Annotated in this window: 54 protein-coding genes and 1 pseudogene; 14 read left to right on the forward strand and 41 right to left on the reverse strand. The window is 36.9% G+C overall.

Annotation, left to right across the window (positions count from 1 at the left end; all coding sequences use genetic code 11):
- Positions 1–225: 225 nt before the first annotated feature.
- The 4 genes from AC58NB_RS14970 to AC58NB_RS14985 all read right to left on the reverse strand — a co-directional run bounded on the left by AC58NB_RS14970 (position 226) and on the right by AC58NB_RS14985 (position 6334).
- Positions 226–984 carry a YybI family spore inner coat protein gene (locus AC58NB_RS14970; RefSeq protein ID WP_497427623.1) on the reverse strand — a complete coding sequence of 253 codons (759 nt, stop codon included), beginning with the start codon at positions 982–984 and terminating at the stop codon, positions 226–228.
- Positions 985–1136: 152 nt separating this feature from the next.
- A complete protein-coding gene (gene parC, locus AC58NB_RS14975) occupies positions 1137–3572 on the reverse strand; it encodes a DNA topoisomerase IV subunit A (protein ID WP_497427624.1) in 2436 nt (811 codons plus the stop codon).
- Positions 3569–5527 carry a DNA topoisomerase IV subunit B gene (gene parE, locus AC58NB_RS14980; protein WP_497427687.1) on the reverse strand — a complete coding sequence of 653 codons (1959 nt, stop codon included), beginning with the start codon at positions 5525–5527 and terminating at the stop codon, positions 3569–3571. The genes parC and parE overlap by 4 nt, the downstream gene beginning before the upstream one ends.
- Positions 5528–5878: 351 nt before the next feature.
- A complete protein-coding gene (locus AC58NB_RS14985; RefSeq protein ID WP_497427625.1) occupies positions 5879–6334 on the reverse strand; it encodes a CoA-binding protein in 456 nt (151 codons plus the stop codon).
- Between the two features lie 134 nt (positions 6335–6468).
- Between AC58NB_RS14985 and plsY the strand changes: the two genes are divergently transcribed.
- Complete coding sequence (plsY, locus tag AC58NB_RS14990; protein WP_497427626.1) at positions 6469–7074, forward strand: glycerol-3-phosphate 1-O-acyltransferase PlsY; 606 nt, start codon at positions 6469–6471, stop codon at positions 7072–7074.
- Positions 7075–7498: 424 nt separating this feature from the next.
- On the opposite strand, the gene AC58NB_RS14995 is transcribed toward plsY, so the two are convergent.
- Complete coding sequence (locus AC58NB_RS14995) at positions 7499–7720, reverse strand: hypothetical protein (protein ID WP_497427627.1); 222 nt, start codon at positions 7718–7720, stop codon at positions 7499–7501.
- A 613-nt stretch (positions 7721–8333) separates the two neighbouring features.
- On the opposite strand from AC58NB_RS14995, the gene AC58NB_RS15000 reads away from it, so the two are divergent.
- On the forward strand, positions 8334–9476 hold the full coding sequence (locus tag AC58NB_RS15000) for a CapA family protein (protein ID WP_497427628.1): 1143 nt from the start codon (positions 8334–8336) through the stop codon (positions 9474–9476).
- Between the two features lie 59 nt (positions 9477–9535).
- Here AC58NB_RS15000 and AC58NB_RS15005 read toward each other — a convergent pair whose 3' ends face one another.
- Both AC58NB_RS15005 and AC58NB_RS15010 read right to left on the reverse strand, forming a co-directional pair.
- Positions 9536–9757 (reverse strand): hypothetical protein, encoded by a 222-nt coding sequence (locus tag AC58NB_RS15005; RefSeq protein WP_497427629.1) that lies wholly within the window; start codon positions 9755–9757, stop codon positions 9536–9538.
- A 14-nt stretch (positions 9758–9771) separates the two neighbouring features.
- Positions 9772–10344, reverse strand: coding sequence for a DUF2785 domain-containing protein (locus tag AC58NB_RS15010; RefSeq protein ID WP_497427630.1), 573 nt, complete (start codon positions 10342–10344; stop codon positions 9772–9774).
- A 180-nt stretch (positions 10345–10524) separates the two neighbouring features.
- Between AC58NB_RS15010 and AC58NB_RS15015 the strand changes: the two genes are divergently transcribed.
- Complete coding sequence (locus AC58NB_RS15015) at positions 10525–10815, forward strand: HesB/YadR/YfhF family protein (protein WP_497427631.1); 291 nt, start codon at positions 10525–10527, stop codon at positions 10813–10815.
- 281 nt (positions 10816–11096) lie between these two features.
- Here AC58NB_RS15015 and AC58NB_RS15020 read toward each other — a convergent pair whose 3' ends face one another.
- The 7 genes from AC58NB_RS15020 to AC58NB_RS15050 all read right to left on the reverse strand — a co-directional run bounded on the left by AC58NB_RS15020 (position 11097) and on the right by AC58NB_RS15050 (position 18644).
- Positions 11097–11516 (reverse strand): acyl-CoA thioesterase, encoded by a 420-nt coding sequence (locus AC58NB_RS15020; RefSeq protein WP_497427632.1) that lies wholly within the window; start codon positions 11514–11516, stop codon positions 11097–11099.
- 36 nt (positions 11517–11552) lie between these two features.
- Positions 11553–13850 carry an AAA family ATPase gene (locus tag AC58NB_RS15025; protein WP_497427633.1) on the reverse strand — a complete coding sequence of 766 codons (2298 nt, stop codon included), beginning with the start codon at positions 13848–13850 and terminating at the stop codon, positions 11553–11555.
- 404 nt (positions 13851–14254) lie between these two features.
- Positions 14255–14398 carry an acid-soluble spore protein N gene (locus tag AC58NB_RS15030; RefSeq protein WP_497427634.1) on the reverse strand — a complete coding sequence of 48 codons (144 nt, stop codon included), beginning with the start codon at positions 14396–14398 and terminating at the stop codon, positions 14255–14257.
- A 67-nt stretch (positions 14399–14465) separates the two neighbouring features.
- Complete coding sequence (locus tag AC58NB_RS15035) at positions 14466–14597, reverse strand: FbpB family small basic protein (protein ID WP_497427635.1); 132 nt, start codon at positions 14595–14597, stop codon at positions 14466–14468.
- Positions 14598–14727: 130 nt separating this feature from the next.
- On the reverse strand, positions 14728–15192 hold the full coding sequence (locus AC58NB_RS15040; protein ID WP_497427636.1) for a TlpA family protein disulfide reductase: 465 nt from the start codon (positions 15190–15192) through the stop codon (positions 14728–14730).
- A gap of 216 nt (positions 15193–15408) precedes the next feature.
- Positions 15409–18138 carry an aconitate hydratase AcnA gene (gene acnA, locus AC58NB_RS15045; protein ID WP_497427637.1) on the reverse strand — a complete coding sequence of 910 codons (2730 nt, stop codon included), beginning with the start codon at positions 18136–18138 and terminating at the stop codon, positions 15409–15411.
- Between the two features lie 233 nt (positions 18139–18371).
- Positions 18372–18644 carry a hypothetical protein gene (locus tag AC58NB_RS15050; RefSeq protein ID WP_497427638.1) on the reverse strand — a complete coding sequence of 91 codons (273 nt, stop codon included), beginning with the start codon at positions 18642–18644 and terminating at the stop codon, positions 18372–18374.
- A gap of 140 nt (positions 18645–18784) precedes the next feature.
- Here AC58NB_RS15050 and AC58NB_RS15055 point away from each other — a divergent pair, with 140 nt between their 5' ends.
- Both AC58NB_RS15055 and AC58NB_RS15060 read left to right on the forward strand, forming a co-directional pair.
- On the forward strand, positions 18785–18925 hold the full coding sequence (locus AC58NB_RS15055; RefSeq protein WP_497427639.1) for a small acid-soluble spore protein P: 141 nt from the start codon (positions 18785–18787) through the stop codon (positions 18923–18925).
- 276 nt (positions 18926–19201) lie between these two features.
- Positions 19202–19813, forward strand: coding sequence for a hypothetical protein (locus AC58NB_RS15060; RefSeq protein ID WP_497427640.1), 612 nt, complete (start codon positions 19202–19204; stop codon positions 19811–19813).
- 75 nt (positions 19814–19888) lie between these two features.
- Here the strand turns inward: AC58NB_RS15060 and AC58NB_RS15065 are convergent, their stop codons facing one another.
- The gene (locus AC58NB_RS15065; RefSeq protein WP_497427641.1) at positions 19889–20389 is read right to left on the reverse strand and encodes an NUDIX domain-containing protein; all 501 of its coding nucleotides are present in this window, start codon (positions 20387–20389) and stop codon (positions 19889–19891) included.
- Positions 20390–20634: 245 nt separating this feature from the next.
- Between AC58NB_RS15065 and AC58NB_RS15070 the strand changes: the two genes are divergently transcribed.
- Positions 20635–21195 (forward strand): HD domain-containing protein, encoded by a 561-nt coding sequence (locus AC58NB_RS15070; protein WP_497427642.1) that lies wholly within the window; start codon positions 20635–20637, stop codon positions 21193–21195.
- Between the two features lie 114 nt (positions 21196–21309).
- Here the strand turns inward: AC58NB_RS15070 and AC58NB_RS15075 are convergent, their stop codons facing one another.
- Complete coding sequence (locus tag AC58NB_RS15075) at positions 21310–21741, reverse strand: DUF2621 domain-containing protein (protein ID WP_497427643.1); 432 nt, start codon at positions 21739–21741, stop codon at positions 21310–21312.
- 824 nt (positions 21742–22565) lie between these two features.
- Between AC58NB_RS15075 and AC58NB_RS15080 the strand changes: the two genes are divergently transcribed.
- The 3 genes and pseudogenes from AC58NB_RS15080 to AC58NB_RS15090 form a co-directional block, all read left to right on the forward strand.
- Positions 22566–23411, forward strand: a complete 846-nt coding sequence (locus AC58NB_RS15080) for a manganese catalase (RefSeq protein ID WP_497427644.1) — start codon at positions 22566–22568, stop codon at positions 23409–23411.
- Positions 23412–23981: 570 nt separating this feature from the next.
- A complete protein-coding gene (locus AC58NB_RS15085) occupies positions 23982–26594 on the forward strand; it encodes a calcium-translocating P-type ATPase, PMCA-type (RefSeq protein WP_497427645.1) in 2613 nt (870 codons plus the stop codon).
- Between the two features lie 332 nt (positions 26595–26926).
- A pseudogene (locus tag AC58NB_RS15090) lies at positions 26927–27040 on the forward strand (transposase); the annotation flags it as partial.
- Here the strand turns inward: AC58NB_RS15090 and AC58NB_RS15095 are convergent.
- The 8 genes from AC58NB_RS15095 to AC58NB_RS15130 form a co-directional block, all read right to left on the reverse strand.
- Positions 27029–27751: a CBS domain-containing protein gene (locus AC58NB_RS15095; RefSeq protein ID WP_497427646.1), complete on the reverse strand. Its 723-nt coding sequence runs from the start codon at positions 27749–27751 to the stop codon at positions 27029–27031. The pseudogene AC58NB_RS15090 and the gene AC58NB_RS15095 overlap by 12 nt on opposite strands.
- 361 nt (positions 27752–28112) lie before the next feature.
- The gene (locus AC58NB_RS15100) at positions 28113–29315 is read right to left on the reverse strand and encodes an IS110 family RNA-guided transposase (RefSeq protein WP_497427647.1); all 1203 of its coding nucleotides are present in this window, start codon (positions 29313–29315) and stop codon (positions 28113–28115) included.
- A 310-nt stretch (positions 29316–29625) separates the two neighbouring features.
- A complete protein-coding gene (locus AC58NB_RS15105) occupies positions 29626–30522 on the reverse strand; it encodes an SMI1/KNR4 family protein (protein WP_497427648.1) in 897 nt (298 codons plus the stop codon).
- A gap of 370 nt (positions 30523–30892) precedes the next feature.
- Complete coding sequence (locus tag AC58NB_RS15110; protein ID WP_497427649.1) at positions 30893–31066, reverse strand: Fe3+ hydroxamate ABC transporter substrate-binding protein; 174 nt, start codon at positions 31064–31066, stop codon at positions 30893–30895.
- 148 nt (positions 31067–31214) lie between these two features.
- Positions 31215–31394, reverse strand: a complete 180-nt coding sequence (locus AC58NB_RS15115) for a hypothetical protein (RefSeq protein ID WP_497427650.1) — start codon at positions 31392–31394, stop codon at positions 31215–31217.
- Between the two features lie 214 nt (positions 31395–31608).
- On the reverse strand, positions 31609–32106 hold the full coding sequence (locus AC58NB_RS15120; RefSeq protein WP_497427651.1) for a CcdC family protein: 498 nt from the start codon (positions 32104–32106) through the stop codon (positions 31609–31611).
- 50 nt (positions 32107–32156) lie between these two features.
- Positions 32157–32516 (reverse strand): response regulator, encoded by a 360-nt coding sequence (locus AC58NB_RS15125; protein ID WP_497427652.1) that lies wholly within the window; start codon positions 32514–32516, stop codon positions 32157–32159.
- 96 nt (positions 32517–32612) lie between these two features.
- Positions 32613–33320 (reverse strand): cytochrome c biogenesis CcdA family protein, encoded by a 708-nt coding sequence (locus AC58NB_RS15130; protein ID WP_497427653.1) that lies wholly within the window; start codon positions 33318–33320, stop codon positions 32613–32615.
- 232 nt (positions 33321–33552) lie between these two features.
- Here AC58NB_RS15130 and AC58NB_RS15135 point away from each other — a divergent pair, with 232 nt between their 5' ends.
- Positions 33553–33729 (forward strand): Spo0E family sporulation regulatory protein-aspartic acid phosphatase, encoded by a 177-nt coding sequence (locus AC58NB_RS15135; protein ID WP_497427654.1) that lies wholly within the window; start codon positions 33553–33555, stop codon positions 33727–33729.
- Positions 33730–34066: 337 nt separating this feature from the next.
- Here AC58NB_RS15135 and AC58NB_RS15140 read toward each other — a convergent pair whose 3' ends face one another.
- The 3 genes from AC58NB_RS15140 to AC58NB_RS15150 all read right to left on the reverse strand — a co-directional run bounded on the left by AC58NB_RS15140 (position 34067) and on the right by AC58NB_RS15150 (position 35604).
- Positions 34067–34282, reverse strand: a complete 216-nt coding sequence (locus AC58NB_RS15140; protein WP_066103996.1) for a YneF family protein — start codon at positions 34280–34282, stop codon at positions 34067–34069.
- Between the two features lie 171 nt (positions 34283–34453).
- Positions 34454–34897: a sporulation inhibitor of replication protein SirA gene (sirA, locus tag AC58NB_RS15145; RefSeq protein ID WP_497427655.1), complete on the reverse strand. Its 444-nt coding sequence runs from the start codon at positions 34895–34897 to the stop codon at positions 34454–34456.
- Between the two features lie 173 nt (positions 34898–35070).
- Entirely contained in the window at positions 35071–35604 is a 534-nt protein-coding gene (locus AC58NB_RS15150) for a TetR/AcrR family transcriptional regulator (protein ID WP_497427656.1), read from the reverse strand.
- A 166-nt stretch (positions 35605–35770) separates the two neighbouring features.
- On the opposite strand from AC58NB_RS15150, the gene AC58NB_RS15155 reads away from it, so the two are divergent.
- Positions 35771–37222 (forward strand): DHA2 family efflux MFS transporter permease subunit, encoded by a 1452-nt coding sequence (locus AC58NB_RS15155; protein ID WP_497427657.1) that lies wholly within the window; start codon positions 35771–35773, stop codon positions 37220–37222.
- A 194-nt stretch (positions 37223–37416) separates the two neighbouring features.
- Here the strand turns inward: AC58NB_RS15155 and AC58NB_RS15160 are convergent, their stop codons facing one another.
- The 7 genes from AC58NB_RS15160 to yneA all read right to left on the reverse strand — a co-directional run bounded on the left by AC58NB_RS15160 (position 37417) and on the right by yneA (position 43555).
- On the reverse strand, positions 37417–38721 hold the full coding sequence (locus AC58NB_RS15160; protein WP_497427658.1) for a DUF4153 domain-containing protein: 1305 nt from the start codon (positions 38719–38721) through the stop codon (positions 37417–37419).
- A gap of 252 nt (positions 38722–38973) precedes the next feature.
- Positions 38974–39615: an HAAS signaling domain-containing protein gene (locus AC58NB_RS15165; RefSeq protein ID WP_497427659.1), complete on the reverse strand. Its 642-nt coding sequence runs from the start codon at positions 39613–39615 to the stop codon at positions 38974–38976.
- The gene (locus tag AC58NB_RS15170) at positions 39612–39944 is read right to left on the reverse strand and encodes a PadR family transcriptional regulator (protein ID WP_497427660.1); all 333 of its coding nucleotides are present in this window, start codon (positions 39942–39944) and stop codon (positions 39612–39614) included. Before AC58NB_RS15170 ends, AC58NB_RS15165 begins: the two co-directional genes overlap by 4 nt.
- A gap of 120 nt (positions 39945–40064) precedes the next feature.
- Entirely contained in the window at positions 40065–42071 is a 2007-nt protein-coding gene (gene tkt, locus AC58NB_RS15175) for a transketolase (RefSeq protein WP_497427661.1), read from the reverse strand.
- A 134-nt stretch (positions 42072–42205) separates the two neighbouring features.
- Positions 42206–42436, reverse strand: a complete 231-nt coding sequence (locus tag AC58NB_RS15180) for a DUF896 domain-containing protein (protein ID WP_497427662.1) — start codon at positions 42434–42436, stop codon at positions 42206–42208.
- Positions 42437–42511: 75 nt separating this feature from the next.
- Entirely contained in the window at positions 42512–43162 is a 651-nt protein-coding gene (locus AC58NB_RS15185) for a YneB family resolvase-like protein (RefSeq protein WP_497427663.1), read from the reverse strand.
- A gap of 69 nt (positions 43163–43231) precedes the next feature.
- Positions 43232–43555 carry a cell division suppressor protein YneA gene (gene yneA, locus AC58NB_RS15190; RefSeq protein WP_497427664.1) on the reverse strand — a complete coding sequence of 108 codons (324 nt, stop codon included), beginning with the start codon at positions 43553–43555 and terminating at the stop codon, positions 43232–43234.
- 153 nt (positions 43556–43708) lie between these two features.
- Here yneA and lexA point away from each other — a divergent pair, with 153 nt between their 5' ends.
- On the forward strand, positions 43709–44335 hold the full coding sequence (lexA, locus tag AC58NB_RS15195; RefSeq protein WP_497427665.1) for a transcriptional repressor LexA: 627 nt from the start codon (positions 43709–43711) through the stop codon (positions 44333–44335).
- A 193-nt stretch (positions 44336–44528) separates the two neighbouring features.
- On the opposite strand, the gene AC58NB_RS15200 is transcribed toward lexA, so the two are convergent.
- The 4 genes from AC58NB_RS15200 to AC58NB_RS15215 all read right to left on the reverse strand — a co-directional run bounded on the left by AC58NB_RS15200 (position 44529) and on the right by AC58NB_RS15215 (position 52288).
- Positions 44529–47000 carry a helicase-related protein gene (locus tag AC58NB_RS15200; RefSeq protein WP_497427666.1) on the reverse strand — a complete coding sequence of 824 codons (2472 nt, stop codon included), beginning with the start codon at positions 46998–47000 and terminating at the stop codon, positions 44529–44531.
- 559 nt (positions 47001–47559) lie between these two features.
- Entirely contained in the window at positions 47560–49368 is a 1809-nt protein-coding gene (locus AC58NB_RS15205) for an ABC transporter substrate-binding protein (protein ID WP_497427667.1), read from the reverse strand.
- A gap of 50 nt (positions 49369–49418) precedes the next feature.
- Positions 49419–50894, reverse strand: a complete 1476-nt coding sequence (locus AC58NB_RS15210) for an ABC transporter permease (protein ID WP_497427668.1) — start codon at positions 50892–50894, stop codon at positions 49419–49421.
- Between the two features lie 14 nt (positions 50895–50908).
- Positions 50909–52288: an ABC transporter permease gene (locus AC58NB_RS15215; protein WP_497427688.1), complete on the reverse strand. Its 1380-nt coding sequence runs from the start codon at positions 52286–52288 to the stop codon at positions 50909–50911.
- A gap of 271 nt (positions 52289–52559) precedes the next feature.
- On the opposite strand from AC58NB_RS15215, the gene AC58NB_RS15220 reads away from it, so the two are divergent.
- On the forward strand, positions 52560–54287 hold the full coding sequence (locus AC58NB_RS15220; protein ID WP_497427669.1) for an ABC transporter ATP-binding protein: 1728 nt from the start codon (positions 52560–52562) through the stop codon (positions 54285–54287).
- A gap of 266 nt (positions 54288–54553) precedes the next feature.
- Positions 54554–54991: a hypothetical protein gene (locus tag AC58NB_RS15225; RefSeq protein WP_497427670.1), complete on the forward strand. Its 438-nt coding sequence runs from the start codon at positions 54554–54556 to the stop codon at positions 54989–54991.
- A 538-nt stretch (positions 54992–55529) separates the two neighbouring features.
- Here the strand turns inward: AC58NB_RS15225 and AC58NB_RS15230 are convergent.
- From AC58NB_RS15230 to AC58NB_RS15240, 3 genes are all read right to left on the reverse strand, one after another.
- Entirely contained in the window at positions 55530–56003 is a 474-nt protein-coding gene (locus AC58NB_RS15230; RefSeq protein WP_497427671.1) for a hypothetical protein, read from the reverse strand.
- Positions 56004–56193: 190 nt separating this feature from the next.
- Positions 56194–56928: a glycoside hydrolase family 25 protein gene (locus AC58NB_RS15235; RefSeq protein ID WP_497427689.1), complete on the reverse strand. Its 735-nt coding sequence runs from the start codon at positions 56926–56928 to the stop codon at positions 56194–56196.
- A 399-nt stretch (positions 56929–57327) separates the two neighbouring features.
- Positions 57328–57600: a hypothetical protein gene (locus AC58NB_RS15240; protein WP_497427672.1), complete on the reverse strand. Its 273-nt coding sequence runs from the start codon at positions 57598–57600 to the stop codon at positions 57328–57330.
- Positions 57601–57671 lie beyond the last annotated feature (71 nt).

The following is a 57671-nucleotide window of genomic DNA, read 5'->3' on the forward strand; positions in this document are numbered from 1 at the left end:
GAGTCCGGTTGAATACCGTCTTTATACCAGTCAATTAGCTGCTTAAATATTTGGTCTAACTTTTAGGGTTCAGTACAATATATTCCCTGTCTTTTTCAACGTTAATATAATTCACTTGTTAACAACATCGTTACTAGTGTTCTAAGGAAGCTCTCACCATTCATTAATTTAAGTCATAAATACAACCGCATCTATATCAATTAGATTAAGGAAAGAGGATTCAACTTAATTAGGCACCACTTTTACATCTTTCAATTCCCATTTTTCCTCTTTATACTCCCAGCTTGATTGAACTTCAGCTATTCGATCAACAACGGATGCTCCAGATACTTGTTGTGTACAAACAAGTTCCTTGTGTCCATCTTTATCGATATCTTTTACTTTTATCGATTTATATTCACTTACCAATGTTTCCGATGGCTCGCTTAATATCCCTTTATGATAAACGCCGAGTTTATCGTATTTCTTTTTATGATTTTTCAGATCAATCGTATAGGATTGATTAACTTCTGGAACCATCAAAGTAGCTTCGTAGTTATTTTTAAATGATCCATTGATATTAAGGGTGTCAGGGAGGTCGATTTGCTCAATATTATAATTATATACGCAGAAGGCATAATAATCGTTAACTCCTCCGCTTCCTCCTGTTGGAACACCCATTACGACTTCCAATGTATTATCTCCATTCAGATCGAGAAAGTCGATGGATGGTTTAAATCCACCTGGAATGGTTTCACTCTTAGTTCCCTGTTTTGTTTTGGTAACCAACTTAAATTCCTTATAATATTTAGTCTCCTGATCAAAAGGAATACCATACAAATAGACTTGGTCTTTCTTCCCGTCTCCTGTTACATCCACTTTATACGTTCCAAGTTCTACTTGCCGGTCTTTTTCGTTTAGTTTTGCAGCATTTATAGATACCGACTGCTGCAGCAAACATCCTAAAATACCGAAAATCAAAAAACGATTCATCCATTTTATCATATGTTTATCAACTCCCAGGTAAAGGATTAATTCATTATAGAATGCCTTGAATTTAGCCTTTTTATGCATAAAAACAAGAGAATCCATCAGAATAAAAAAAGCTGTAAACAGTTAAAAACTGCTTACAGCTTTTTAGTTAGATTATTAGGGAATCACGAATTTGTAACTTCAGGAGTTGTTACCCATGTTTCAACGATTGAACCATTTTCACCTTCGTCCATAAAGAACGAACCATTTGAATAGCGATCACTAGGTCGCAATTGGAAGGATGGAACTTCTTCTATCATGCCTTTTTCCGACAAAATCACAATAGCATCAAGGTCGTTTACAAATTCTACCCCTGCTACTCGATGTGGGTTTTTCTTCAACTCTCTCAGCATGACAACTCCGCGTTTTGCACGGGATGTCATTTCAAACTCGCTTCGTTTCATTTTCTTAATGGCGCCCCTCTGTGTAATCAGCGCAATCATGGAGGAATCAGTTTCATCAAACACTTTTCCTGCAACTAGATAATCATCGTCTTTTAGATTTATCCCTTTAACTCCGGAAGCACGTGCTCCAACTGTTGGGATTTCACTTTCAGAGAACATTAACCCATATCCAATCGAAGTAGCCAGGAAGATGGATTGTTTTCCATCTGTTTGATGGATATCCACAACCTGATCATCTCCTTTAAGATTAATGGCTGTTAATGGTTTTGTATATCTGGCTGCCTTATAAAGTGACAGTTCAGATTTCTTAATCATTCCATTTTTTGTAACGAATAATAAGTACGCTTCTTTTTCAAAATCGGAAACTGGGATTGCCTTTAATAGATTTTGATTCTTGTCGAGCGGTACGATATTACTGATATGCTGACCAGTATCCTTCCATCTGATATCAGGAAGTAAATGGACCGGACAGTAGATATAACTGCCTTTGTCAGTAAATAACAATAAGGTATCTGTTGTATTCATATCCAGTTTATGAAGGAGCCTGTCTCCTTCCTTCATTCCATAATCCTGACCGCCAGAAGCAGTATAAGAGCGTAAACTTGTCCGTTTTATATAGCCTTCTTTCGTGACCGTAACGATGACATCTTCACTTGGAATCAGTACATCAAGATTAATCTTAATGTCTTCAATTTTAGCTTCTATTACAGAACGGCGTGCATCTGCAAAGTCCTTTTTAACTTCTTTCAGCTCTTTTTTAATAACTGACATTAATTTCTTATCGCTGCCAAGAATAGCCGTCAGTTCTTCGATTTTCTTTCGAAGTTCTTCTGCTTCTTTTTCCAGCGCCGTAATATCTGTATTCGTTAAACGGTAAAGCTGAAGGGAAACAATCGCTTCAGCTTGTTCCTCTGTGAATGCGTATTCCTTCACCAAGTTTTCTTTAGCATCTTTTTTATCAAGGGATGCACGAATTGTTGCGATTACTTTATCAAGAATAGAAATCATTTTGATAAGTCCCTCAACAATATGTTGGCGATCACGGGCTTTGGCTAAATCAAACTTAGAACGCCTCGTGATTACTTCACGGCGATGATCAATATAAGCATCCAACATGGCTTTAATGCCCATAAGCTGCGGCCGTTTTTTATGAATGGCAACCATATTGAAATTATATGTAACTTGCAAGTCTGTATTTTTAAATAAATATTGAAGAATGACATCAGAGTCTACTTCTTTTTTTAATTCAATGACAATCCGTAATCCTGTACGATCTGTTTCATCTCTTACTTCAGAAATACCCTCAAGTTTACGATCAAGACGTAATTCATCAATTTTCTTAACAAGATTCGCTTTATTTACGTCAAATGGAAGCTCAGTTATCGTAATTTGCTGTCTTCCGCCGCGTAAGGTTTCAATAGCTGTTTTACTGCGAATGACAATTTTTCCTTTACCAGTCTCATACGCCTTTTTAATACCATCTGCTCCTTGAATAATACCTCCAGTTGGAAAATCTGGTCCTTTTACAAGGGTCATTAATTCATCAACTGTACAATCAGGGTTATCAATCTCCATAATCGTTGCATCAATAATCTCTCCAAGATTATGAGGTGGGATTTCGGTGGCATAACCAGCCGATATCCCCGTTGAACCATTTACAAGCAAATTGGGAAATTTAGCAGGTAAAACAATTGGCTCTTCAGCTGTATCATCAAAGTTTGGTACAAAATCAACTGTTTTTTTATCTATATCACTTAAAAGCTGGCCGGCGATAGAGGAAAGGCGTGCCTCGGTATAACGCATCGCTGCAGGCGGATCCCCATCAATGCTTCCGTTATTCCCGTGCATTTGAATCAGTTCACGACGCAGCTTCCAGTCCTGACTCATCCTGACCATTGCTTCATAAACAGATGAGTCACCGTGCGGATGAAAGTTACCAATTACTAAACCGACTGTCTTTGCTGATTTTCTGTACGGTTTGTCATTCGTATTGCCATCCGAATGCATGGCATAAAGGATTCTGCGTTGAACCGGTTTTAACCCGTCGCGCGCGTCCGGTAATGCCCTGTCTTGAATAATATATTTACTGTATCGGCCGAAGCGGTCGCCAATTACATCCTCAAGAGGGAGATCGCGGTACTTCTCTGCTGGTGTCATAATACTTCCTCCTCATCAGCAACCGTTAAATTCTCATTCTCTAAAATATTTTCATCTTCTTCCAAACCAAATGCAACATTGGATTCAATCCATTTACGCCTTGGTTCTACTTTATCACCCATTAGCGTGGTAATCCGACGCTCTGCCCGTGCGGCATCATCTATGCGAACACGAATCAGGGTACGCTGTTCCGGGTCCATAGTCGTCTCCCACAGCTGGTCTGCATTCATCTCTCCAAGACCTTTATATCTTTGGAGCATATAGCCTTTACCGACTTTTTTTATTGTACCTGCTAATTCATCGTCATCCCATGCATACTCGATAACTTCTCTTTTACCTGATCCTTTACTAACTTTATATAAAGGAGGTAAGGCAATGAAAATTTTACCATGTTCAATTAATGGTTTCATATATCGATAAAAGAAAGTAAGCAATAATACTTGAATATGGGCGCCGTCTGTATCAGCATCCGTCATAATAACCACTTTATCGTAGTTAATATCCTCAATAGAAAAATCGGATCCTACTCCACCGCCAATAGCGTGGATAATCGTGTTGATTTCTTCATTTTTGAAGATATCTTCAAGTTTTGCCTTTTCTGTATTAATAACTTTACCTCGCAAAGGTAAAACGGCTTGAAACCTTCGATCACGTCCCTGTTTTGCCGATCCTCCCGCGGAATCTCCTTCGACTAGATACAATTCATTCTTCAATGGGTTTCTGGACTGTGCAGGTGTTAGTTTCCCAGAAAGAAGAGCTTCCGACTTCTTACGCTTTTTACCACCGCGCGCATCTTCCCTTGCCTTCCTGGCTGCTTCTCTTGCCTGACATGCTTTAATCGATTTACGGACCAATAAGGTAGCGATGTCAGCGTTTTCCATCAAATAATACGATAATTTATCAGATACGACGGAATCAACTGCAGAACGTGCATCACTAGTACCAAGTTTACTCTTTGTTTGTCCTTCAAACTGTAATAATTCTTCTGGAATTCTTACAGAAATAATTGCAGCCAATCCTTCCCGTATATCAGAGCCATCCAGGTTTTTATCCTTTTCCTTCAACAATCCTGATTTACGGGCATATTCATTAAAGGCACGTGTAACGGCTGTTTTCATTCCCACTTCATGGGTTCCGCCATCTTTTGTTCTTACGTTATTGACAAACGACAAAATATTCTCGGAATATCCATCATTGAATTGAAAGGCAAATTCTACTTCAATATCGGACTGGGTCCCCTCAAAGCTAACGACAGGATGAAGCGTATCCTTTTCTTCGTTCAAATAGGTAACAAAGGCTTCAATACCATTCTCATAATGATAAACATCTTTTTCATCCGTACGTAAGTCTTGTAATTCGATTTTTAATCCTTTAAGTAAAAAGGCGGATTCGCGTAATCGCTCGCTTAAGGTTTCCTTGTTATAAACGATCGTAGAGAAAATACTCTGATCAGGCTTAAAATGAATGGTTGTCCCCGTTTGATTAGTTTTTCCGATTTTCTCTAATGTCGTAACGGGTTTTCCACCATTTTCAAAACGTTGCTCATAAATAAAGCCATCACGCTTTATTGTAACAACAAGCCATTCAGAAAGAGCATTTACGACAGAAGCACCAACACCATGCAGACCACCGCTAGTCTTATATCCACCCTGACCAAATTTACCTCCTGCATGGAGAATCGTTAAAATAACCTCCGGAGTCGGTTTACCCATTTTGTGCATACCCGTAGGCATTCCTCTTCCTTTATCCATTACACTGATACTATTATCTTTATGAATTTTTACAATGATTTCGTCACCGTGACCAGCTAACACTTCGTCTACGGAGTTATCTACAATTTCATAAACGAGATGATGCAAGCCTCGAGTATCCGTGCTGCCGATATACATACCCGGCCGTTTTCGGACAGCTTCCAAACCTTCAAGTACCTGGATGGCATCTTCGTTATAGTCTATAGGTTTTACTTTCTTTGCCACTTATGTACCCCTCTCTATACTTAACAACTTCTATTATATACATATTTTAAAATAAGAACAAATGTTCTCAATTATTAAAAATACTCACAGATAAGCTCTATTGCTCTATTTTTACAGATTATTTTTCGTTTCGCAAATAAAGTTTTCATAAATAGTATGTATAGGTTGCTGTCGTCGTTCTAATTACTCACCAATATTTTATGTAAATTCAGACCTTCTCTTAATTATGGTATCATGTACGCACTTTTTACAACTATTAGTTTTTGGCATCCATTACATAATAAAACCACCAATTCTATATTTATAAGTAATTGGTGGTGATTTTTAGATTTATTTAGTTAGGGCATGCTCGACTTTTATACAGCGGTCCATGATCACCGTATATCCTTTATCCTTTAGCATTTGAAAAGCTTCTTCATCTACAACACCTAACTGAGTCCAAAATATATCAGCATCGATTTCCATAAATTCCTTTGCAAGATCCATAACATATTCAGAACGTCGAAAGATATTAACGATATCTACATGTCCTTCAATCTCTTTTAAGGTTGGAACCGCCTTAACCCCCAAAACACTGTCCACTGCAGGATTGACTGGAATAATTTCATATCCATTATCCTGCATAGCTTTCGAAACCATATAGGATGTCCGCTCCGGATTATCAGATAGACCAACGACAGCTATTCGTTTCGCTTTTTTTAACAGTACACCAATTTCATCTCTACTAGGATTTTCCAATATAACTACACCCTTTCCTTTTTTTGAATATATTTTATGTATACCCATAGGCTATTATAGAATAAACGGTACTCTCCTAATAGGGAAGTGTTTAAGTTTACCAAATGAAATAAATTTGTATGTCTTTTTAAATCTACATGTTAAAATATATTAACTAATTGTGTTAGAAAGGAAATGTTTGTATGTTATATTTTTTATTTGTTCTCTCCTATTTGCTTGGTTCAATACCCTCAGGCTTAATTATAGGCAAAGTATTTTATAATACTGATATACGAGAACATGGAAGTGGAAATCTTGGCGGAACTAATACATTCCGAACCCTCGGTAAAAAAGCCGGAATTATTGTTACATCAATCGATATTTTAAAAGGAACTCTTGCAGTCCTACCGCCATACATATTTGATATACAAGTTGATTATTGGCCAGACTGGATTGCCATCCCGTTAGTATGCGGCTTATTGGCAGTTATTGGTCATATGTATCCTATATTTGCAGGATTTAGAGGCGGTAAAGCGGTAGCTACTTCAGGCGGTATTTTGCTTGGATACGATCCAAACTTATTTTTAATCTTAGTTGCATGCTTTTTTATATTCTTATTATTAACCAAAATGGTCTCCTTATCTTCCATGTTAATTGCCGTTGTAGCACTTATATATGTCATGTTTACTGATGATTTGTCCTTTCAAATTTTAATCATCTTCTTGGTAGGCTTTATCTTCTATCGACACCGTGCGAACATAAAACGGATTATCAATAAAACAGAGCCGAAGGTAAATTTGTTTAAATGAGAACATAAGGCTGTTTTTGTAACCACATTAATTGTGGTGCAAAAGCAGTCTTTTTTAGTGACTTTTTCTTTAGCATCGGTTACGTGATCAGGTTGACCTTTTTGATTACTAGAAACAGCTGGGGTAAAACGAAGCCCCCTCAGGATTGCAATTCCAACAACTAAACGGTTTTCCTACTTATAAACATGATTCATGCTGGTTAGGACTTATATCTTTGTATGACAAGTGACTATTAGAGGCCATAGGGGTTAGCAGCTAGTCTAAACCCTTTTGCCAGAGTCATCTAATTAGGTTATAGATGCTTATTGTGATTCTTCTTAAATACAAAAAGCATCTATCCAAACTTGAGTTAGAGATAGATGCCTTAGCAAAAAAATAATGAAGATTAATTAGTAGTATACCTGGCAATAGATTATATTGCTCGTCACTCTTTTAAGTCATTTCTATTTTCTACATAAATGAAATACTTCATAAGAAAGAAATAACATAACATCCCAAGCATATATGACAGTACATCGAACCAATCCGGTGTACTGTTTTCTTTAATGACGGGAATTATCCATTCCCAAGCAAAGCTGCAGATAGCCCCTAAGATGATAAAATGCTGAAGCTTATATAAATAAAAGCTGGTCCAATGACTAAACAAAAGAATTAGGTTGGTATATGCTGCAAAGGAAATCCCTCCAAGAAAGTCATTAAAATGACATTTGAGCACATAACCAATGTAGGGGACGTCTACTTTGTACTTTATTTCCTCGTTTATTAGAAAAATAAGAAGCGGTAGCAAAAATAAGACCAAATTAAGTTTTTTGATATAACTTAACCGCAGATACCAAAGATTGTAAGAGCGACTAAGATCGCGAATACTGTCCCTATAAAACCCATGGTGACTCCCTCCTCTTTTTTTTACGAGATATATCATACTTATATTATATTAAAATAATAATATCCCTTCAATAAAAGAGAATTTTTCAAATCCTCAAGAACCTTGATACAACAACCTTTCAATGATATCCGATGAGTAAATCACTAAATAAACCTTTTATGATTCTTTCTTATTTAGGTCTCTATCGTTCAGTCCCCAACTAGTTTAAACGAAAGAACCGATACATAAACAGTAGAAAAGTATCGAATTATCTGTTTTATGAGAATTACAAAACTACCTTTTTTTGCATTTTAACTTAAAAAGTGGCAATATACATGTAGTAATGTATTGATACATTGTTGAAATGAATAGAAATTTACTGAGCGGGTGAACTATGAAGAAGAAAATAATCCTCTTTTCATTCATTATTATACTCATGGGGTCTACAGGTATATTTGTGTATGTAAATAAGGAGGAAGTCTTTAAACAATCTAATGAAAGAGAAGTTACATTATCTAAAGATAAAGAGGTCGTATTATCAGAACGAATATACCAGTCCACAGCTGAAATTGGGGCGATTGGAGATATATTACTGCATGATAGGGTATATAAAGATGCGGATACTGGTTCTGGGTATGACTTTTCTGATATGTTCGCACCTGTAAAAGATATGTTAAGCAGTCCGGATTTTACGATTGCCAACCAAGAATCTATTGCAGCTGGAAGTGATCTAGGATTATCCAGTTATCCATCCTTTAACTCTCCCTATGAAATTTCGGATACCTTACAGAACGTGGGGATTGATCTGGTAACTCTAGCAAATAACCACTCACTCGATAAAGGTGAAAAAGGAATTCTACGAGCAATTGATTATTATAATAAAATTGGAATGCCATACGTGGGGATTAATAAAAATGAAGAAGATGCCAGGCGCGACCGTATTATTGAAATAAATGGAATTAAGATTGGTTTCCTATCCTACACATACGGAACGAATGGGATCCTTATTCCTGATGGGAAAGATTATCTTGTCAATTACATAGACGATTATAAAATGACACAAGATATTAAGAATATACGAAATAAAGTCGATCTCATACTGATCAATGCCCATTGGGGATTGGAATATAAACGGAATCCATCAGATGAACAAAGACGATTAGCCAAATTAATGGCCGAAGCGGGTGCTGATATCATTATCGGCCATCATCCTCATGTCCTGCAGCCAATCGAATGGATAGAGACCGATAAACATAAAACTCTAGTCGTCTATTCATTAGGTAATTTTCTTTCTGGTCAACAAAATGACTATAAAGATATCGGTGGAATGGTTAAAATCAAAATAACCAAAGAGTCATCCACTAAAGGAACTACCACAACAACTATATCCAATGTGATGTTCACTCCAACCTACGTAACGAATCAAAATGAACATGATTATAGAGTACAACCTTTTGCTAATGAGGAAGTATTTGGCCAGAGTAAAAACAATAAACAAGAACTCACTGAATTTATGCTTAATCGTACATCAAATTAAGGATTTTTATAAAGGCTGTCCTAAATGTGTAGACTCTACAAAGGGATAGCCTTTCTGTTTTATAAGATACTTAACAGTCTATGTTCAATCTTCTTCTGAAGTGACAGTAATTTAAGATTACCGTTCATTTTAATATAAAAGCTCTTTAGAAACGTTTTACTATTAAAGACTAAAAACCAGTACTCTTCTTCTTCAATCTGTTCCTTTCGCTTTTTTAATTCATTCGGCAACTGCTGCAGCAATTCTTCTATTTCTGTTAAATCCATTCCTCTTTCCAGCATTTCAAGAATAGGGATTAATAACCTTTACTCCATAACACCCTCATAATTTCGGGATAATCTTCTTTACTTAGCTTTGGATTCATCACCAATTCTTCAAAAGTGTCTGCTGCATGGGCGACACTGTGAGCCCATCCTTTCCCAGCGACATATCCTCTTAAATCTTTCTCTAGGTCCATGTACTTCATTAACATTTCTTTAATACCATTTATTTTGCTTGATGATAAAAAATTCTCTTGATTGTCTCTATTCAGTATTAATGCTACTAAAAGGGTTGTAAATGATCTTGTGAAGACAGTATCGGTTTCCTTTTCGCCGATCCCTTTAAACATTAGTTCATCTATACAAGTATCTAAGAGTTGAATTAATTGTTCAGCAACAATTTGCTTACGATTAATAATTAATTGATAAAAAGATGTATAGATTAGCTGGTCACGTAGCTCGCTATCTGTAGAGCCGATATGTACTAACATCGCCTTTAATACGGTATTTACATCTAAGCCTTTCCAGTGATAGTTTTTATCTTTGAATTCTATTAAGATAGACTTTAATTCACTTTCACTCAATGAATCTCCCGAAGATACGATCATAATGAACCCCCTTATGTGGTCAATACTAGATTCATCGGAGTGTAACTAGGGTATTAAGTGATCAACAGATAGTTCCCATACCGGATAAGTCGTTATTTTATAAACATTATGTCATAATGGTAGTATTCGAAAATCAGATAGCCTATAAAAAAAATGAATTAATATCAGGAGGATTCATCTATGAAAATTACAATAGACGAGAAATCAGCAACATGGTATAAAAATGAATTAGAACTTGAAAAAGGCGATAGCCTACGGTTCTTCCCTCGCTATGGAGGATATAGCCCTATACAATCCGGTTTCTCTCTCGGAATTAATAAAGAGGACCAAAACCAAGCAGCAGTAACCCTTGTACAGGATGAGATCACTTATTTTGTTGCAGAGGATGATGTATGGTATTTTGATGGACATGATCTTCATGTAACTTTTGACGATCAAAGGGCTGAACCTACGTTCAACTATAGTAAATAATGGCGACATCCGCTGACTAAATAAAAGCAGGTTGAGAAAACGAATTCGTTTTTCCGGCCTGCTTTTACTATATTACTCCTTCAATATCATGTACGAGATTAAGTTATTCTTCTTATAGATTTATATATACCCTTTCAGCTATTATTCCCCCTATAAATCGTCTTTATCGCACCCAACTTTTAGAATGAAAACTCTAAAAGGACCTCTAAACAGCACAAAAAAAGCCTGTCGGATCAGCCATAAAATGACTAAGCCGACGGGCCTTATACTTACACTTATCCTTATTTGCGTTTAATTTCTTCGTATTTTGCATGCCATTCTGGAAATGCTTTTTTGAACTGAATCGGTCTGAAATTGTCTTTTCTAACAACGATATGCGTGGTAGTTCCTGTTGCACATACTTGATCATGCTGATTTCGGATTTCATAACCATATAGCGTTTTCAACCCGTTATTTTCTTCTATCCATGTATGTACATATGCTTGATCGCCATAGCGTAATGGTGTCTTATAGGTTACTTGAATGTCATATACAGGAGCATAGTAGCCAGCTTCCTCCATGTCATTATATTTATAGCCTAACTCTTCAATAAAGGCAGTTCTTCCCAGTTCAAACCACTTAAGATAGTTGGCATGATACATAACGCCCATCATATCTGTATCTGCGTAAAATAACTGGATTTCTTTCTTTGAAACAAACATTCCAAACACTCCTATTCTACTATAAGGGTTCCTTCTCTATTCTAACACATTTTGAAAATCCGCCTTCACCAAGGTAGAATAGTCAACATCCTCGTCCATTTCTTCTATCAATCGAACAGCCTGCGCCTGAATAGCATTATCAACCAGATTAATGGCAAAGCGCCCATTCCCATCAATTTTAATGACATTTAATTTTTCAACTAAATAATCTTTTGCTGGCTGATCCAATACATATTGATACTTTTGAGCATAGTTTTCAATAATTTGCATCAATTCTTCAATCGTATAGTCCGGGAAATGCATGAACTTTTTAAACCTGGATGAAAAACCTGGATTACTGGAAAGCAAAGTCTTCATTTCATCCGGATAACCAGCCAAAATAATGACGAGATTTTCATTATGTTTGGTCATCTCATCAACCAATGTATTGACCACTTCTTTTCCATAGTCTGAAGTAGAAGAGCTCAATAATGAATAGGCTTCATCTATGAATAGCACACCACCCAATGCGTCTTGAATTTTCTTTTTCGTTTTAATGGCAGTCTGCCCAACGTAGCCTGCCACGAAATCAGCACGGCTTGCTACAACGAGGTGTCCTCTCTTCAACAATCCACAATCTCGAAGAATTTCGGAATATAGCTTGGCAACTGTCGTTTTTCCGGTTCCCGGATTGCCAGTAAAGACTGCATGAAGCTGAATGGGTACTGTATTCTTACCTGCCTGCCTTCTCGATTGTTGAATCTTTACAAATGCGGATAGCTTATGGATTTCTTCTTTAATTGTATCCAGCCCAACAAGATTCATTAATTCCGACTGTGGATCTCCTGTCGCTATAGGAAACTGGGAAGAAAAATCTTCTTCCTGCAAAAGAAGAAAGTTTAAAAAGCTCCCTTTATCCATCCTGTCACCAATTGAGCCTTTATGGAATATAGCATCCATGACAATTGATTTAACTGTCCTGGCATTCCCAAATGTTTGATCGACCATCTCATATTCAATTCGTTTTTTTAAAGAGGGAATCGCTTCTGGCGCGATAAAATAATAATTATTTTCTGCCGTCTGAATAGCTATCTGGACCATTTCATCCAATGAATAGTCTGGTAATTCCATATAATTAAATTGAGGAAAACGGCTCCGTAAGCCCGGGTTACTATCCAAAAATTGTCGCATTTCTTCAGGATAACCTGCTAATATAACTGCAAATTTCCCTGCGTATTCGGCACTATCCATGAGAGAAATCAGGGTATCAATAACCGTTTGTCCATAATCTGTACCTTGTTGACCATCTCTTTTCAGGCTATATGCCTCATCAATGAAGAGGATCCCCCCAATTGCTTCTTCTACGGCCTTGCGTACATTTTCCTCTGTTTGTCCAACGTACGCTCCAACCAATTTAGACCGATCTACTTCAACGATCGATTCTTTCGGCAATATCCCTAATTCATAATAGATTTTCGCTAATAATCTGGCCAGTGTTGTCTTTCCAGTTCCCGGGTTTCCTGTGAGGACCATATTAAGACTAATATCTCCGGTATTATTAAACCCCATTTTTTCCCGCTGCTTTTGGTATTTTAGAAATTGATAAAGCTGGTTAACCCGCTCTTTAATTTCAATTAGACCAATCATTTGGCTAAGTTCATCTAATGCGCTTTGATGATCTTGATGATCCTGCTTGTCTAGTTTTGATATATATTCATTGAATTGATCGATACGATTATTCAGCGTATGAAGTGAGGATTTGAACTCCTGATAAACAATAGCTGTATGAAAATTACCGCTTAAAGTCTCTTCATATTCTTTAGCAGTAGAAAGGACCTTTTGCATACAAATAAGGATTTCATCTAAATCCCTCTTTAGAGCCATACTGGCTTCCATTTCTGATGTATGACTTAGTTGCTTTAGCGCGTCAGATGTTCGATTCATATATAAATTAGTTTCAGTCATTATTTGAACGACGGTATTACGTTTGGCCGTTCGATTATCTGTTTCCCGTAAAGTTGGAATACGAAAACCGGCAAATAGATCGTTGAATTGATTTAATTGTTTTCTCTCCAATAATAATTGAATCTCAGCTCTGCCCATCAATAATCGATCTGCTTCTTCTAATAAAAGATAATATAAATCATCTTGTTCCTCTTCTTTACTTCTTTGCAGAGCCAATAAATAGAGCAATCTGCCTTCTAGTTCGTTTATTTCTTCTTGATCAGCTTTGTTGTTACAGAGCCATTGCACTGCTTCAAGCAATTCCGATTTAGCTGGCAGAGTATTTTGTTCGCTCCGTTTTCTCTCCCACTCATCAAGTTTATTTATGTATTGATTTATCGAAAGTTTCATCTTTTTGTTTCATCCTTTTTTAAGTCGATGTCTCCATCCTACCATACAACACATGTCTATTTAATCTATTTGGCTTAAAAAAAGACATAAATAGACACGTAAATTCTGGTTTTAAAAACTAGGAACAACACTCATTTCTTGCGTAAATAGATTACTTGGTGTCTCCCCATTATTTATCATTTAAAGATAGTTATATGGAGATTCCTTTTCTATGTTTTTATTACTTGGTTTCTTCATCTTGGTTGCGAGGTTTTGGGGGTTAAAATCACCATGAAGATTTGGAACATAGTTTTTTTATTTCGTTATAGAAGTAATCCTGATATCAGTCGTTTTTGAAAGCAAAAAAGAACCTGCTCGTTTACCAAAAGGGTTTACAAGCAGGTTTTCAAATGATCTTTATCCTATTATTCGCCTTTAGTTTGAATAACATCTGGATGTTTTCCAGAAGTATCTTGCATTTTTTTACCTTTATTTCCACCAGCTGCTCTTGACTGAGTTCCAATATGATTTGGTACAAATGGTTTAGGATTTCTCTTAGGATTACCCATCTTTTTTCACCCCTTCATACTTAGCATGCTTACTTATGTTAGTCTTATTAAGGGTATATTCTGGATACTATTCGGCTCTTTCCATCATTCTTTTATCAATTCGATCCTCAAGGATCGCCATAGCATGTTTATCCATAATGATCTGTTTTTTATTTTCTACGATTAAATCGGCTAAAGACATCCTTTTTCGCTTTTTCATCTATAAATCACCATCCGTATTCGTATTTTCAATATTATCATTGCCTTTACTTTCTGTATTTATAACCTTTTTTGAAAATAAGAATAACTGAATTGGCCATTAAATGTGAAAAAACAGCCTATTCGGCTGTTTACATGTTTCTAACATTTTCTTCCATTTGTTTATATTCCATTAATCCCACTACTTTTTTCTCTATGACTCCCTTTTCATTTATAAAAAATGAAGTTGGAATAGATACAACATTGTACTTTTTGTTGATATCACCATCTACATCCAATACTGTAGGAAAAGTTAAATTCAGATTCTTCATAAATCCTTTAATATCTTTATGAGAATCAATATTTACGGCAAGAACGACAACGTCTGGATAGGTTTGATGGATTTTTTCCATTTCAGGCATCTCTTTTTTGCATGGATTACACCAGGTTGCCCAAAAGTTTAGAAACACTTTCTTTCCTTTATAATCAGATAAGGAAATATCTTTTCCACTAGGATCTTTCAACGTAAAGTCAATAGCCTCATTCCCCTTATCTGCTTTAACTGAAGTATCCTGCTGATTTAATACTCCGTAAAACGCTACACCGATCAGTATCAACAGTAAGAGTGACCCGATGAATTTTTTTATAGCAAACTCCCCCCAGCCACAAATATGTATATCCCCAAAGAAATTGTATCAGTATTTCCAAATTTGCGAAAGTCTGTATATTAAAGTTTAGCTATTCTTCCTTTATTAAATGGACTTTTGTTCATGAATTCAGGATAAATGCGAACAGCTACAAAAAAAGCTGACCGAAGTCAGCTTTTTTATTTCTTACATGGTAGATGAAGCTTCTTGCAATTTGCCACGCAGAACCATTGGCAATATACCGCCATGGCGATAATAATCGATCTCGACATCGGAATCAAAGCGAACTAAAACGTCAAATTTCTTCTCTGTTCCGTCCTCAGCGATTGCCGTTGCTGTTATGATATCACGTGGTTTGACACTTTCATTGACAGGGATAAAGATTCTTTCTTTACCTGTTAAACCAAGAGTTTTAGCGCTTTCGCCTTCTTTAAATTGAAGAGGCAGCACACCCATTAATACAAGATTTGAACGGTGAATTCTTTCAAAGCTTTCAGCAATTACTGTTTTAATTCCAAGCAAATTGGTTCCTTTTGCAGCCCAGTCACGAGAGCTTCCCATACCATAATCTTTTCCAGCCAGCACGATCAGGCCAGTATCATCTTTTTTATATTCCATACATGCATCATAGATGGACATTACTTCACCGGTTGGCCAATAAGTGGTATAACCACCCTCAGTACCAGGAGCAATTTGATTTCGTATACGGATATTAGCAAAAGTACCACGCATCATCACTTCATGGTTACCACGACGTGAACCGTATGAGTTAAAGTCGCGGATGCCGACACCTTTTTCACGCAGGTATTTACCTGCCGGTGTATCTTTGCCAATAGAACCTGCCGGTGAGATATGGTCTGTTGTAACTGAATCACCGAATAACCCAACAACCCTTAGTCCATCAAGCGGTTTAACTTCTGATGGATTAGGATCCATATTGACAAAATAAGGAGGGTTTTGAATATAGGTTGAATCAAAATCCCAGTTATATAAAGGTTCGTTGCTAGTTTGGATTTCATTCCATCTAGCATTATCATCAAAGACATGCTCATATTCTTTAAGGAAGAGGTCTGATGTAACAGTTTCCTGTACCAATTTATTAACTTCCTCGCTGGATGGCCAGATGTCTTTGAAATAAATATCTTTCCCATCCTTGCCTTTTCCAATTGGATCATTCTCAAGATCAATATCCACCGTTCCGGCTAACGCATAGGCAACAACCAATGGAGGAGATGCCAAATAGTTTGCTTTTACTAACGGATGGATACGTCCTTCAAAGTTCCGATTACCGGATAATACGGAAGTAACAAGTAAATCTGCTTCAGCAACTGCTGCTTCGATTTCATCCATTAATGGACCTGAGTTTCCAATACATGTAGCACAGCCATACCCAACAAGATTAAAACCAAGATCATCCAAGTACGTTTGCAGTCCAGCATCACGCAAATAGCCTGTCACGACTTTTGATCCCGGAGCTAAGGATGTTTTCACATGATGGGGAACCTGTAATCCTAATTCCACAGCCTTCTTGGCAACAAGACCTGCCCCAAGCATGACATATGGGTTGGATGTATTCGTACAGCTTGTTATGGCAGCAATCGCAATATCTCCTGTTTTCATTGGAGCTTGACGGCCATCATTCAGCTGAACAATAATTTTTTTATCTATTTCCTCTTGGCTAAGGTCAAATCCTGCGTTTCCAACTGGTGCTGTTAAAGCTTCATTGAAAGCAGATTTCATTTTAGACAAAGGAATCAAATCCTGTGGACGTTTAGGACCAGAAAGATTCGCTTCAATCTCTGAAAGGTCAATTTCAATCACTTTCGTATATCTTGGTTCATCACTGTTTTTATAGTAGAATAATCCATTTTCTTTACTGTACTTCTCAACGATTGCAATATGATCTTCCGAGCGTCCTGTCAAACGCATATACTTGAGGGATTCTTCGTCAATCGGGAAAAATCCGCAAGTAGCCCCATATTCAGGAGCCATATTGGCGATGGTTGCACGGTCTGAAAGCGATAAAGCACTCATACCAGGACCAAAAAATTCAACAAATTTATTTACAACGCCACTTTTACGCAAAATTTCAGTAACTTTCAAAGCCAAATCTGTCGCCATGGCACCATTAGGTAACGAATTAATAAAACGTACGCCAATTACTTCAGGTACAGGGAAATAGGAAGGTTGGCCAAGCATACCAGCTTCCGCTTCAATTCCACCTACACCCCATCCCAATACACCAAGACCATTGATCATGGTAGTATGTGAATCAGTACCTACCAAAGAATCCGGGTATGTCATATAATCACCATCAGGCATCTCAGTCGCATGAACGACATTCGCCAAATATTCCAGGTTTACTTGGTGAACAATTCCCGTATCAGGCGGAACAGCACGATAATTATCAAATGCTTTTTGTGCCCAGCTTAGGAACTGATAACGTTCAGCATTTCGTTCAAATTCCAAGTCCATATTAATCTGCAAGGAATCTGCAGTTCCATATTTATCAACCTGAACGGAGTGGTCAATTACAAGATCAACCGGAATTTCAGGATTTATTTTATCTGGATTTCCGCCAATATCAGCCATAGCTTTACGTAATGAAGCAAGATCGACAACTGCCGGAACACCTGTGAAATCCTGCAAAATAACACGGGAAGGTTTAAAAGGAACATCGACATCAATGGACATTTCCTCTGTGCCCCATTTAGCCAAATTCTCTACGTGTTCTTTTTTAATTACTCTCCCATCCATTTGACGCAATACGCTTTCAAGTAAAACTTTAATGGAATATGGCAACTTAGATACTTCACCAACTCCTGCTTCTTCCAATACATTCAGATTGTAGTAATGATAGCGTTTACCATCAATCTCAAAAAATTTCCGTGAGTCGAACACATCATTTTTCCCCAATCAAATTACCCCCTCTAGGTAAAAGATAAATACATACAGAATATTGAGAGACAAATTGTAGAAAAGTTCAGCACTCTTCGTCAATTCCAATATTCTAACAATTTAATATTAATATAACCTTTTCATAATGTAAAATATAAGTAATTTATTGCCTCTTATAAGTTTTTCTTAATGGTAATTATTTTCCTGATAAAACAAAAAGCCGGTCAGCATGGATGCTGACCGGTTATTTATCATAATTTCTGAAATTCATCTAAATCTGATACCATCTTATCTAATGTGTTTCTGTAATGATCTAACTCATCCTTTTGGTGCTCACTAGCAACTTCATAAGCATTTTCAACTTGCTGGTATGCTTCGTTAATTTCTTCCCACAATTGGCCTAATTCGTGGCCAAATTGAGGATCATGCAGCATAGATTTTAAATTTTCATGGACATCCACTGCCTTTCTTACTCCATTTTGTGCTGATTGAAAGGCCTGAACTTTATTTTTGTGATAAGGCACATACACCCCTCCTTAACAATATAATTTCTATCATGTACGGAAAGATTCGGACTTATTCATGGTATCTCTCATGATTACTCGTTATTTTATACCAGTATAATCATTTTATTGACACTCATACTATAGTCAGGAGGGATAATATGTCGAATAAAAATGCTAATCATCAAAAAGGTTCTAAAGACAATAATCACAATGGGCAGCCTGCACCCTTAAGTGGCTCACATAAAGTGAAAAACAGACAGCACACACGCCAAAAAAATCATTCCCATCATGATATGTAACATAAATATACTCTGCGGGAGAAACATTTAATGTTCTCTCGCACCACTTTAAAAATAGAGATTTCTTAGCCTCTATCCACCTCTTTTTCTAACACTCCTTTACCAAACCTTTTCCTTATCCTTGCCGAGACTATATTTATTTCTATCCAACCCATTAGAATCACCTTAGATAAATACTATGACACGAACGATACACTTTAAAATCATTGTGATATGTGTAAATTCTTCCTTTAGTGGTACATATACCTATAAACACAATGGGAGGATTATAAAGTAATGGATTATGTTTGGTACGCAAGTTATGGTTCGAATTTATCGGAAAGTCGTTTTCATTGTTATATAACCGGAGGAACACCAGAAGGTTCGACAAAAGCAGAACGAGGATGCTCTGATCCTGCTTTCCCCTTAAAAGCGGCCCCTATATCTCTTCCATATGAAATGTATTTCTCGGAATACTCCGCACGTTGGAATGGCGGTGTCGCTTTTATCGATATTGAGAAGGATACAAGCACGAAAACATTTGGAAAGAAATATTTAATTACAAGCGATCAATTTAAACAAATTGTACAACAGGAAAATGGAGATTTTGAGATGAATGTTAATCTTGAATTAGCAAGAAAAGTTCATACCTATTCGTATAATGACTCCTGGTATGGAAATATTCTCTATTTAGGCGAAGCCGAAGGTTTTCCGATTTTTACATTTACAGACAATCGCAACCTAGCTGATAAGCAAATCACTTCGCCCTCTCTTCCCTATTTAAAAAATATCTATCATGGCCTACTAGATCTTTTTAAAGATGATAAGAATCTTATCGAATATTTATATTCTAAAAAAGGGGTGTCGGAAGCCTATTCAATCGCTGACTTAGAAAGATATTTTAAATAAAAACACAAAAACTGCACCCAAAATTGTCAGTTTATCCGTTAACAATTTTGGGTGCAGTTGTTTGATGACTATACATTAAATCACTTCATCAGCCTTTAATAGGAATTCCAGATCCCTTTGCTGAATAAATTTCCCTGCATAATTGGCAGGTATGTCTTGTTTTACTATCTCAATCGCTATTTTAATCGGTACCCATCTCAGTACAAAACCATCATTTATCTCATCAGTTGTATACATAGGATCTTTTAAATCACCAGTAGCTTTCGCTATGTATCCATATGACAATTGCAGAAGTTCTTCGTTATTGCGGTATTCAATCGTGATTCCGAGTTCTTTAATATCCTCAATTAAGGTCCCTACTTCCTCTTCGACCTCTCTTTTCAGTGCATCATAGATTGTTTCACTATCTTTAATTCCTCCACCAGGCAATTTATGATAGTTTCCTTTTGTAACAAATAAAAGTGCAATCTCATCGCGGTCGTTAATGACTACGGCTCTGGACGCTTTTCTGATACGGTATGCATTCGTCGTATACTGTTCTGACGTATCATCATAAATTTCCTTGATAAGTTCCATTTGTTTATGACCCCTTTATCTTTCATCAATACATAATTAGATTATATATAATTTTTACTAAACTGTGTAATATATATTATTCCTATTCTTATTAAACGTATAATACCTTCCGATTTTATAAATATGATATAATACCCATGAATATAGATATAATTATAAATATTTTCACAACCGACCTTTTTCATTTTATGAGCAATCCTATTTTTTTGTAAAATAACATAGCTAGTTAAAAGGTGGCTAAATAAATGACTTTAAAAGAAAAAGCGGTACAATTTGCAACAGATGCCCATGCAGGTCAAGAACGAAAGCTTTCAAAGGAGCCTTATATTATTCATCCTTTGGAAGTTGCTAAGACTCTTGAAAAAGCGGGGTTTAGTGAGGAATTAGTCATTGCAGGATTATTACATGATACAGTGGAAGACACCGATACAACAATTGAACAAATCAAAAAAGAATTTGGCCCTTTAGTCGCCAAATATGTCTCAGCTCATACAGAAGACAAAACAAAAACATGGGAAGAACGAAAACAGCATACCCTTGAACTCGTGAAAGATGCCCCACTTGAAATTAAGGCTCTTATTGTGGCTGATAAATGGAACAATTTAAAATCTATGAGTGCTGGACATGAATTAATGGGAGACGAAATTTGGAACTGCTTTAAACGAGGACTGGACTCTCAGGAATGGTATATAAGAGGAATTGCAATCAATAGTTTTCAAGGACTGGAAGAAGAGCAAATACCCGAATTTTTTCACCAATACGTAAAAGATGTTAATGACTTTTTTGTTAGTATTAAAAATACATAACCTAAATCATCTCCTTATATTATATAGTGCAGCTTTTAGGACCATAGAAGATGGTCCTTTTATAGCTGCTTTAACGACCTTCACTAAATGAAAACCTCTTCTTCCGAAGAGATGTCATACAGAGAAATATTGTTCATAAGGACTGACATCTATTTTTTCAGCTTCTAATTTCTTGCGAAGGAATTTATGATCGCGCTTTGGTGTTGCTAAGATATATCCTTTAATAATGAGATCAAGCGTAATTTGATTGGCTTTTTCCTTAAGAGCCAACTCCCCAATTTTCCCGGCAATTTTATGTCTGGCTACATCCCGAAACAATTCTGGTACAGGGCTGACCAATTCTTCTAAAAATTCTTTTCCTTCAGGATTCCAAAGCTGTCTTGTTTGATCGACAAATTCGACTTCTTTGTCCATATCAGATTTTCCATCTTCTTTAGGAAGTTTCTTTAAAAATTTTCGAAACATAAAAAAACCGCCGATAGCCATAAATCCAATCATAAACAAAATCCAAAACAGGATGAACCATAAAAACCATCCTTCTAACATACCATTCACCCCAGATAAGACTGATTTATTAATTAATTTCCATTTATTATTATAACAAACAACTGGAAACCTTCAACTAAATTAGCAAATAATCCCGATTAGATTGCATTGAATAGAAACGCAGATATTTTTTGTGAATAGTTGCATAATGTTGATTTATCGTCTTGTACGAACCTTATCATACCTTTTTTAAAATTGTCATACTATTCAACCTTTGATATAACTATAGATAACAATCTGCTTTTAAGAAGATATGAATATCTCGAAAGGTTTCTTCATATGATTGACAATCAAGATGGTCTTCTTCTTTAATGATTGTTGTAAATGATTATCTAGAGGGTTTTGTTTACGGTCAGTGGTTTATTGGTTTTCCACTATCTTTAAGGAGGTCTTACTGTATGGGGAAAAAAGTACACAGACGCAGAGAAGTCAGACGATTACTTCGGGAAGAATTAAAGAAGATGGAATCAATAGCCAAGCAACAACCTAATGAACAGTTAACGCCTGTTGAAAAATAAGAAGAAAAACATTTCATTACTTTAGACGCTCAACAAAGGACCCAGAATGCAATTATTCTGGGTGTTTTTTTATTTATATGTCAATTTCACAGGTAATAATCCCTAAAAATCCCGCAAAAAGAGTTAAATTTCTCCGTGATTTTTATTTTTTTATTTGCAATAACTCCATATCTGTCAAGTGTTTTTCCTACCTCTATTACCTATTTTTATTAGTTTAAATGTTTCTAACTAAAAAACGGAGGGTATTTATTAGAATGTACGAGCAACCCGCTCAAAAAATACTACTATTTATGGAGGTATGAAATTATGTTTTTCCACAAAAAAGAACTTCAATTTGAAGCAAAACCAACTAAAGCAGATCCGTTAATGGCTAAAAAGATTCAAGAATTAATCGGTGGACAATATGGTGAAATGACTGTTATGATGCAGTATTTGTTCCAAGGATGGAGCGTACGCGGTAATGAAAAATACAAGGATCTTTTATTAGATATTGGTACAGAAGAAATCGGCCACGTTGAAATGTTAGCGACTATGGTTGCACGTCTACTTGATGGCGCACCACTTAAAGATCAAGAAAAAGCAATGGCTGATCCAGCAATCGCTGCTGTACTAAGCGGTATGAATCCACAACATGCTATTGTTTCCGGATTAAATCCTCGTCCACAGGACAGTGTTGGTAACCCTTGGATGGGAAGTTATGTAACAGCAAGCGGTAACTTATTAGCTGACTTCCGCTCTAACCTGAACGCTGAATCACAAGGTCGCTTAGCAGCAGTCCGTATTTATGAAATGACAGATGATCCAGGAATTAAAGATCTGCTAGCTGTTCTTATTGCACGTGATTCCTATCACCAAAACCTTTGGGCGAAAGCGATCGCTGAATTAGAAGAACAAGAAGGTTTACTTGTTCCAAGCACATTCCCACGTGAAAAAGAACGTCTTGATATCGCATACTCTTTATATAATTTCTCTGAAGGTGAAGAAAGCAGCACTGGAAGTTGGGCAAGTGGCCAAGCACCAGATGGACAAGGTGAATTCCGCTATGAAGCAGTGGTTCCCCCTGCAGAAGGCGCAAAACCAATGTTAAAACCTGCACCACTGGAAACTCATAATACATTACCAATGGATACAGACAAATCCATCTTAAAATAATTGAGTGAACCCTTATAAGGACTTCAGAATTAAATCAATTCTGAAGTCCTTTTTTATATAATGGCGCGTTTTAATCACTCCCTACTTAAATAAGCATATTAATAAGTTCTCTTTTACTAACACTGGAATAAGTTGCATCACCATTGTTTTAAACCTTCTTGAGAGTATCACTTACTCCTGTGGTTTACGATAGTATTTCTCCCCTCTTCCCCTTTCAGCCAAAAGATCTCCCCTCCTATCTATATAGGAATAATGCTTCTTCAATACCTTTCTATCCTCACATTCTCTTACAGATTCTAATCGTGCAAAACCAACAATTTTTATTTTTTTGCATACCCTTTGATGTTTGTCAAATGTTCCAAAAATCAATTTTCATTGTGACATCTCAATGATTTTAAAACTCCTTTCACAAATAGATCCCTAATAAGTAGAGTTTCAAAAAGATTCTTCCTAGTTATTTCTCTCGATAATACAAATGGCCTCCCTTTATTAATTATCTTTTCAAAGTATCCTACCTCCTCTTTTGGATATGCTAAAGGCATATTTAGTTAACGAAATGGAGGTTTCTTCATGAATAATCCGCATGTAAAGAAAATAGAAGATCTTGAAAAAGAATACGGAACAAATAGCAAGCTTGGTCTAACCGATGCTCAAGTATCGGAGCAGCAAGCTAAATACGGACTCAATCAATTAAAAGGAAAGAAACAAAAGACGCTTGTTCAACGATTCTTTGAACAATTTAAAGATATCATGGTCTTAATCTTAATATTCGCTGCTGCCGTTTCCTTTTTTGTCGCAGTTAAAGGCCATGATACGAAGGAATATATCGAACCAATTGTTATTTTAAGCATTGTTATTCTTAATGCTGTACTTGGAGTTGTTCAAGAAAATAAAGCGGAGAAATCACTTGAAGCATTGCAAAATCTCTCATCCCCACGGGCTAAGGTGATCCGTAATGGGAAATTAACCGAAATTGAAGCCAGTCAACTAGTGCCAGGTGATCTGATTGAATTCGAAGCGGGTGATTTCATACCAGCCGACGGAAGATTAATCGAGGCATCCTCTTTAAAAATAGAAGAATCAGCATTGACCGGAGAATCAGTCCCTGTTGAGAAGAATGAGAAAGCAGCTGTTAAAGAAGATGCTCCTCTTGGTGATCGGGTAAATATGGTCTTCTCTGGCAGCAGTGTATCCTATGGTCGAGGAAAAGCAATTATTACTGGCACTGGCATGGATACTCAGATGGGCAAAATAGCCGAATTGCTGGAATCAGCCCATCAAGCCCAGACACCTCTGCAACAGAAACTAGGTAAATTAGGAAAGTATCTCGGCTTGCTTGCCCTAGCCATCAGTATTGTCATCTTTGCGATCGGCTTCTATTCAGGAATGCCTATTCTGGAAATCTTTATGACCGCTGTTTCCCTGGCAGTTGCCGCTATTCCTGAAGGTCTCCCTGCGATTGTGACAGTTGTTTTGGCACTTGGTGTGCAACGTATGGTCAAAAGAAATGCTATTATCCGAAGGCTTCCGGCTGTTGAAACTTTAGGCAGTGCCTCAGTCATTTGTTCTGATAAAACAGGAACACTCACGCAAAATAAAATGACAGTTGTTAAAGCATGGGTAAAAGGTGAACCAGAAGATGTGACAAATCACGTTTCGGGTCCGATAAAATCCTTACTTCGCCTTGGTTCATTAGCTTCCAATGGAACAGTTGAAATAGTAGATGGAGAAGAAAAGCATATCGGTGATCCAACTGAAACCGCTATTCTCTCAGCAGCATTGAAAAATCATATGACCAAGGAGAGTCTTCATGAAGCAGCACCACGCGTTGGAGAAATTCCGTTTGATTCTGAGAGAAAACTCATGACGACCATCCATATAATAGAAGGAAAACCCTATGCACTTACGAAAGGTGCTTTTGATGTCCTGATGAACCGCTGTAAAACTGGCGATTTTGAAGAAGCTAAAAGAGTTAATAACCTAATGACATATGAAGCAATGCGCGTGCTCGCAGTGGCTTACAAGGAACTTAGCAGCGTTCCCCATCACCTTGATAGCGATGAAATTGAGCGAGATTTACATTTTGTTGGACTATTAGGGATGATTGACCCGCCTCGAGCTGAAGCGAAAGATGCCGTCCGCATTTGTAAAAAGGCAGGCATTAGACCGGTTATGATCACTGGTGACCATATCGGTACAGCAAATGCAATTGCGAAGGAACTTGGTATTTTAAATGAAGGACAAAAATCACTTTCTGGAGCAGAGCTTGAAAAAATGACAGATCAAGCATTAAATGAATCAATTGATGACTACTCCGTTTATGCACGGGTGTCGCCTGAGGATAAAATACGTATAGTGCGCGCCTGGCAGCAAAAAGGAGCCATAGTCTCCATGACCGGTGACGGGGTTAATGATGCCCCTGCTTTAAAAGCAGCTGATATTGGTTGCGCAATGGGCATAACAGGTACCGACGTCGCAAAAGGCGCTTCGGATATGATTTTGACCGATGATAATTTCGCAACCATCGTTGATGCCGTGAAGGAAGGCCGTGGCACTTACGATAATATTCGTAAAGCCATTCAATTCCTGCTAGGTACCAATATGGGGGAAATTTTCATTGTTTTCATCGCCATGATTATTTGGCAGCAGACCCCCCTATTAGCCATCCATCTATTATGGCTGAATTTGGTGACTGATGGTCTCCCTGCACTCGCCCTCGGGATGGAACCTGTTGAAGAGGATATTATGGAGAGACGGCCAAAGCCCAAAGCAGAAGGAATCTTTGCTGGCGGCCTTCTTTATCGAATCGTCTTGCAGGGGTTGATGTTTGCCGTGCTTTCCTTAATCGGCTTTTACTTAGCAGGTACAAACCTGGAATCGTTAGGCGCAGCTCAAACAATGGCTTTTCTTGTTTTATCACTCTCTCAGCTCTTTCATGTTCTAAATGTCCGTACAGCAAAGTCCATTTTCCAATCAGATTTACGGGAAAATAAGTACATGATCTTAGCATTATTGGCATCACTTTTACTGATTGTAGCGATTGTTTTTATCCCACCGCTTGCATATATATTTGAGGTAACTCCCCTTCCTTATGAGTATTATCTCATCGCGCTCGGACTTGGAGTCGTTCCTATCATCGTGATCGAAATTGAAAAGCGATTGCGAAGAACGAAATCAGCATAAAGCTCTAGTATCATTAAAGCGTAGTTTAAAGCATCCCCCAGGGTGCTTAAGACTGTAGACAAATTCCTTATTTTTCAGGGACCTTGTCTGCAGTTTTTTTGTTTTCGCTATTTTACCTTATGCTATACAGAATGAGCTTGCTTTCCTCGGGCAAGCATCAAGCCTCCTCGCGTTCTGCGCTGCGTGGTCTAAGGTACTTGGTTTCCCCGCAGGAGTCTCTCCCATTCTGCAGAAAATAGGACACTTCATTATAAAAGACGAACCTGGATATCTCAAACACCGATTAGAATGAAACAAGGAAACGATTGAAAAGTGACTTTGAAGATATGTAGGAAAAGCATGGATTGCGATGGACTACTTTAAGGGGACTTAAAAAATTGTCCATGCAGGCAATGCTTACTTTCGCTGCTCTGAACTTGAAAAATTCCGAATTTTTATTCAGCTAATTCCTCTTCTAATAAATCAGATGTTGTGATAATGCCATTCGGCTTTTCTGTTTCTTTACCGCTCGGTGTTATTAAAACGGCTTCAAGCCTGTTTTTATTTTTATGATCTTCTTCAAATATATCTTCAATCTCAAATACCGTTGCATTTTGTGAAACAAACTTTACTCGATTAACATGTTTTTTATTATATAAATCTTTAACTTGTACATGATCTAAGTTAATTTCTGGGTTATCAAATTGACTTGCAAGCCATATGATTATTTCCTTAGTCGTCAATAGCCAGCTGTACTCCTCTCTATTATTGTAAATAGGAAATCGTGAATGTGATTTTTTCTTTATGCAAGCTAGAACATCCTTCAGATGATCTTCTTCATAAAAATAAAAAACCTCTTTCGATGAAATCGACAAACCAGTTTTAGGCTTTTCAAATTCATCTGCAATTCTTTCGATATCTTCAACAATCTCTTTATGAGGTTCTGCAATATAATAATCGCTGCTTATTTTTTCATGGATCAATGCATTCCTCAACTTTGCATATTGGCATAAATCTTTTTCATAGTAACGTACCAAAATATGATTCTTTCCCTTATAAATTAATTCAGTGAATTTATCTGTATTTGCATGTTTGACAATATCTCTTAATACCTTATGAATACGGTTAAATGCTGTTTCAAAACGTTCTGCTAATGATAATTCTGTCTTAGTAGCCATACCCTTTTTCTCCTCTCAATTTGATAGTATGTATTTACCCCATTTTCTTCTTCCTAAGTACTTTTGGAATATACTTTTTCAATGAATAGTTTCGATAACGATATGAGCTACCAGTCATAAAATAGTGTAAAATAAAGGCGGTTTTTGCAAAGAGCGTTGCTTTTGTTTGATTATTAAGTTATAAAATAGCCACCTCCAGAAAGGAGGTGACTGTACTTATTATTAAACTAAACCAGCTAATAGGATGTCAATATCTCTCTGTAAAATTCATTTTTTTATATGCTATACTGTTTTTAGGCATACCAAATAACCCTCCAGATAACTTGTGGAAGGTTTTTCTTTATGTGGTTAAAATGTCTTTCTAAGCTATATCTAGGAAGAGTTCTTTCCTTTTTAATAAAGCATAAATCCAGTGAAGAAGTTTATTGATACAAGCGATAATTGCCACTTTCGATGGCTTTCCTTCTAAGCGTTTCTTGTCATAGAACTCCTTGAGCTTTTTATTTCTGGAACTTCTTATTCCACATAAAACAGCTAGATACAAACTGTGCCTTAGCCTGCTGGAACCTCGCTTCGTAATCCGATTCGTCGTCGCTGTAAACTTGCCAGATGAATGGACACTTGGATCGATGCCAGCGAAGGCAACCAATTTCTTAGGGTGATTAAACCGATCAATCTCACCAATTTCGGAAATAATCGTGGCAGCGATTTTTTCTCCGATTCCAGGGATAGATTGGATAATCTTATATTCTTCTATTTCATTTGCCAGGGATACCATTTGGCTCTCCAATTCCGAAAGGTGTCCTTGGTAATGAAATAGGATGTCTATATACATATTAAGATTGATGAGATGGCTTTGATACATCACCTTTTGAAAAGGATTTTGAGAAGCTGAATGGATTAATTTCCTTGCTTTTTCTCTTGCCCACTGAAGAGAACGAGTTGGACAATACCCTTTTATTCGTTCTGTTAATTCCTCTTCATCCGTCTTTAGAATCTTCTCCGACGTTGGATATTCTCTTAATATCGATAAAGATACTTTCGAAAAAAGATCTCCAAATACCTTTCGGTAATCAGGAAAAACCTGATCCAAAATCGTATGAAACTGCAATTTTGCTTCTACATACATATTCGTCACGATTTCCTGTTGTCTAGATAGGTTACGAAGGTTCAACAGTTGAATTCCCCTCATTTTATAAGGTTCAAAGTCCTCCTTGTAATAAAGGACACATAACTGATACGCATCAAAGGCATCTGTTTTTACTTTTCTTAAACTTGATTTCTTTGCTTGATGAGAAATGAGTGGATTTAACAGAATATAAAGCAACTCGTTTTCTTCTAAGCATTGAATAATAGGAGTATGATAATGTCCCGTTGATTCTAATATGACCACTGGCATCTTACCTGTCATTGTTTTAATTTCACCCAAGAAACTTACAAGCCGATCTAATTCATCACGATTATGCTTAATCGAAAAGTTCTTTCCATATGGCTTTCCTTTATCTAAAAAAGCCTGAATTTCACTTTCTCCTTTAGCTACATCTATACCCACAACAGGGTTCATTCTTTTTCCTCCTCTTACATATTCACCAGTAACCCCTATTACCTCCAAGTAGTATTATAGCTTCGCTTGTTATACGAGATCTCAGTCCCAACCAGCCGCAAACATATTTCTACTAGTAGGGGGTGAACAGTTTAGCCGACGGGATCAAGGTCCCACGCCCCCGTACGTTCTACCCTGGCTACTGATAGAATAAATCCATATAAAAAAAGTTCAACCAGAAAGTTCTGGCTGAACTCTATAATACGAACGCCCCCGGTTGTTTAAGTATAATTTCACTATTTAAATATTTTTATTCTTCATATTCTTTATATTATTCATCTTCATATGGTACTACTTCATAATCATCATCATCAAAAATTTGCTCCTCTTTTGCCTCTTCCATTTCTTGAATAAATTCGATTATCAGAGTCGCATAATGGGCAACTTTAGGGTGTTTCTTTAACTCATCTATTATCTTATTTACAATAGGTAGATCATATTTAATCCTTTGGAAGCTTATGTATTGGAATAAAGATGATCCTACCTTATCTTGAACCTTCTCATTGGTTTCATTTAATAAATTTAGGACATAGTTTTCTGTAATACTATTTTTGGGGTAATAGAATAAATTATCCAGTGCTTTTTTGATTTTAGTAAAATGCCCTGATTGTAGTAAAGAGATTAATTCATCTTCTGGCATCGCATCTAATTTATAATCCTCTTCTTCGTCAGGATCAAAGAAGTAAAGGCCCTCTTCCTGGATGTATAAGTCCTTTATAAATTCATCAAAATTATCAGCTAAAACAAAATCTAAATCTCCTTCTGTATCTATATAAGAAACAGCAGGCTCAACTCTATTATTCCTATAATCCAAAGCAAACCAAGTGTGACCATCCCCGTGTAACAAGACAAGTTCTTTAGGTAAATTCCACTCTTTAGTCACGAAAGCTGTATCTAAAATACCTGGCATTTCTCCTACTCCTTGTAGGTATCCAAATTCCACAAAAAAGTTTCCTTCTATTGGGCGTTTTTTTAAACGGAGAGCATTAAATCGAATAGACCCGCCATTTTGTTCTAATAGCAACTTACGATAAGTTTCAGGGAGCTTGTGTCCCAGTTCCTTTTCAGCTTCTTCTATTTCAGCTTCACTTACGGGTGGCTTTCTATAATAATCTTCACGTCTTTTAAGCCAAAATTTCATAATTATCCTCCTTTTCTTAATTATCAAGGTATTTCAGCAAAGTGATGACTATTTCTTATTGAACTAATTTGTCCTGTTATTTCCATAATTATTTCGACAAAAAGCGGAAGAATCCTTTTATTCAAGAGCAACAATCTATGCGAAAACAGCCTTTTCTTTCAACCAAAATTTCATACTTATCCCCTTTTCTTAATTATCAAGGTATTTCAGCAAAGTGATGACTATTTCTTATTGAACTAATCTGTCCTGTTATTTCCACAATGATTTCGACAAAAAAGCAGAAGAATCCTTCTTTCGCTAAACTGCCCCGTTTCTTCAATAAGGAATTCAACACAAAAAGGCATTAATCCTTCTTGGATCAATATCCGTGTTTATAGAAGTAAGGCCTCTGTTCATATTAGTTTAATTTCTGATGGTAGCAATCCTCACATATGAAAATTCCTTCGTTTTTTAAATACGCTTTTATTTCAGTCATCCCTTTTCGCTTTGGATAACGCATTTTTATAAAAACAACCTCGTCATCCTTAATTTCTTTACCGCATTTAGTACACTTAGCCTTTTCTCCAAACACTTATATCCCTCCTATAATCAATAATATACTATTATGGGATTGATTCCTTATTGAGTTAACCTGCTCCGTTAGCTGCATAAAAAGAAACCGTCAATTTGACAACCTTGACCTTCAGTTACAGTTCCCGTTTGAAGTAGTATGTATTTTTTTACTCTTTAATAGTAAGAAGTTGGTATGATAAGAAGATAGTTGTTGTAAGACCAACTCCAAAAAGAATACTTCCAATAGCTAAGAAATTATTTTTAACACTGTTAAAAAGTAAAAATAATCCCAATACAGATAACAGAATACTTAAAGCTATTAAGCCTTTTAATTTATCCTTGGTCACAATAACACCCCTTTTGTAGTCATAAACCCAATGCTATACCCTTATAATTCGATATGTTTGATAGCGAATCCTTCTTCTGCTAATCTGCCCCGATAGTTCAATAAGCTATCTTCATTTAATGAAATACAAAATGGATAATTACTTCACTAATTCAGGAGTAAGAATCTATGCGAAAACAGCCAAAATAAAAAATCGACCAGGGGTCGATTTTTAGCTAAATGGAAGTAACCGTATCTTTATCTGCCTGTGAATCGTGCAAGATCATCTCACACTTTTTATATTGGATATACATGGCTACTCTCCATGGCACAATCATTGAAAAAGCCATTAACCAAAACATTCCACCTGTTTCACCCATATCAAATGTAGAGCTTACTAATAACTTGAGCATGGTCCTAACCAAAATAAGGCCTATCAATACAAAAGCAAAAGCTTTAGATCGTTTCATATATATTTGATCTTTTCTAATTTCAAATTTGGACGTTTTTATTAAAAAGATAGAAAAAAACATTCCCAGTATAATAGCTTCCATTATTTCCATTCCTGTCAAACGAAAATATGGAAATATGTACATCAAAGCACCAGTACTCATAAAAGCAGGTGGCAATATAATCTTCTTTATAGATGCAGGCTTTTGGGATGCTTTCATCCTTACTGCAAAAATCATAAATCCCATTATAACTGCAAATACCGTCGTTATTGCAAACATCATCTTTCATCATTCCTCTTTGCAAGTATAAATTTAGTAACCGTCTGCTTTTGTTAATCTAATACTCGATTGATTGCATCGATAACCCTTATCTCTTCAAAAGGCTTAGCAATAAAATCTTTTGCCCCTGCTTCAATTGATTCTCTAACAATTTTTTGTTGCCCCATAGCTGAGCACATAATAATCTTAGCCTCCGGGTATTTATTCTTAATTATTCTAGTTGCCTCTATTCCGCTCATTAATGGCATAGTTACATCCATGGTAACCAAATCAGGCTTAAATTCTTCATATAAATCAACTGCCTCTATACCTGTCTCAGCTTCTCCAACAATGTGATGATTCCCCTTTTTAAGGATTGCTGCCAACGTTAAACGCATAAACTTTGCATCATCCACTATTAGAATATTAGCCATTTTAGCTCCTCCTGTTACAAAATAAAAGTTTATCAGTCTATTTATTCATTCCTGTTGTTTTAGAACTCATTCAAAACCTTATTAACCAGTATGGACTTAAAATCCACTCCACCCACCAAATAAAGCAATAAAATAGGAACTAATTTTGGTCATCCAATCAAAAAACAAAACAATTCCCATTAAAATCATTAAAGCTCCGCCTGCCTTCATCACTTTATCAGAGTTCCGTTTAATCCAACTTAACTTCCCAATAAAGAAAGACATAATAAAAAATGGAATAGCAAAGCCTAATATGTATGACATCATATAAAGCATCCCCGAACCTGGGTTGGCCGCTGTCATCCCAAGCACAACCATTAAAATAGGGCCTGTGCACGGTGTCCATCCAGCTGCAAAGGCAATCCCTATTAATATAGAACCGATATAGCCACCCGGACGATTTTTAAATTCAAAACGGTGTTCTTTCATAAGAAACTTTGGCTGAATGAATCCAATTATAATTAAGCCAAAAAAGACGATTAGAATAGCTCCTAATTGCCGGATAACGTCTCCATAATCCCTAAAGAATGTTCCAATATAGGACGAACTGAATCCCAACGCTATAAAAATAATAGAAAATCCAATTAAGAAAAAGAAAGTATGTAAAATACTCCTTTTTTGCATCATTGCGTTATCATTTTTTAACTCTCCAACCGACATTCCAGTTATATACGAAAGAAATGCTGGATAAAGTGGAAGACAACAAGGAGATATAAAACTGAGAAAGCCAGCTCCAAATGCCAGAAAAATATTAATGTCACCCAAATGAATTTACCCCCACTATTTCTATTTCATTCCAATTTATATTGTACCAAAATACTACCTATAAAGTAAAAGTATGCTCGGCGATAAGGAGTATAGATCATTTATTTCATTCTATTTTACAATATTAGTAAAAAATATGTATAATTGATTTATTCCATTACTTTAATGTAAAAATATGTTATAATCTTGTAAAATTAAACCTAATCCAATAAATGAGGAAGGATCTGCAACCATGGATAATCAGGAGTTGTTAGCTGAAATAGAAAGGAAGCGTTTGGAACTTGTTTCGATCGTCTCTCAGAATGGATTATCATCTCAAACCACAATTCAATATAGCCAGGAACTTGATAATCTGTTAAACAACTATCATCCTGTCAAACATTTTAAAAAGCAAAAAATATCATGTTGAGCATAACTATTTAGGCCACAACAACCAAGACATATGCTGTTGAAGTAAAGTTACCTCTTTTACAGTAACATACTTTCCCCCAAGTGGCAGTAATAAATAGGCATAACATATAGACATATACAAGAAATCGCATCCAAATATCTGGATGCGATTTCTTTTCGTTATCACTTTTTTGCAACAGCTTTGTTCATATCTTTGATTACTCTATTTAATAACATAAAAACCACTCCTCTGTTTATTATGTAACTTACTACAGAAAGAGTGGTTTTAAATGTTTGCCAAGAAATCCTTCATTATAATAATTAGATGAGTGCTAAATCCCTTGACGCGTAAGGTTTTATTTCCCTTGTTGTTTGTTCATCGCATTCATCATTTGATTTACTTTCTTTTGGGATGGCTTCATGCCCATTTGTGTCATCATCATTTTAATCATTTGTTCATTGATTGGTGGATTTTTCTTCAGATAATCCATCATGTATTTACGGGCGATAAAGAATCCTAAAGCCACACCAGCAATCAAAGCAATTACTGCTGTAAGAATATAATATCCCATAACCTAAACTACCTCCTCCGTGCTGTCTCAAAGACATTGTACTAAACCAAAGTAATAATACCATAACTATTGTGATATTTCTATCAGATTTTGATACAAACCGACACAATAGACTAATTTTCACAGTGTTAGATATGGCTTTTTGTATGCTCGATTAGCATTTATCCTGGTTTAAACATATAGTCTTTGCTTAATGGGTCTCAACCATGCGCACCGATCCTTCGTTGTATCTAGTGCTAAAAAATAGGGATTCCACTGTCTCAACCATTCAAAAAAGATGGTCTCACATTCATATGTTCCGTCTGCATGCAGAATAAGTGAATGATTCCGATATCCCAAGCTTGCTTCGCTATGGCCGACATTTTTCTTCCTAATATAATATACCCCATTTTCCATATAACACTCTTTATTTTCATTGAGTTGTTTTTCCATAAAGGAGGTAAAAAGAGGCGCCTGAATCTTTTTCGTAACAAAGTTAATTTGCCTGCGTAGAATCTTTTTCTCTTCACCTTCAGATTGTCGATAATCTTGAAATAAATTAAAAAACATATATTCTCGGCCATAATAATGACGGGCAAATTCATTCTCTATTAAATAGATAATATAGGTGCGCATACTCTTACCTCCAATTCTCTTTACATATAGTATAAAAAACTATTCTTGCATATTATGTAAAATGAACGTGCAGAGTTTGTTCTATTTTTGTCGATTGACATAAATAGTTTGATATTTCAAACTATTTACATATATACCCATTATACAAGCTATTAACTCCTGATCACTATTGATTATCGATATAATTCAATTATTTGGTCAGCTACATATTCCGAGCTAAAATGGATTCCTTCTTTTATCCACCATGTGATAATTCCAAGTACAGAAGAGGCAAGTATATCTACTGATAAACTTTTATTCATAACTCCTTTATCACTTTGTACGACAAGTGATTCCGTTAACAGCATATGGACTTTCTTTTTAAAACCTGATGCTTCAAATAAAACAGCCAATAATTTTCGATGCTTATATAGATAATCCAAGAACTTAATTAACTGTTCCTGATGATCAAAGCTATCAATTTGTAAAATAGGAGACATTTCCATCGACAAGTCGTCAAAAATATCATATGCCAGTTGTTTCAATAAATCGTCAATATCCATAAAATGCAAATAAAAGGTGGCGCGATTTAACTCAGCCCGATTGGCGATTTTTTGTACCGTCAATTTAGTTATATCTGGGTTTTCAATCAAAAGAGCCGCAGCAGCTTCTTTCATCATTCGCTTGGAACGAACAGCACGGGGATCCTGTTTTTTGTGTGTAGTCAATTTTATTCTCCTTGTCTATTATTCTATAACTTAATTGATACTTTTTAAAAAATAGTCGTTTAGTTTACATATCTGGATGAATTGTAAATAGGATTGCGGTATAAAAATTGTTATTATCTATTTTATTGACACAATGTCTAAAAAGCAAAAAAGAAAGGATTTTTTTATGTCTTCGTCTAGTAATAATAAGATTTTGTTAACCGTGTTGATTATGGGGTGTTTTCTATCCACACTTAACCAAACACTGTTAAATGTAGCTTTAAGTAGTTTAATGGATGTATTTTCTGTCACCCCAACTACTGTACAATGGCTCTCGACAGGGTTTATGTTGGTTAACGGCGTACTGGTCCCAATGACTGCTTATTTAATGAAACGCTTCACTACAAGGCAATTATTTATCAGCTCCATGTTGTTTCTACTAATTGGTTCAGTTTTATGCGCAATTGCACCAAACTTTACCGTTTTACTGATTGGAAGAATGGTTCAAGCGATCGGTGCAGGAATTATCATGCCATTGCTTATGAATATTGTCATGATTATTTTCCCAATAGAAAAAAGAGGAAGCATGATGGGATTAATCGGATTAGCCATGATTTTCGCTCCTGCCCTTGCTCCTACACTGGCCGGATTTGTTATTGAATATTCTTCATGGCGTTGGTTATTTATCGGGCTAATTCCGCTTGTTGCAATCGTTATTCTATTAGCTATCAAATATTTAAGCAATGTATCTAAGGTTGAAAAATCAAAGTTAGATACAGTGAGTGTCCTTTTATCTACCATCGGTTTTGGTCTCATTTTATACGGCTTCAGCAATGCCGGCAACCACGGTTGGACAGATACAATAGTCATGCTAACCATCATTTCAGGTATCGTGATAACAGCTATTTTCTGCCTCAAACAAATAAAATCAGATGATCCCCTTTTAAATTTATCTGTTTTTAAAAATAAAATCTTTACCTTAACATCTCTTATAAATATTCTTGTAACGAAGCTGATGTATGCAGATATGATTTTATTACCGATTTATTTACAGGATGGACGAGGATTTACCGCTTTTGACGCCGGGTTATTATTATTACCGGGTGCACTGGTTAATGCCTTCATGTCTCCCGTGACTGGAAAGATGTATGACCGCTTTGGTGCGAAACCGCTATTTATTACAGGGTTATTGTTTATTGTTCCTTCTATGTGGGTTGTGACCGATCTCTCGGAAACTACTTCTTTCATCTTTTTGATGATTCGCACAATCTTCCTGAGAATAGGCTTTAGCTTTATCACAATGCCATTGAGCACTGCCGGTCTAAATGTATTGCCTAAGAAGCTCATAACACATGGTACAGCCGTAAACAATACAGTTCGCCAAATCTCTGGCGCTATTGGAACAGCTATCGTTGTTACCATATTCACAGCTCAGACCACACACCATACAAGTACATTACTGCAAGAAACAACGAATTCAACTGTTGATACGATTGGTACATTAGCTTCTATTTTAGGGGCAAGCGACGCTTATTATTTCATGACCATACTAGGTATAATTGCATTAGTAATTACATTATTTGTACCTTCTAAAAAGCGCATCCACTCCCAGGTGACTGAGGTTAAAAGAAGCAAATAAATAGAATGTAACATTCATGAAATACAGTAAAATATCCAATATGCTAGAGAAAATAGTTAATAAACGCCTGGACACATGGATCCAGGCGTTTTCAATGATTTATCTACAAAACAAAATTGCTAGTAGACCTGCCTTTCTTTTACTTTTTTAGGCACCTCTTTGCAGGACTACGAATAGCACCAGACTAGTTTCTCCTAACGTCCATTTTCATACTGTGTAAGGTTGAGACTTTTTAATTCCTCATATGCCTCTATCCTCGAAAGATTATAGGATTGCCATGTATAGTCTGTCTTCCTCATTTGCTCCTGTTGCTCCGATAATAACTCTCCCAATCCATTTGGCCCTTTCTCTTCTGTATATAAATCAATTAATCCAGATACCCCTGTATAAGACAATTCATTTAAATAATGAAGATCAAGCTTGCCGGTTTCTTTATATCTAGCAATATTTTTATTGATGATCATTTGATCCATTTGAATGATATGTAATCCCGTATAAAATAAAAGTCCTGTTATAAAATAAAAATGCCTTAAAGCTAGCCGTTCCATCCAAATTTTCGCTAATGTATAGGTAAAAATAACAGCCAGATAAAGCATACTAGTATGAGCGATTACTCTCAGAATGGTATATCCATAGGCTTCTTCATACATATATAGGCGCATAAAAGCCGAAGCAAGCATAACACCGCTAAACAAAATCAATACGCTTAGAAAAATCTGAATCAATCTTTTTGTAACATTTCGTACAGGCATTACATATTTCACTGTTCCAAGCAATATAGACCAGTTTATAAGAGTAACAACTATTAATTGGGCAAATCCCTGTCTAGCATTTGAGGCATAAGTTGTATTATTAAGCACTGGGCTTCCAAAAAAATATTTAAACTGCACAATCGCAAATAATAGATAGACACCATTAATAAGGACCAGGATGGTTGTTATAATTGTTGGATCCATATAATTTTTATTCCCCACAAAATGGTTCTGCGGTTGCGGATAGTGAAGATTTAATACATTCAGAAAGATAAATAAAACAAGAGTAAATATTATTATAGCAACCAGTCTTCCTACGATTTCACCCAAATGGTAAGAAAATAACCAATCTGGGATATTCATTAGAATTTCTTGAAAATGGCTATCTGCCGATACAAGTAAGAGAATAATGATGATTAACAGAGGAAAGGCAATCATGATCCCTAGTCCAATTTTTTTGACCATCCCTATATGGTCATTTTGTTCATCTTTGGTAACTTTTTCGTAGATTTGAAGGAAAAATTGCTTATTGTAGTCAATACTTCTTGATAGCTTTTCAATCATTAGTTTAAAAACATTAACTCTGCTCCAATCCAATTTATACTTACATGTAATCAATGTTAGCTGCAACATTACCAAAACAGGTATAATCAACCCATTTGTTACATAAAAGAGTACGTTAGATTGATAGAAATAGGAAAATCCAAGGATCCAGATACAGACCATCAAAAGTGTTCCAATTCTCATGTGCGTAAACTTCGTTTTTCGAAACCTCAAAAAAAACAGACTGTAAAAGACAAATAAAAACATGGGATAGGAAATACCTACTTCTCCATGAAAAAAAGATAATTCACCTAAACACGCTACCACAATACATACTAGGAAAAACCATTTATCTTCTTTAGTAAACTGAACGTCCATATTTACTCCCATCTACCTAGTTTTACTAGGTATATAGCGATAGATATACATAGATATTCTATGTATATATTCAAACAATTAGAGAGATGCCTTCTTCCCCCATAGATACCCTGCAAAACTAACCGGATAAAGAATAAATGTACAAAATACACATGAAATAATAAAAGGTTTATTTAGTAATGGATCAAACCATTTGTCTGGCACGAGATTAAATAGCACTACATACATTAATGCAATATTAGGCAATATGGTGATCGAAAACGTTTTCTTAATTAACCTTCTTCCTTGATGCCCGAATTCTTTTCCAATTTCGTATCCAAGCAAAACCCAAAAAACGACATAGATCGCCATCAAAAGGCCAGGTATCGAGGTTAACATAGACCATATATCCTTGGTCCAATTCCAATTATATGTATGGTAGATAAATGTTAAAAGAATGCCACCTACAAATAATAAGAAGTTTATACAGACAAATATCCACCTGGTTCTTTTCGGAGTAAGGGCCAATTCCTGTTTCCACGATAGGGCAATCTCCTCCGGTGTACCGAGACGCATGGATAATTCTTTATAAATCGAGTCAGGAGACTCATCCTCATAAATGATGTCGCAGGCCATTTCAGAAATGTGTGATTTATACTCTTCTAAAATAGCCGCTTTATCAGGATGGGCACCCAGTAATTGATCAAGCTGGCTCAAATAAATCTCTTCAGCCCGCTTCATGTTTTCGTTCTCCCCATAACCATGTTCACGACCTGAACATATCGATTCCATTCATTCGTTTTAACTTCAAGCATCTCTTTACCAGCCATGGTGATTCGGTAATACTTACGAGCTGGGCCCTTCTCTTGCTCAACCCAATAACATTCTATATACTCCTGTTTTTCAAGCTTATGCAGAGCGGGATATAAAGTCCCTTCCTTCATTTGGAATCCATGATCACTGCGTTGATCCATTTCTTTCACCAATTCATATCCATACATGTCTCTTTCCTGTAAAAGCTGAAGAATAAGAAGCGATGTACTACCTTTAACAAGTTCCCGATTAAACATCTTATCACCTACCTAGAATTATTAGGTACATATCAACCATACAACATTTGGAATTGTTTGTAAATATTTTCAATAAAAAAATCGCCAGAGAAAACTCTGACGATTTAGTATAATATTTGATTATTTTTGAACTAAAGCTTTTACCATTGATACAACATTAGATGGAGTGAATCCGAATTTTTCCATCAATAATTCTCCAGGGCCAGAAGCACCAAAGCGATCAATTGCTAATATTTGTCCTTCATCTCCTGTATAGCGATCCCAACCAAATGATGTACCCAATTCGATTGCTAAACGTTTCTTAACGGATGATGGTAGAACAGATTCTTTATATTCAGCAGACTGAGCTTCGAAACGATCAAATGATGGCATGCTGACAACAGAGACATGAATGCCTTCGTTTGCTAAGATAGCTTGTGCCTGAACAGCTAAACCAACTTCAGAACCAGATGCTAATAATAGTGCATCAGCTTCCTCTTTACTAGAAGGAGAAACAACATATCCGCCTTTTGCAACGCCTTCTTCTGCTAAGTCAGCTGATAAAGGTAATGTAGTCAAGTTTTGACGTGATAACACTAAAGCAGTTGGCATATTTTTGCTTGTTAATGCCGCTTTCCATGCAGCTGCTACTTCATTACTATCAGCTGGACGGATCAGTGAAACGTTCGGCATTGCACGTAATGCTGCCATGTGCTCGATTGGTTCATGGGTAGGACCATCTTCTCCAACAGCGATACTATCATGTGTAAATACATACGTTACAGGAAGATTCATCAATGCTGCTAAACGAATAGCTGGACGCAGGTAATCAGAAAATACAAAGAACGTTCCTCCGTATACATGTAGACCACCATGAAGCGCCATTCCGTTTAATGCCGCACCCATACCAAATTCACGCACTCCGAACCAGATATTACGACCCTCATATGTGCCAGGCAAGAAATCTTTTTCGCCCTTCAGCATTGTTTTATTCGAACCAGCTAAGTCAGCAGATCCACCAAATAGGGATGGTAGATTTTTAGCGATTGAATTCAACACTTCTCCACCGGAATTACGTGTAGCAACAGCTGTTCCTGCTTCATAAACAGGGATATCTTTATCCCAGCCTTCCGGTAATTCACCATTAATCGCTGTCTCAAGTTGAGCAGCAAGTTCTGGATATTCATTTTTATAGCTTTCAAATAGTTGATTCCATTCTTCTTCTTTTTTCGCACCAGCATTTACAACTGTTTCTTCGAATGTGTCATAAACTTCTTGTGGTACATAAAAATCTTCATCGAATGTCCATTTGTAGTATTCTTTAGTCAATTTCATTTCGTCTTCGCCAAGCGGAGCACCATGTACTGCAGATTTACCGGATTTGTTTGGCGCACCATAACCAATAACTGTTTTAACTTCAATCATAGTTGGGCGATCAAGATCTGCTTTAGCCTCTTCAAGCGCTTTAGCAATCTCATTCAAATCATTACCGTCTTCTACACGAATATACTGCCATCCGTATGCTTTAAAACGGTCAGCAACACTTTCAGAGAAGCTCATGTTTAATTCGCCATCAAGAGAGATATCATTGGAATCATAAAGGACAACCAAACGACCCAATTTGAGATGAGCAGCAAGAGAAGCAGCTTCAGCTGATACCCCTTCCATCAAATCTCCATCTCCACAAATGCTGTATGTAAAGTGATCTACAACATCAAACTTATCTTTATTGTAAACTGCCGCTAAATGACGTTCTGCCATTGCCATTCCGACTGCCATTGCAATCCCTTGGCCAAGCGGACCTGTTGTAGCTTCAACACCTTTTGTATGACCATATTCAGGATGTCCAGGTGTTTTACTACCCCATTGTCTGAAATTCTTGATTTCTTCCATTTCAAGGCCATAACCTGATAAATGTAATAAGCTGTATAAAAGCATGGAACCATGTCCTGCAGATAAAACAAATCGGTCACGGTTAAACCACTCTGGATTTTTCGGATTATGATTCATAAATCTAGTCCAAAGTGTATAAGCCATAGGAGCAGCTCCCATTGGCATACCCGGATGACCTGAATTAGCTTTCTCAATTGCATCGATTGAAAGTGTACGAATAGCTGTGATAGATAAATTATCTTTTTCTGTGAACATTGCCTACATCCTTTCAGATTAACCTTCTAATATATATTAATGAAGTATAAACAGATTGACAATAGCTAATTGGTAAATGCTACAAAATCGTCACTCCTTAAAAAATGAGGAGCTCAACCTATTATCCTATACCCTTAATGTAATTTTTTATTACGTAATTTTTTAATTTTCTCAGGTGTAACGTCATTACCTTTTGGATCGATAATCGTCAATCCTTCAACTGTATTTCGCATGGATGTACGAAACGTTTCCAAATACTCTTTCCTAAGAAGAGATTGTTCAGTGGCTTCTTCTTTTGTAAGACCTACTGTTTTTGATTTTTTGGACAATTCATTAATTCTTTTGATTTTATGCGTTGGCAGCATAGTATTGCTCCTTCTATTGAAAAATAAGTAGATATTGACATCGTATAGAAAAACAGAATTATTTTCAAGAAGGAACTATTGATTGGTATTCTTTTTCATATATTCTGAATATCTCCGGTGAATGGTTGCTTTTGATAAATCATAGCCTTTTCTGTTTAAATTCTCCGTTATTTCAGCAAATGTCAATCCCTTAATACGCAATTCAATAACTTCCTGTAACGGGACATCCGACCTTTCTCTACCGCCACCTATATGTTGATTAGATAGGTTTTTTTGTGGCTTGTAGCCTTTTTCGATTGCCCGTTTCATTCCCCTTCTGATTTTACTGTTTTGCAATTTACGTTGATACTCTTCTACAATACTGATGATTTGCAAAAGCATGGCATCTGTTTCTGAAATTTCAAGCTCGCCATTATGAGTAACCGTATATAATTTAATGCCTTCTTTATAAATACAATGTAGCAGGGCTATCTTCGCATTACCTCTGCCAAGTCTCGTTTCATCCTGTATTAACAGTCCCTCAATTTCTTTGTTTTTCATTTTTTCCAGCAGGATTAGAATGCCTTCCCGCTCCAAATCATATCCACTAGCTTGTTCCTTCTGGATACTGACAATCTCAAATCCCTTAACAGCAGCGAGTCTTGTTAACTCCTGTTCCTGCCTTTCCAGGGACGTTTCCTGTGAACTTTTATCTGTACTAACTCTGCAGTATATTCCAACCTTCATCTTCTCTCACCATTCTTTTTACATATAGATAAGGCCGGGATCCTATATCCCGACCTACTGATTATATAGTTATTTATCAGAATCTGCTAAATGCAGCATCTCTGTATTATCATTGTTTTTCTTAACAGGAATCACAATCGTTTGACCTTCTTTTAATTGATTAATCTGCAAATCATTATTTTCCTGCACCCAGGAGACAAATTCAGTCTGTGTCATCTCACTGCCATCAAATCTTTCAGCCATATCCCAAACTGTATCGCCTTTTTTAACCATAATTTGTTGAAAATCATCCTTCGGCGTTTCAATAGTAGTCACCAGTAAACTGGATATTAATAGGAAAACACCGATAATAAATATAATTGTATAAGAATAAGAAGTCCATAACTTTTTCATAAATAAACCCCTCCGCAGAATATATGTTCGCTTGTTATGATGTTAGTATAAACCGAACGTGTGTTTTGTGTCAACAAAAAAACGAACTTATGTTTGTACTGTAAACCAGGAAATGATATACTAAAAAAAAGTAAGCATAAAGAGGTGCGGGAGATGACTACTAAATTATCCAAACGTCAACAGGATATTTTGCTATATATAAAAGAAGAAGTTAAAAAGAAAGGCTATCCACCTTCCGTTCGGGAGATTGGTGAAGCAGTTGGACTGGCTTCCAGTTCCACCGTTCATGGTCATTTAGCGCGACTAGAAAGTAAAGGACTCATCAGACGTGACCCTACTAAGCCACGTGCAATTGAAATTTTGGACATGGATCCACATGACCATATACCAAAGACAAATTCCGTTAATGTTCCGTTAATCGGGAAAGTAACTGCCGGTCAACCAATAACAGCCATCGAAAATATTGAGGAATACTTCCCTCTTCCTGAACATATGGCACCTGCGGATGAAAATGTATTTATGCTTGAAATTATGGGAGACAGTATGATTGAAGCTGGTATTCTTGATGGTGACTACGTTATTGTTCGCCAGCAGCATACAGCAAACAATGGTGAGATTGTTGTAGCTATGACAGAAGATGATGAAGCTACTGTGAAACGTTTCTTTAAAGAAGATACCCATTTCCGTCTTCAACCGGAAAACTCTATGCTCGAACCTATCATTCTGCAAAATGTAAGTATTTTGGGTAAAGTAATTGGATTGTACAGAAACATTCAATAAGGATGATAGAACCGGCTTTTATGCCGGTTCTTCTTCTGTTCTCCTAAACTAGTCTCTATCAATCTATGTTTAATAAAGATCGAATATTCTTGTTTACGTATACTCTTTTTTCCTTTTTGAAAGCATTAGTTTACATAATATAGTTATGTTAAACATAAAAAACTTGCAACCAATGATTGCAAGTTTTAGTCTCCTATATATCCCATCCTTTATAATAGTATCTGGATCGTTTACTTTCTTCATAGCAGGTTTGGCAAATAGAAAATGGATAGTTCCAGCTTAACGGCTTATGGCAAGATCTGCACTTGGTTTGATATTTTTTAACCCCTTTTCTTAACTGAAGATGTGCGTCTGTACTGATTTCTTCTCTCACTCTCTCCCAATAGATCGTTTCGCTTCTCCGATCTAATTTATATAAAAACAATAAATGCAATCCAACTGATTTATAGGATAATTCCAGTTCTTCCAAAGATCCTTTCTTTATAAAAGGTTCTCTCAAATCTCTTCTGTCCACAATGGCTTTCATATTATAGAGCCATTGATTGACTAATATTTCCTCATTTGCTGAGAATGGTAAGTGGAGAAAGCTATATAAATCAGTGATTGACATCCTGCCTTCTATTTTTTCATTTCGAATTAACTGATATAAAGCTTTTTCCTGAGTGAGTGGAGCTTTTGTTGTACCTGCAGGATTTTTAAATTCATCCCATAATTCAAAAAACTGATCCAAACTGGAATGATATCTCTTAAAACGCTCAAAAACTCCTTGTGTAGGGGCGATTGCAAACGTATTGATCGATTGATCCTTATTATTTAATAATCGCTTCATTAAGCCGATTTGATCCGTAAATGCCACTCGGCCTTCATTGTAAATCCCTTTTCGGCCAGCTCTGCCTGCCAACTGTTTCACTTCCTGCGAGGTCAATAAACGTCTTCTCGTTCCATCGAATTTATCATTTTCCAGGAAAACAACTCTCCGAATTGGTAGATTAAGCCCCATCCCGATTGCATCCGTAGAAACAATGACTTTAGTTTCCCTGTTAATAAAGCGCTGGATTTGTTTGGCTCTCGTCTCAGGGGGCATACTGCCATAAATCACACTGACTTTATGTCCGTCTCTTTCCAATTTCGAGGCTGTTTGAAGAACTTTATTGCGTGAAAAAACAATTAACGCATCGCCTGCCTTCGTATGTTCAATCTTAAATGGCCTTTTCTCCACAATCAGTGGGATATCCCGTTTATATTCGCGAATCTCGATATCATTTCCCTGAAGCAGATTTATAATCATGGCTTTGGAACTTTGGCTTCCGATAATATGCACTTCTTGGGCACGTGCATTGTTAATGGCTTTAAACCAAGAAAACCCTCGGTCTTTGTCTGCAATCATTTGGGCCTCATCAATCACCATGACGTCAAATTGATCTTTCTCCGTAAACATTTCAATCGTACATGAAAAGTGTGTGGCATCTGCCATATCTTTTTCTTCTTCCCCTGTCTTTAATGCACAGGATATTCCGCTGTTTTTGAGTGTTTCATATACTTCAAGCGCCAAAAGCCTTAAAGGTGCCAGGTATATCCCAGTTTGGGCTTCCTTTAATCTATTCAGAGCCTGAAAGGTTTTGCCGGTATTCGTCTCTCCAATATGCAGAATATATTTCGTGTTACTGTAAACGGTCGTCTTATATTCGACTCCAAATATATTCTCTAGTTTCTTTCGCTTTTCTTCTTCCTGCTTCTTTAGTTCTTCTAATTGCTTTTCTCTTTTTTGTTTTCTTTCTTCATGCTGTCTATGATATAACGGCATCTGTATAGTAAAATCATCCGGGCAAGCTCGTACTTCTATTAAATCTTCTATAGCTTCCTGTTCTGCTTCATTTTCATATTCCCATGCAAATTCATTAATCTTTGTGCCAATTAACTTCCTAATTAGCTTGTGATCTACGATGCCCTTATATAACCTCTCATACTGTGTTTTTACTTGATCCGGCATTTTTGCTTTGATAAATGGATAGATGGTTTCGTAAATAAAACTAGTCATAATGTTTTGATAGATATACTCATCAAATACATTTTCATCCTGGTATTCTTCATACCCCCAAAATAATAGATCATGAAGCGTTTCATATTCTTTTGGATTAAAGCCTTTCACTTTTGCTATATCATCATGGAGTTGATTGGCCAATTGATATCTCAATTTTAAATAGAAATAAAGTTTGTTACTACTCAACACCTTTAAAGCAGCATCTTTAATAGCAGTATTCTCATAATTCTCTTTCACTCTTTTCAGCTTGACTGTTTCAAACAACTCATCCCAAAGTTCATCTGTTTCTGTAAAGTAATCACGAATCCATCTCTTCATATCGAAAGTCCGTAATCCGCTCAGTTCTTGTTCAACCATTTTGTTAATTGCTTTTTTAGATGCTCCGTCAGTTGATAGGCCTCGCTGCTCTAAAAATTTATTTTTTTCGTTTCTGTTCATGCGTTGCAGTGTTTTACTCTTCCACGCTAAATTCCAGATTTGATTTAAATAAGATTCTCTGCTATCTATATAATCCTTTAAGGATGGCTTCTCTTCACTTTCCTCCATAAATAGGTATATGTCATGCAAAATATCATTTTTAGCCTTTTCTACTGCTTCTTTATATCCTCTTTCCAAAATATCCATTATCTAGTTCTCCTTAAGCTGCCTTAAATTATCTTATGATGCTAATATATACGATAAACCACTAAAATATAAATACTACTGTTTTGTTTACATAATATTATTATGATTTACTTACGAATTAATATTTTTTTAAATGTCCGTAATCATACCTCTATGTTCCAAGCAAAAATAAACCAGAAAAGCATAGCGATTTATTATGCTGTTTACTTTTGATCTCTAAATCATATTTAAAAGTTGCTATCAGTACTAATGCCCTGTACTTAAAAAGCCGATGGCATCGATATCTATCTATCTTTAACCTTAACGACATAGATTTCAAATTTATCGTTTCACAAGCAGCCAGAGATTTAAAATAATTACATGCGCTGGTTAAAAAATATCCAAACCTTATGTGCAAAAAAGCCATCTATCCCCCAAAAATCAGGATAAATGGCTATCGTTATGCCTATTGAAAAGGTTCTCTAATATTTTGAGTAACCTGCACCTTCCTCCCCTAAAGAGTCCTTACATAAAAGAGTAAAAAAAGAATCCTCCAGGGATTCTTCTATTTTGTTTCCATTTACTTCTCAGAGCGATATGCTTCAATAGCTTCTTTAACTTTTTCGGTATCGGCGGTCAATTCATTGCCAGTATCGACTAGCGGGCTCACAGTTGAAACTGCCTTTGCCTTATCGCCTTTATAGAATTGAATGAACTCTTCCTGGTTAACAGAATACAGAACCGCTTTCCTTAAGTTCTCGCTTTTTGCAACATCACGATTTTTCGTGTTGAATAACAAGTAAGAGACAGCATTGCTCTGGGTACTTTGTAATCTCATCTTGCTGTCTTCTTTAAGAATATCAAACTTTGTTTCCGGCACACCAGATAGCATATCGATTTCACCGCTGCGTAGTGCACTAAATGCGCTATCAGGGTCTTTGATGAATCGTACGGATACTTGATTGATATATGGTTCATGATCCGATCCTGCCATATAAGCTGGGTTCTTTTGGAATACCGCTTCATAGTCATTTTTGTACAGCATGATATATGGTCCGCTTGTATATAACGTATTATTATATTGACTACCTTCGGTTACCGTGTTTTGGTCTCCATAAGGGATATCTTTCTTGACGTCGAAAGAAGCCACATCATAAGTGTTTATACTTTCAACTTGTTTCTTCGATACGATTCCTGCAGATTGGTGAGCAAGGTAATTCAACACTTGTGGGAATGGCTCTGTTGTTGTCACTTTCACAACTTGATACTTTCCGCTTTTTTGATCAGAATCCTCTTTAGCTTTGACTAGCTCCGCTATTTCACTTTCCAAATTTTCATTAAGCGCATCCTTTACGGTGCCTTCTCCATTGGAAAGTTTCACTGAATCAAGGCTTTCCACGTCTTCAACGATTTTCACATTTTTGATATGCTCATGTAAGCTATATGTTCTGTGATCCGGTACGGAATCTTTGTCTTTAGCACGATTCAAGGAGAAGATGACATCCTCTGCTCCAACTCTTTCACCTGAATCAACTGCCTTTTTATTTTCTACTTTAGCAAACCGAATGTCATTCCGGAGGACAAAATAGTAATCCGTATTTCCTTCAGCAATGGCATGATTCAGCGATAAGGATGCATCGGAGGTGATTTTATCATCATCAGTCAAATTCACCAAACGTATATACATATTCGTATTCAATTGGTTGATGGAACCGTCATTTCCTTTGATTGGATCAAGAGAAGTTAACGTAGACATCGACTGTGTCAATTTCAGAGGCTCCTTATCACGCTTAGAATTATCGGCAAAATCAATCGTTTCCCATGCTAAGGCCCGAGACTTCGACAAACGTACGGATTTTTCCTTTAATACATCTGTATTGACCGCTTGATTTTTGTTGGAAATATACAAAGGAGCAATATAAGCCTTTTCAAATACAAGATGGTCTTCTAACTCTTTGTAGGTTCCTTTATATTCTTCTGGAGTTTGAGTAGATGCTTTATTAATCAATTTATCCAATTTAGGATCTGAAATAATGCTATAATCTCCTCCTGTTATAAACAACGATCGCACCGCATAATCCGGATTACCCGTAACTGTGGTCCAACTGGACATCGAAACATCGAAATTTCCTGCATCTTCCTGTGCTTTAAAGCTTCCAAAATCCGGTTGAAGATTCAATTTGACCTTAAATCCATTTTTCGTGAGCTGATCACGAAGGATATTCACATCCGACTCGTTGGTGCTCATACTCAATATTTCAATTTCGACAGCTTCCGTATTTTCACCATCATTTACTTTATTACTTGCATCCTCTTTAGTCTTGACGGTACAAGCGCTTAGAACCAATAAGAACACAAGCAATAACGACATAAACCCTTTTTTTCTCAAAATAATTCCCCCATGTGATTTCAATTTGATATTTCTTTTTCCCCTTACAATTATGATGACCGATCGAGTTTTGGATCCAGCGCATCCCTCAAGCCGTCCCCAAGGAAATTGAATGACAACACCAGCAATACAATCGCCACTCCTGGAAAGATGGCAAGATAAGGCTGTGATTCCAAATAGGCACTCCCTACCCGTAAAATATTGCCCCATTCCGGTATATGCGGTTCAACCCCTAGTCCAAGATAGCTTAAGCTACTAGTCGATATGACGGCCGCACCAATGGTCAAAGTGGACTTAACAATCATAGGAGCCATAGAGTTAGGGATAATATGCTTGAAGATAATAGCACGATCCTTTACCCCAAGAGCCCTAGAAGCTTCCACGAATTCATAATTTGACACCTGCAGCACATTGGCTCTCATCGTTCTTGCATATGTGGGTATTGCTCCAACGCTCAAGGCGATAATCAGATTGACCGTATTTGCCCCGAAGGCAGCGATGATCGTGATGGCAAGCAAAATTCCCGGAATGGCGTATAGAATATCGAGAAGCCGCATGATGATATTATCCGTATGTCTGCCATAGTAGCCTGAGACGGCACCAAGGAATCCTCCAATCAGTACAGGGATAAGGGTCGCTAAGAAACCAACAATGAGTGATATTCTCGCACCAAATATAAGCCTAGAGAAAACATCTCTACCGAAATTATCCGTACCAAACGGATAAACGAGACTCGGAGACTGTAAGATTGCCCCATAGTCATTTTCAATCGCAAGACTCTTCTCGAATGTGAAAATACTGCACACCGAAATCATGAACAGAAAGATAATGAAAAACAAACTTAGCATCGCTGCAAAATGCTTCGTCAATCTTTCCCATATCGATTCCCACTGTGTCTTGACACCGTATCGCAGATTTCTGGCCTTCAGCAACATTGTAATCCCAAGCAATAAGGAAAACAGATTTCCGATAAGAGCGCTCAAGAGAAAGAAAATAGCAATAGCGGTAGATGTCTTCTTGTTCACACTCCCTCTCATGAGTAACAAAACGGCCACGAGATGGAACAGCGTAATTGCCATAAGCGCGCCCATTCCTGTTATAAAACTATTCGACACATATGGTTTGAACAGATTCAAGGCAGAAACACCTATCACAAAACAATCCGTCAACAACATATAAATTCCAAAAGAGTAATAGAGGTTTTTCTTCTCTTTAATCAAGATCAATGCGGCTGCTGCCAAGAAGACGTTCCCGGTAAATAAACTCGCCAGCTGAATAATTCCCAACCTTCTGGTGAAGACCGAAATATCCTCTTTTTCCAGTAAGTCCTTTTTCATTCTCCATAGCAAAATGCCCTGTATGGCAGTGAAGAAGGCATAAAGTCCGAACATCCACAAAAAGAATCCCCTACTATCCATGCTTTTGAAATCATATACATTAAGCAGAAAAACGGCTGTGAGGATCAAAGATGCACTCAAGGCAAACTTTGCCTGTCTATATTCCTGTGAAGCTTTTAAACTATTCATTTCATACACCTGCTTTAGTATTGTTTCATCTTATGCCGGATCCGAGGATCGAAGAATGCATAGAGAATGTCGATGATCATATTAACGACGGAAATAATGATGGCTGTGTAGATGACAGCGCCCATCACTGCCGGCACATCCGGTATAAATTGTTTATCGACAATATAGCTGCCCAGACCGCTGATATTGAACACTTTTTCCGTGACTGCTGCTCCGCCGAGCATTCCTCCGAATTGAAGCCCGATGACTGTGATAATCGGGATGAGTGCGTTAGGCACAGCATGCCTCATAACAACCCTTCTTCCGCTAAGCCCTTTGGCTCTTGCCGTCAACATATAATCTTCATGAATGACTTCAAGTGTTGATGACCTTGTCATCCTGGCAACTGCAGCTGTCAATCCTGTTCCAAGTACCACAATAGGCATGATCAACGACAATAAGTTGTTAGAATGATACGTTGCAGGCAGCCATTCCAAATGAACCGAGAAGCCCAGAATGAAAATTAGCCCTTGCCAGAAACTTGGAATGGATAGCCCAAGTAAGGCGATTAACATGAAAGAATGGTCAAAGATCGAGTTCCTTCTGATAGCCGAAATAATTCCTGTTGGCAGTGCAACCACCACCGCAAGTAATAATGAAAAGACGGCAATCGATAAGGTAATCGGAAACTTACGCATGATAGCCGAAATGACATCCTCATTTCCAGCAAACGAACTACCAAGATTGAATGTGAAAATTCCGACAATTGTGTTCCATAATTGAGTGAAATAGGGCTGATCCAGTCCATGTAAGGCATTGAATGCGGCGATTTGCTCTTTCGTTGCCGTTTCTCCCAATATGTTTGCAGCAGGATTGAACGGTGAGATATACAGGATCGTGAATACAAGCACACTTACACCAACAATGACGAAAATTGTCATAATTAAACGTTCCACAATGTATTTCACATATGGATTGCTATAAATAAACAACAATATGTACATAAAAAACCCAGCTATGAAGGAAATGAAGAAGAACCATTTTTTCCGGATCAATTCAGAAAAAGCATCTTCAAATTGCATTTTCCCTTTCCCTGTTTCGTTGCTGGCCGATTCCATCATTAACTCGGTAATATAAACATCCAATCGATGCTCGGCAAGCTTTGTTGCTTCTCTCTCAATTTCCTCATCGTCTACTTGCTTGCCAAAGAAATCTCGCTTTCTAGTTAACTGGTCATTATAGTCCTTCTTGAAGGCATCAAGATGTCCAGACTCGATGAGCGATTTCTTCAGCTCTCCTTCCGCTTTTGCAGATCCCTCTTTGTTGCTTTTGAACAAATAAAACAACATGACAATTAAAAAGAGCGGAGCTCCAACTATCAGGAGGAAGATCTTATAGGAAGGGTTCTTCATCATTTTCCTGAATATATGATCAACTCTCTGTACAAAAGAGCGATTCCCCTTCCACTCCTGCTCAATATCCAATGATATCTCCCCTCCTTTCATCCTCTTTAGCGTTGTGCTTAATAGGTATAATCATTTGTATAAACAAAAGATTCAATAATAATTGCACTTTTCCGAGTGGTATAGTATATTTTATTTTAACAATTGGTAAAAGTCAACAATATATGGAAATATATACAAGATTCATTTTAGACCAATATGATGATTTGGCAGGTGTCATTTGATGAATTCATTATTGCAAGTGCAGCATTTATCAGTGTCTTTTGAACAGGATGAACAGGAAATTCAAGCTGTGCAAAATATCAGCTTTTCACTTAATAAAGGAGAAACATTAGGAATTGTCGGAGAATCTGGAAGTGGCAAAAGCGTCACCGCACGTTCAATCATGCAATTGTTGCCTGTGAGCGCTAGACGTAAGAACGGAACAGTCCACTTTAATGGGAAAGACATCGGATACTACTCTGAGAAAGAGATGGAGGCTATCCGGGGACGCGATATGGGAATGATCTTTCAGGATCCGATGACCTCTTTGAATCCGACCATGAAAATCGGAAATCAGATTGCAGAAGGGTTAATAAAGCACGAAAAGTTATCAGATAAACAAGCGAGAGAACAAGCACTCGATATGTTGCGATTGGTCGGCATCACAGACAGTGAAATCCGCTACGAACAATATCCACATGAATTTTCCGGCGGAATGAGACAGCGTGTGATGATTGCCATCGCATTAGCATGCCGACCGTCTCTGCTGATAGCAGATGAACCGACCACGGCACTTGATGTTACAATTCAAGCACAAATCCTTGATCTTATGAAGAAGATGCAAGAGAAATTTGGAACAGCAATCATCTTAATCACACATGACTTGGGGGTAGTGGCCGGAATGTGCGACCGAGTTGCTGTCATGAGAAAAGGAGTAATTGTTGAGACTGGTACAACAGAGGAGATCTTTTCCTCCCCCTCTCACCCGTATACAAAGAAGTTACTTCATGCACTTCCGAAACTGAATGAAAAAAAGAAGGCGAAACCAGTATCTCATCTGATCATAAATACCGACGATACCCCGTTGGTGGAAGTACGTAACCTTAAGCAATATTTCGATATTGGCAAAGGAAAGACGATAAAAGCAGTTGATGATATCTCCTTCAGCATTAAAGCCGGGGAAACATTAGGAGTCGTTGGCGAATCAGGAAGCGGTAAATCTACAACTGGACGCTCAATCCTTCAATTACATACCCCAACCGGAGGGGAAATCCTTTTCAAAGGAATGGCGCTCAACAGCTTTTCGCCTAAAGAAATGCTCATTATGCGCCGACATATGCAAATGATCTTCCAAGATCCCTATGCTTCTCTCAATCCAAGGCTGCGGATATTGGATATTATCGGAGAGGCACTGGATGTCCATCGAATCGCCAACAGTAAATCAGACCGCAAAAAACGAGTCGAAGCGTTGCTTGATTTGGTTGGGCTGGAGCCTTCATTCGCGATGAGGTATCCGCATGAATTCTCCGGTGGTCAAAGACAACGAATTGGTATCGCCAGGGCACTGGCCGTCGACCCTGCCTTCATTGTGTGCGACGAACCATTATCCGCTCTCGATGTCTCCATACAGGCACAGATCGTCAAACTGATGGAAGATTTGCAACAACGGCTCGGACTCACCTATCTGTTCATTGCCCATGATTTGTCGATGGTCAAACATATCAGCGACCGGGTCGCTGTCATGTATAAAGGAAAAATAGTGGAGTTGGCTGAAAGTGAAGCATTATATTCTAATCCTCAGCATGACTACACGAAATCATTACTGGCCTCGATCCCTATCCCGGATCCTAAGATTGAAGCAAAAAAAAGGAAAAATGGATCAATCCAAACAGAGAGAAAAGAGTATGATGTGGAAAACACCAAATTGATAGAAGTGTCACCAGGCCACTGGGTAGCCATTCATCCTTAATCATTTAGTATTGAAACTTAAAGAGGCATTCAAGATTCTGAATGCCTCTTTCCGTTGCATCTTTTTTAATTTTTCTTTTTCACAAAACACTACATTTGTTAAATAGGATTTAAGAAAAGCGAGAACGAAAGTAAGCTTTAGCTTTTGCAAATCAATAAACCCGAGAATTGTATATTTCCATTTCACCAATAATTGCCCACACCCTTAACTAAATCAAATAATATACTGCCATTAGCCTATAAAACTATAACTAGGGGTGTATATTAATGGATTATTATCGACAAATTCCCGGAATTCAAAATCTCCCATTTCCTACTCCAGGAGGTCCTATGGGGGGTGGATTTCAGGGTAGTCCTATTCCAGGATGGCCGAATAGCAATACCGGAATACCCGGAACATTACCTGGGACGCCTGGCATAGGTGAACCTAGCACTGGGGGGACACCCCCACCTTCACAGCAGACAGTCAATACGTATCAATATCTTCTCCAAAACCCGTCAGCAGGTCAAGAGATTCTAACATCAGGTACTACTTTTGGAGTGGGTTGTGATAGACGCTGGACAATTATGCTTTTAAACAATGGTCAGTATGTATTGATGTGGGTTTTAACAGCAAGTCCATTTGGTAATACTACAGGAATCATTTTCCCAGCTTTTACTTTTGCCTCTTTCCCTACATCTAGTATAGTAGCTTATAGTTGCTAATTATTGATGATCTAGACATATAGAAATACACGAATCTCATAAAAAAGTTGCAGACTATCTGTCCACCGATACAACTAGAAAGTCACTACGGTGGATGGTTTTTTCATGAAGCATCCCATCTAACTATGAAGATTGCCAACCTCCACCATCATCGATAATCGTTTGGAAACGTCGGAGCGTATTTTCTGTTTCCTATATACTCCCCTATTCTGTTATTCACAAAAATACACCCCTTGGTTCCTCTAATTATTTGAAATGCTCTATTAAACTACTATCTTCACGGAAACAAAACTACCTAAAAGAGGTTCACGAAACGGTTAAATACTGCCTCATAAAGTTAATAGAATTTAAAAACTGCGTAGAAAACATTCTACGCAGTACTCTATAAAAAGGCTCAGCGACCGCATTTGGACGCTGATTTCGCTCATATTCTATTATTTTATCGCTAATGTGGTATTCTAAGACGGATTTATTTTGTGACAGTAAATCCGTCTCAATGCAAGGTACGGCGCCTCAGATACATCGAAATTCTCGTAAATTAAGAATCTTCCCATATTACTTTGATGCTTTCGCCCTCGATCGGATTAAATACGACGTATCCATCATACCATTCGGCTTGATGGACTCCCAGCGCCTGCAGATTATCAAGATAGACACCCCTTGTAAAGAAATGAGCGTCCTGATCCAATCGTTCGATGATTGGTAAATAGGGCTCCTTCTTATAAAAATCATAAAAGTAATTGGTTTCTCCCAGGGTTGCGTCCCGGTATTCAATCACAATTCTGGTTTGCCCGTCTGGTGATTGTATCGTTTCATATGAGTTCTCCATCAAAAGTACATAGAAAAGTGCCGATCCCAGGCCGGGAAGTGAGAGTACGATGGTCCAGGCAATCATCGAAATCCCGAGATTCATACCACTCACGAAAATGCAGAGCGTGACGACGATGAGTCCGATTAAAAAGACTGCACCTGTTGGTTCGAGAAACGCATAATAGAATCCCTGTGAGGACATGATGAAAGCCGAAGCCACAAATAAAAGGAGGGCGATAATGGTGATCTTTTTACCCGTAGTCATGTCCTGATCTGCTTTCGTTGGATGCTGCATTTTCGTCAGGAAGATACATAACCACACAAGAAACGGGATTACGAAAATAACAGATATGATTTGCAGCATTTCAACACCTCGTTTCCTCAGTTAGCAATCACTTTCCATACTCTTCAAATTCCTTTTCACTGCCATTAAAGACATTCACATCAATAAACTTTTCTTTTCCACTATAGCCATTCAATTGCTCACGATCGGTGTATTGCCAAAATGTCCATGCTCTTTTATCAGGTAACGAAGGTTCGCTGAAAACATCTCTTATCCAAATATCGCATTGTTCAAAACTGTTTTTTATATACAAATCATAAGCCTTTTGTGTAGTGTAAAGAATGACTTTTTTTCCATAATGCTTTTCAAGAATTCCCACCATTATTTGAAGCTCTTTTTCAACTTGGCTGCGAACAGGGGGATTTTTTTCTTTGTCACCATAGAACTCAACATCAATCACAGGAGGCAATCCTTGTTTTTTAACAGGCACAGTCTTAATAAAGTTCTCTGCTTGCGTTTCGCCTCCACTGTCGAAGCTGAAAAAGTGATACGCTCCAACACGTAAGGTAGTCCCACTTGCATTTTTCCAATTTATTTCAAAATATTGATCAACAAAAGTGCTTCCTTCAGTGGCCTTAATAAAGGCAAACTTTAATCCTTGTTCCTCAAATTGTCCCCAATCTATTTCCCCTTGATAAGATGAAACGTCCACACCCTTCACTGGATATTGTTTAGCACTAGAGGCATTGGGAATAATCATTCCTTGGTACCACAATAAAATACCCAATAGTAATCCACCTGTAAAAAATATGATAGGATAAACAAATCGTTTTCTTTTTCTCATTATATTCTTATTTTCTATTTTCACTTTTCTTTACACACCATCCCCATTTTATTTATTACTGGCAAAAAGAGAGCTCTAACCGAACTGTTCGGTTTCCCTCTTAAATCTCTTTTTCTATCCTCCTATGAAATTCTCCGACAAATCTGCTCCTTTACCTCCATAAGAAGTTCAACACAAAAAGGCATTACTCCTTTACGGACCAACGCCTAGATAGTTCTATAAGAGAACCATTTCAATATTCAACTACATTTATCCATTGACCATCAGGTCCTATTGTTATGTGAGGAACTTTATTTGTTTCAAACATTTCGTATAGATCAATGTTTTTCTTGTTTTTCTTTTTCAAATATTGAGATACGTCTAACTCCGAAAAAACTAAAAAGTCTATTATGGTAGACCTTAAATAAAATTCGTAAATATATTGCTTTTTCGATCTTCCACATATCCTACAAATCCTATAGTTCTTGGATAAATCCGCATGTATGGAAATACAATCTCATTTATTAAAATAAAATCATCTGACAGTTGTTTTAACAAATCTTTTTCCCAATCAGGAATAATTGCATATATATAACAATCTTGCTTATAAACGCTATTAATGATATTTACAAATTCCTGTTTATCTATTGCATCGTCAAGGATGATCTCAGTCCCCTTTGAATTGCTTACCAACCTAATCACCCCTTTTATAATATTATACAATTAGATTGGATCGTTTTTCTTCTCGTTTGTTAAAGAGTATA

It is taken from the genome of Pradoshia sp. TA40_28, from assembly GCF_059694525.1.

Excerpts from the sequence above, each read along its gene's own strand:
- AC58NB_RS14970 (WP_497427623.1), bottom strand. The coding sequence starts at position 984 with ATGATAAAATGGATGAATCGTTTTTTGATTTTCGGTATTTTAGGATGT.
- parC (WP_497427624.1), bottom strand. The coding sequence starts at position 3,572 with ATGACACCAGCAGAGAAGTACCGCGATCTCCCTCTTGAGGATGTAATT.
- AC58NB_RS14985 (WP_497427625.1), bottom strand. The coding sequence starts at position 6,334 with ATGGGTATACATAAAATATATTCAAAAAAAGGAAAGGGTGTAGTTATA.
- plsY (WP_497427626.1), top strand. The coding sequence starts at position 6,469 with ATGTTATATTTTTTATTTGTTCTCTCCTATTTGCTTGGTTCAATACCC.
- AC58NB_RS15000 (WP_497427628.1), top strand. The coding sequence starts at position 8,334 with ATGAAGAAGAAAATAATCCTCTTTTCATTCATTATTATACTCATGGGG.
- AC58NB_RS15005 (WP_497427629.1), bottom strand. The coding sequence starts at position 9,757 with ATGCTGGAAAGAGGAATGGATTTAACAGAAATAGAAGAATTGCTGCAG.
- AC58NB_RS15010 (WP_497427630.1), bottom strand. The coding sequence starts at position 10,344 with ATGATCGTATCTTCGGGAGATTCATTGAGTGAAAGTGAATTAAAGTCT.
- AC58NB_RS15015 (WP_497427631.1), top strand. The coding sequence starts at position 10,525 with ATGAAAATTACAATAGACGAGAAATCAGCAACATGGTATAAAAATGAA.
- AC58NB_RS15020 (WP_497427632.1), bottom strand. The coding sequence starts at position 11,516 with ATGTTTGTTTCAAAGAAAGAAATCCAGTTATTTTACGCAGATACAGAT.
- AC58NB_RS15025 (WP_497427633.1), bottom strand. The coding sequence starts at position 13,850 with ATGAAACTTTCGATAAATCAATACATAAATAAACTTGATGAGTGGGAG.
- AC58NB_RS15030 (WP_497427634.1), bottom strand. The coding sequence starts at position 14,398 with ATGGGTAATCCTAAGAGAAATCCTAAACCATTTGTACCAAATCATATT.
- AC58NB_RS15035 (WP_497427635.1), bottom strand. The coding sequence starts at position 14,597 with ATGAAAAAGCGAAAAAGGATGTCTTTAGCCGATTTAATCGTAGAAAAT.
- AC58NB_RS15055 (WP_497427639.1), top strand. The coding sequence starts at position 18,785 with ATGTCGAATAAAAATGCTAATCATCAAAAAGGTTCTAAAGACAATAAT.
- AC58NB_RS15060 (WP_497427640.1), top strand. The coding sequence starts at position 19,202 with ATGGATTATGTTTGGTACGCAAGTTATGGTTCGAATTTATCGGAAAGT.
- AC58NB_RS15065 (WP_497427641.1), bottom strand. The coding sequence starts at position 20,389 with ATGGAACTTATCAAGGAAATTTATGATGATACGTCAGAACAGTATACG.
- AC58NB_RS15070 (WP_497427642.1), top strand. The coding sequence starts at position 20,635 with ATGACTTTAAAAGAAAAAGCGGTACAATTTGCAACAGATGCCCATGCA.
- AC58NB_RS15075 (WP_497427643.1), bottom strand. The coding sequence starts at position 21,741 with ATGTTAGAAGGATGGTTTTTATGGTTCATCCTGTTTTGGATTTTGTTT.
- AC58NB_RS15080 (WP_497427644.1), top strand. The coding sequence starts at position 22,566 with ATGTTTTTCCACAAAAAAGAACTTCAATTTGAAGCAAAACCAACTAAA.
- AC58NB_RS15085 (WP_497427645.1), top strand. The coding sequence starts at position 23,982 with ATGAATAATCCGCATGTAAAGAAAATAGAAGATCTTGAAAAAGAATAC.
- AC58NB_RS15095 (WP_497427646.1), bottom strand. The coding sequence starts at position 27,751 with ATGGCTACTAAGACAGAATTATCATTAGCAGAACGTTTTGAAACAGCA.
- AC58NB_RS15100 (WP_497427647.1), bottom strand. The coding sequence starts at position 29,315 with ATGAACCCTGTTGTGGGTATAGATGTAGCTAAAGGAGAAAGTGAAATT.
- AC58NB_RS15120 (WP_497427651.1), bottom strand. The coding sequence starts at position 32,106 with ATGATGTTTGCAATAACGACGGTATTTGCAGTTATAATGGGATTTATG.
- AC58NB_RS15125 (WP_497427652.1), bottom strand. The coding sequence starts at position 32,516 with ATGGCTAATATTCTAATAGTGGATGATGCAAAGTTTATGCGTTTAACG.
- AC58NB_RS15135 (WP_497427654.1), top strand. The coding sequence starts at position 33,553 with ATGGATAATCAGGAGTTGTTAGCTGAAATAGAAAGGAAGCGTTTGGAA.
- AC58NB_RS15140 (WP_066103996.1), bottom strand. The coding sequence starts at position 34,282 with ATGGGATATTATATTCTTACAGCAGTAATTGCTTTGATTGCTGGTGTG.
- sirA (WP_497427655.1), bottom strand. The coding sequence starts at position 34,897 with ATGCGCACCTATATTATCTATTTAATAGAGAATGAATTTGCCCGTCAT.
- AC58NB_RS15155 (WP_497427657.1), top strand. The coding sequence starts at position 35,771 with ATGTCTTCGTCTAGTAATAATAAGATTTTGTTAACCGTGTTGATTATG.
- AC58NB_RS15160 (WP_497427658.1), bottom strand. The coding sequence starts at position 38,721 with ATGAGAATTGGAACACTTTTGATGGTCTGTATCTGGATCCTTGGATTT.
- AC58NB_RS15165 (WP_497427659.1), bottom strand. The coding sequence starts at position 39,615 with ATGAAGCGGGCTGAAGAGATTTATTTGAGCCAGCTTGATCAATTACTG.
- AC58NB_RS15170 (WP_497427660.1), bottom strand. The coding sequence starts at position 39,944 with ATGTTTAATCGGGAACTTGTTAAAGGTAGTACATCGCTTCTTATTCTT.
- tkt (WP_497427661.1), bottom strand. The coding sequence starts at position 42,071 with ATGTTCACAGAAAAAGATAATTTATCTATCACAGCTATTCGTACACTT.
- AC58NB_RS15180 (WP_497427662.1), bottom strand. The coding sequence starts at position 42,436 with ATGCTGCCAACGCATAAAATCAAAAGAATTAATGAATTGTCCAAAAAA.
- AC58NB_RS15185 (WP_497427663.1), bottom strand. The coding sequence starts at position 43,162 with ATGAAGGTTGGAATATACTGCAGAGTTAGTACAGATAAAAGTTCACAG.
- yneA (WP_497427664.1), bottom strand. The coding sequence starts at position 43,555 with ATGAAAAAGTTATGGACTTCTTATTCTTATACAATTATATTTATTATC.
- lexA (WP_497427665.1), top strand. The coding sequence starts at position 43,709 with ATGACTACTAAATTATCCAAACGTCAACAGGATATTTTGCTATATATA.
- AC58NB_RS15200 (WP_497427666.1), bottom strand. The coding sequence starts at position 47,000 with ATGGATATTTTGGAAAGAGGATATAAAGAAGCAGTAGAAAAGGCTAAA.
- AC58NB_RS15210 (WP_497427668.1), bottom strand. The coding sequence starts at position 50,894 with ATGAATAGTTTAAAAGCTTCACAGGAATATAGACAGGCAAAGTTTGCC.
- AC58NB_RS15215 (WP_497427688.1), bottom strand. The coding sequence starts at position 52,288 with ATGATGAAGAACCCTTCCTATAAGATCTTCCTCCTGATAGTTGGAGCT.
- AC58NB_RS15220 (WP_497427669.1), top strand. The coding sequence starts at position 52,560 with ATGAATTCATTATTGCAAGTGCAGCATTTATCAGTGTCTTTTGAACAG.
- AC58NB_RS15225 (WP_497427670.1), top strand. The coding sequence starts at position 54,554 with ATGGATTATTATCGACAAATTCCCGGAATTCAAAATCTCCCATTTCCT.
- AC58NB_RS15230 (WP_497427671.1), bottom strand. The coding sequence starts at position 56,003 with ATGTCCTCACAGGGATTCTATTATGCGTTTCTCGAACCAACAGGTGCA.
- AC58NB_RS15235 (WP_497427689.1), bottom strand. The coding sequence starts at position 56,928 with ATGAGAAAAAGAAAACGATTTGTTTATCCTATCATATTTTTTACAGGT.